The sequence below is a fragment of the Peribacillus sp. Hz7 genome (assembly GCF_042136355.1).
GTDB lineage: Bacteria > Bacillota > Bacilli > Bacillales > DSM-1321 > Peribacillus > Peribacillus asahii_A.
Window position 1 is genome coordinate 173,015 of the sequence record NZ_JBHHJV010000007.1, and the last position, 40,857, is coordinate 213,871.

Annotated in this window: 34 protein-coding genes, 19 tRNA genes, 2 rRNA genes, 2 pseudogenes and 1 riboswitch; of the genes and pseudogenes, 12 read left to right on the forward strand and 45 right to left on the reverse strand. The window is 37.8% G+C overall.

Annotated features, from left to right (window positions below):
- The first annotated feature begins 305 nt into the window (after positions 1-305).
- Complete coding sequence (locus ACE199_RS12080) at positions 306-1,142, forward strand: EamA family transporter (RefSeq protein ID WP_375350017.1); 837 nt, start codon at positions 306-308, stop codon at positions 1,140-1,142.
- 226 nt (positions 1,143-1,368) lie between these two features.
- A complete protein-coding gene (locus ACE199_RS12085) occupies positions 1,369-1,503 on the forward strand; it encodes a BA3454 family stress response protein (protein ID WP_127758963.1) in 135 nt (44 codons plus the stop codon).
- Positions 1,504-1,973: 470 nt separating this feature from the next.
- On the opposite strand, the gene qoxD is transcribed toward ACE199_RS12085, so the two are convergent.
- The 11 genes and pseudogenes from qoxD to ACE199_RS12140 all read right to left on the reverse strand — a co-directional run bounded on the left by qoxD (position 1,974) and on the right by ACE199_RS12140 (position 11,927).
- Positions 1,974-2,255, reverse strand: a complete 282-nt coding sequence (gene qoxD, locus ACE199_RS12090) for a cytochrome aa3 quinol oxidase subunit IV (protein WP_375350018.1) — start codon at positions 2,253-2,255, stop codon at positions 1,974-1,976.
- A gap of 1 nt (position 2,256) precedes the next feature.
- Entirely contained in the window at positions 2,257-2,850 is a 594-nt protein-coding gene (qoxC, locus tag ACE199_RS12095; protein ID WP_252288821.1) for a cytochrome aa3 quinol oxidase subunit III, read from the reverse strand.
- Positions 2,847-4,802: a cytochrome aa3 quinol oxidase subunit I gene (gene qoxB / locus ACE199_RS12100; protein ID WP_375350019.1), complete on the reverse strand. Its 1,956-nt coding sequence runs from the start codon at positions 4,800-4,802 to the stop codon at positions 2,847-2,849. The genes qoxC and qoxB overlap by 4 nt, the downstream gene beginning before the upstream one ends.
- 67 nt (positions 4,803-4,869) lie before the next feature.
- On the reverse strand, positions 4,870-5,787 hold the full coding sequence (qoxA, locus tag ACE199_RS12105) for a cytochrome aa3 quinol oxidase subunit II (protein WP_375350020.1): 918 nt from the start codon (positions 5,785-5,787) through the stop codon (positions 4,870-4,872).
- 786 nt (positions 5,788-6,573) lie between these two features.
- A pseudogene (locus tag ACE199_RS12110) lies at positions 6,574-6,876 on the reverse strand (zinc ribbon domain-containing protein); the annotation flags it as partial.
- 233 nt (positions 6,877-7,109) lie between these two features.
- Positions 7,110-7,409, reverse strand: coding sequence for a hypothetical protein (locus ACE199_RS12115; RefSeq protein ID WP_375350021.1), 300 nt, complete (start codon positions 7,407-7,409; stop codon positions 7,110-7,112).
- 283 nt (positions 7,410-7,692) lie between these two features.
- Complete coding sequence (gene pdxR / locus ACE199_RS12120) at positions 7,693-9,123, reverse strand: MocR-like pyridoxine biosynthesis transcription factor PdxR (protein ID WP_375350022.1); 1,431 nt, start codon at positions 9,121-9,123, stop codon at positions 7,693-7,695.
- 13 nt (positions 9,124-9,136) lie between these two features.
- Positions 9,137-9,280 (reverse strand): hypothetical protein, encoded by a 144-nt coding sequence (locus tag ACE199_RS12125; RefSeq protein ID WP_164853115.1) that lies wholly within the window; start codon positions 9,278-9,280, stop codon positions 9,137-9,139.
- Between the two features lie 307 nt (positions 9,281-9,587).
- Positions 9,588-10,988, reverse strand: coding sequence for a nucleoside recognition domain-containing protein (locus tag ACE199_RS12130; protein ID WP_375350023.1), 1,401 nt, complete (start codon positions 10,986-10,988; stop codon positions 9,588-9,590).
- Entirely contained in the window at positions 10,966-11,682 is a 717-nt protein-coding gene (locus ACE199_RS12135) for a FeoB small GTPase domain-containing protein (RefSeq protein WP_375350024.1), read from the reverse strand. The genes ACE199_RS12130 and ACE199_RS12135 overlap by 23 nt, the downstream gene beginning before the upstream one ends.
- A complete protein-coding gene (locus tag ACE199_RS12140; RefSeq protein WP_375350025.1) occupies positions 11,679-11,927 on the reverse strand; it encodes a FeoA family protein in 249 nt (82 codons plus the stop codon). Before ACE199_RS12140 ends, ACE199_RS12135 begins: the two co-directional genes overlap by 4 nt.
- 427 nt (positions 11,928-12,354) lie before the next feature.
- Here ACE199_RS12140 and ACE199_RS12145 point away from each other — a divergent pair, with 427 nt between their 5' ends.
- The 3 genes from ACE199_RS12145 (at position 12,355) to ACE199_RS12155 (ending at position 14,493) form a co-directional block, all read left to right on the forward strand.
- Positions 12,355-12,663: an ArsR/SmtB family transcription factor gene (locus ACE199_RS12145; protein ID WP_375350026.1), complete on the forward strand. Its 309-nt coding sequence runs from the start codon at positions 12,355-12,357 to the stop codon at positions 12,661-12,663.
- A gap of 13 nt (positions 12,664-12,676) precedes the next feature.
- Positions 12,677-13,618 (forward strand): cation diffusion facilitator family transporter, encoded by a 942-nt coding sequence (locus ACE199_RS12150; protein ID WP_375350027.1) that lies wholly within the window; start codon positions 12,677-12,679, stop codon positions 13,616-13,618.
- A 152-nt stretch (positions 13,619-13,770) separates the two neighbouring features.
- Positions 13,771-14,493 (forward strand): ZIP family metal transporter, encoded by a 723-nt coding sequence (locus ACE199_RS12155; RefSeq protein ID WP_375350028.1) that lies wholly within the window; start codon positions 13,771-13,773, stop codon positions 14,491-14,493.
- A 96-nt stretch (positions 14,494-14,589) separates the two neighbouring features.
- Here ACE199_RS12155 and ACE199_RS12160 read toward each other — a convergent pair whose 3' ends face one another.
- The 3 genes from ACE199_RS12160 to ACE199_RS12170 all read right to left on the reverse strand — a co-directional run bounded on the left by ACE199_RS12160 (position 14,590) and on the right by ACE199_RS12170 (position 17,221).
- Positions 14,590-15,813 (reverse strand): S1C family serine protease, encoded by a 1,224-nt coding sequence (locus ACE199_RS12160; protein ID WP_375350029.1) that lies wholly within the window; start codon positions 15,811-15,813, stop codon positions 14,590-14,592.
- Between the two features lie 98 nt (positions 15,814-15,911).
- Positions 15,912-16,202, reverse strand: a complete 291-nt coding sequence (locus ACE199_RS12165; RefSeq protein WP_119115735.1) for a hypothetical protein — start codon at positions 16,200-16,202, stop codon at positions 15,912-15,914.
- A 206-nt stretch (positions 16,203-16,408) separates the two neighbouring features.
- Entirely contained in the window at positions 16,409-17,221 is an 813-nt protein-coding gene (locus ACE199_RS12170; protein ID WP_375350030.1) for an outer membrane protein assembly factor BamD, read from the reverse strand.
- 110 nt (positions 17,222-17,331) lie between these two features.
- On the opposite strand from ACE199_RS12170, the gene ACE199_RS12175 reads away from it, so the two are divergent.
- The gene (locus tag ACE199_RS12175; RefSeq protein WP_375350031.1) at positions 17,332-18,036 is read left to right on the forward strand and encodes a DUF421 domain-containing protein; all 705 of its coding nucleotides are present in this window, start codon (positions 17,332-17,334) and stop codon (positions 18,034-18,036) included.
- A gap of 126 nt (positions 18,037-18,162) precedes the next feature.
- Here the strand turns inward: ACE199_RS12175 and ACE199_RS12180 are convergent, their stop codons facing one another.
- The 4 genes and pseudogenes from ACE199_RS12180 to ACE199_RS12195 form a co-directional block, all read right to left on the reverse strand.
- Entirely contained in the window at positions 18,163-18,501 is a 339-nt protein-coding gene (locus ACE199_RS12180; protein WP_375350032.1) for a YmaF family protein, read from the reverse strand.
- Positions 18,502-18,534: 33 nt separating this feature from the next.
- Positions 18,535-18,789 (reverse strand): annotated as a pseudogene (locus ACE199_RS12185) (DUF2935 domain-containing protein); the annotation flags it as partial.
- Between the two features lie 250 nt (positions 18,790-19,039).
- Positions 19,040-21,775, reverse strand: a complete 2,736-nt coding sequence (locus ACE199_RS12190; RefSeq protein ID WP_375350033.1) for a GTPase domain-containing protein — start codon at positions 21,773-21,775, stop codon at positions 19,040-19,042.
- 403 nt (positions 21,776-22,178) lie between these two features.
- Complete coding sequence (locus tag ACE199_RS12195; RefSeq protein ID WP_164853114.1) at positions 22,179-22,352, reverse strand: hypothetical protein; 174 nt, start codon at positions 22,350-22,352, stop codon at positions 22,179-22,181.
- A gap of 173 nt (positions 22,353-22,525) precedes the next feature.
- Between ACE199_RS12195 and ACE199_RS12200 the strand changes: the two genes are divergently transcribed.
- The 3 genes from ACE199_RS12200 to ACE199_RS12210 all read left to right on the forward strand — a co-directional run bounded on the left by ACE199_RS12200 (position 22,526) and on the right by ACE199_RS12210 (position 25,549).
- Entirely contained in the window at positions 22,526-23,413 is an 888-nt protein-coding gene (locus ACE199_RS12200; protein ID WP_127758946.1) for a DMT family transporter, read from the forward strand.
- Positions 23,414-23,501: 88 nt separating this feature from the next.
- Complete coding sequence (rluF, locus tag ACE199_RS12205; protein ID WP_375350035.1) at positions 23,502-24,209, forward strand: 23S rRNA pseudouridine(2604) synthase RluF; 708 nt, start codon at positions 23,502-23,504, stop codon at positions 24,207-24,209.
- Positions 24,210-24,379: 170 nt separating this feature from the next.
- Positions 24,380-25,549 carry a polysaccharide deacetylase family protein gene (locus tag ACE199_RS12210; protein ID WP_375350036.1) on the forward strand — a complete coding sequence of 390 codons (1,170 nt, stop codon included), beginning with the start codon at positions 24,380-24,382 and terminating at the stop codon, positions 25,547-25,549.
- Positions 25,550-25,617: 68 nt separating this feature from the next.
- On the opposite strand, the gene ACE199_RS12215 is transcribed toward ACE199_RS12210, so the two are convergent.
- The 5 genes from ACE199_RS12215 to ACE199_RS12235 all read right to left on the reverse strand — a co-directional run bounded on the left by ACE199_RS12215 (position 25,618) and on the right by ACE199_RS12235 (position 34,292).
- Positions 25,618-27,597, reverse strand: a complete 1,980-nt coding sequence (locus tag ACE199_RS12215) for a hydantoinase B/oxoprolinase family protein (RefSeq protein ID WP_375350037.1) — start codon at positions 27,595-27,597, stop codon at positions 25,618-25,620.
- A 19-nt stretch (positions 27,598-27,616) separates the two neighbouring features.
- Complete coding sequence (locus ACE199_RS12220) at positions 27,617-29,644, reverse strand: hydantoinase/oxoprolinase family protein (protein ID WP_375350038.1); 2,028 nt, start codon at positions 29,642-29,644, stop codon at positions 27,617-27,619.
- A gap of 377 nt (positions 29,645-30,021) precedes the next feature.
- Positions 30,022-31,395 carry an APC family permease gene (locus ACE199_RS12225; RefSeq protein WP_375350039.1) on the reverse strand — a complete coding sequence of 458 codons (1,374 nt, stop codon included), beginning with the start codon at positions 31,393-31,395 and terminating at the stop codon, positions 30,022-30,024.
- 83 nt (positions 31,396-31,478) lie between these two features.
- Positions 31,479-32,933, reverse strand: a complete 1,455-nt coding sequence (locus ACE199_RS12230; protein ID WP_375350041.1) for an aldehyde dehydrogenase family protein — start codon at positions 32,931-32,933, stop codon at positions 31,479-31,481.
- A gap of 33 nt (positions 32,934-32,966) precedes the next feature.
- Entirely contained in the window at positions 32,967-34,292 is a 1,326-nt protein-coding gene (locus ACE199_RS12235; RefSeq protein WP_375350042.1) for an aminotransferase family protein, read from the reverse strand.
- Positions 34,293-34,563: 271 nt separating this feature from the next.
- Here ACE199_RS12235 and ACE199_RS12240 point away from each other — a divergent pair, with 271 nt between their 5' ends.
- The gene (locus ACE199_RS12240; RefSeq protein ID WP_375350043.1) at positions 34,564-35,961 is read left to right on the forward strand and encodes a sigma-54 interaction domain-containing protein; all 1,398 of its coding nucleotides are present in this window, start codon (positions 34,564-34,566) and stop codon (positions 35,959-35,961) included.
- 249 nt (positions 35,962-36,210) lie between these two features.
- Here ACE199_RS12240 and ACE199_RS12245 read toward each other — a convergent pair whose 3' ends face one another.
- Positions 36,211-36,666 carry an N-acetyltransferase gene (locus tag ACE199_RS12245; RefSeq protein WP_375350044.1) on the reverse strand — a complete coding sequence of 152 codons (456 nt, stop codon included), beginning with the start codon at positions 36,664-36,666 and terminating at the stop codon, positions 36,211-36,213.
- Between the two features lie 223 nt (positions 36,667-36,889).
- Positions 36,890-36,934: riboswitch (PreQ1 riboswitch) on the forward strand.
- 8 nt (positions 36,935-36,942) lie between these two features.
- Between ACE199_RS12245 and ACE199_RS12250 the strand changes: the two genes are divergently transcribed.
- On the forward strand, positions 36,943-37,428 hold the full coding sequence (locus ACE199_RS12250; RefSeq protein ID WP_375350045.1) for a QueT transporter family protein: 486 nt from the start codon (positions 36,943-36,945) through the stop codon (positions 37,426-37,428).
- Between the two features lie 417 nt (positions 37,429-37,845).
- Positions 37,846-38,061 carry a DUF3006 domain-containing protein gene (locus ACE199_RS12255; protein WP_375350046.1) on the forward strand — a complete coding sequence of 72 codons (216 nt, stop codon included), beginning with the start codon at positions 37,846-37,848 and terminating at the stop codon, positions 38,059-38,061.
- Positions 38,062-38,260: 199 nt separating this feature from the next.
- Here ACE199_RS12255 and ACE199_RS12260 read toward each other — a convergent pair.
- The 21 genes from ACE199_RS12260 to ACE199_RS12360 form a co-directional block, all read right to left on the reverse strand.
- Positions 38,261-38,334 (reverse strand) — tRNA-Arg (locus ACE199_RS12260).
- A 13-nt stretch (positions 38,335-38,347) separates the two neighbouring features.
- Positions 38,348-38,438: transfer RNA gene (locus ACE199_RS12265), tRNA-Ser, on the reverse strand.
- Between the two features lie 12 nt (positions 38,439-38,450).
- Positions 38,451-38,525 (reverse strand) — tRNA-Asn (locus tag ACE199_RS12270).
- A 17-nt stretch (positions 38,526-38,542) separates the two neighbouring features.
- Positions 38,543-38,619, reverse strand: a tRNA-Ile gene (locus tag ACE199_RS12275).
- 4 nt (positions 38,620-38,623) lie between these two features.
- Positions 38,624-38,697: transfer RNA gene (locus tag ACE199_RS12280), tRNA-Gly, on the reverse strand.
- 9 nt (positions 38,698-38,706) lie between these two features.
- A tRNA-Cys gene (locus ACE199_RS12285) sits at positions 38,707-38,780 on the reverse strand.
- 5 nt (positions 38,781-38,785) lie between these two features.
- Positions 38,786-38,857 (reverse strand) — tRNA-Gln (locus tag ACE199_RS12290).
- A 20-nt stretch (positions 38,858-38,877) separates the two neighbouring features.
- A tRNA-Asp gene (locus ACE199_RS12295) sits at positions 38,878-38,954 on the reverse strand.
- Between the two features lie 15 nt (positions 38,955-38,969).
- Positions 38,970-39,062, reverse strand: a tRNA-Ser gene (locus ACE199_RS12300).
- A 10-nt stretch (positions 39,063-39,072) separates the two neighbouring features.
- Positions 39,073-39,148: transfer RNA gene (locus ACE199_RS12305), tRNA-Ala, on the reverse strand.
- Positions 39,149-39,168: 20 nt separating this feature from the next.
- A tRNA-Pro gene (locus ACE199_RS12310) sits at positions 39,169-39,245 on the reverse strand.
- Between the two features lie 10 nt (positions 39,246-39,255).
- A tRNA-Arg gene (locus tag ACE199_RS12315) sits at positions 39,256-39,332 on the reverse strand.
- A gap of 9 nt (positions 39,333-39,341) precedes the next feature.
- Positions 39,342-39,430, reverse strand: a tRNA-Leu gene (locus ACE199_RS12320).
- A gap of 13 nt (positions 39,431-39,443) precedes the next feature.
- Positions 39,444-39,518, reverse strand: a tRNA-Gly gene (locus tag ACE199_RS12325).
- Positions 39,519-39,525: 7 nt separating this feature from the next.
- Positions 39,526-39,607: transfer RNA gene (locus tag ACE199_RS12330), tRNA-Leu, on the reverse strand.
- Positions 39,608-39,611: 4 nt separating this feature from the next.
- A tRNA-Lys gene (locus tag ACE199_RS12335) sits at positions 39,612-39,687 on the reverse strand.
- Between the two features lie 7 nt (positions 39,688-39,694).
- Positions 39,695-39,770: transfer RNA gene (locus tag ACE199_RS12340), tRNA-Thr, on the reverse strand.
- Between the two features lie 7 nt (positions 39,771-39,777).
- Positions 39,778-39,853 (reverse strand) — tRNA-Val (locus tag ACE199_RS12345).
- Between the two features lie 4 nt (positions 39,854-39,857).
- Positions 39,858-39,932 (reverse strand) — tRNA-Glu (locus ACE199_RS12350).
- A gap of 44 nt (positions 39,933-39,976) precedes the next feature.
- Positions 39,977-40,092 (reverse strand): 5S ribosomal RNA (gene rrf, locus ACE199_RS12355).
- Positions 40,093-40,153: 61 nt separating this feature from the next.
- Positions 40,154-40,857: ribosomal RNA gene (locus tag ACE199_RS12360) — 23S ribosomal RNA — on the reverse strand; the annotation flags it as partial.

Genomic DNA, 40,857 nt, shown 5'->3' on the forward strand with positions numbered 1-40,857 from the left:
TAAACGGTATTATCAATTAACCCTATCGTTTAACACAGCCATAAACAAAAAACCATATCCCCTCTAAGATATGGTTGATTAGTGTCCTCATTCAAACCATAGTTTTTTATAGAGGGTTGTTGCTATGAACCTCTTCCGTTATAACGGAATGTGTCTATGGAAATGTAATCCCTATTAAGAATAGGGAAATTAAATAAATATGTCAATATAACTTTTCAACCCTTACAAATTTTTATTGCTGTAGCGTTTTTTTGAGCGTAAAATTAAAAACATCCTCATCCTTATATGAAAGAAGCGATCTCATTATGTGGATTTTTGCCGCACTCGTCACGAGTTTATGTTTTGGAATTAACAACAGTATTTTTAAGTGGAGCAATGGAAAAGGCCTTTCCAAAATCCATATCCAATTTTTCTTCTACTTAGTTGCCTTTATATGCACATTTAGTTATAGTATGGCTACCGGCAGTTCAAATTTCCATATATTAACTCTTTTAATTGGTGCTTTAATTGGCATTCTAAATACGAACGGAAATATTCAATTATCACGGGCTTTCGAAAAAGGACCAGCCAGTTTAACAGCACCATTAGTAGCAGCAAATGCTATATTTCCAATCCTCTGTTCTGCACTTATCTTCCATGAGCATATTTCATCTACTCAATGGATTGGTATATTTTTCATGATGATAGCAGTAGTCGTAATTCAATATACGCCTAACGCAAAAGGACAGCATCACTATTTCGTTTGGATTATGCACGTGTGCTTTGCTATTTTTTCATTTGGAACACTAGGCATTCTAATGCAAACGTCTACACACTTACAGTTTCAACCACTGGACGTACTCATCGCCATGTATGGAGGCGGCAGCATTTATTTATTGATTACGCTTATTTTCAAACGTGAGAAAGTACAAGCATCTGAACTTCGAATCGGAACAGCTGTTGGTTTATTAAGCATTGTCGGATATGGGTGTTACTTCTATGCATTAAGTACAGGGATTGCAAGTATTATCTTTCCAATTGTTAGTCTAAATTGTTTATTTGTTGTTTTTGCTGGCTGTTATTTGTTTCAAGAAAAATTAAAAGTCTATCAAATGAGTGGTATTTTCATTGCAATCATTGGAATTATTTTAACAAAGATTTAAGGAATACATAATCCGAAAGCAAATAAGCAGCAGATGCTTTCGGATTTTCCTCTTAAAAGCCACGTTTTTTACATTTTTTACAAAATATTTTATTGACAAATTATCTAAAATATCAGATAATTAAAAAAATAATTAATACCCCCAATATTAAAACCACTCGAAAATTGCGAGAAAAACGGAGTATACCTCTCTTACATCCAAACTAATTCTAGAAAGGAAGATGACAATGATTAAAGTTACAGTTACAGTTGATTTCCAAGGAAGAACTTACCAAACAAATGTATTAGCAACAAGAGATACAGCTCCAGAAGAAATCCATCAATTAGCTCTTTCTCAAGTAAAAAAACAATGGAAAAACTAAGAAGCAGGAAGCCCCACATCCTGCTTCTTTTTTATGGATATATATCTTCTCTATAACACTAGCATTGCACTAATTTCACAACTTTAAACAACCTAAAAATACGGCTGTTTTATTTTCAACTTCTGTAACGTAATTAAGAATTGAGTTCCTTGCCTTGTTCAATCTGACTTTGTACCTTAATTTTGCCACCTTCCTGGGCATCAACTAATTCCTTAACAATTTCCAGTCCTAATCCGGCTCATCCAAAAATTCAGCCAATTTTATGCAGCGACTTCAAGCTATTGACCGTAATAATTCGTCAACACGGCTTGCTACCGTATGAAAAGGGCTGAGGGGCATTAAGAGATTCGCCATTGAGCAATTGTTACTCATGGCAGCCCTCTAGAGCATAAGAAAAAGACTCAGAATAAGATTATGAGCCAGAAATAAAAAGAAGAGTATCAAATTTGATACTCTTCTTTTATATATTATTACATATCCCAAACGAAAAGTAACAGTGTACCTAGTATCGTTACTATAGCAAAGAATACCATATAGATAACGTTAGTGTAAATTGTAGCCTTATCTTCAGATTCTCCAGCATGCATAAACATTACTAATTGAACGCCAGCTTGCATGAAAGCAGTTATTAGTAGAATAGCCATTGCTGTTGTATAAGAAAGCTCATAAACAATAACAGAAAGAGCAACTACCGTAAGGACCAACGAGAAAATAAATCCCATTACATGGTGCTTAGGAAATAACTGTGCCATATTACATCATTCCTTTCAAGTAGACGAAGCTGAAGATGAAGATCCAAACTACGTCTAAGAAGTGCCAGTACAATGAAAAGATGAACGCTTTATTAGCTGTGTGTGGAGTTAATCCATGTTTCGCCACTTGGATAATGATGAATAATCCCCAGAAGAAACCAAGCGATACGTGAGCACCGTGTGTTCCTAATGTTGAAAACAAGATCGATAAGTACCCACTTGTTTGGATTGTTGCTCCTTCATGAACGAATGTGAAAAACTCTTTAATTTCTACTCCTAAGAATACAAGTCCAAGAGCTAACGTGATACCAAGGAATGTTAACATTGCTTTTTTATTGCCAAGTCGCATAGCATTAACTGCCAATCCAATGGTAAAACTACTTGTTAACAGAGCGAATGTGTTAATTAATACTGGTGTAAGCTCGAAAATTTCCGTACCAGGACCGTTACCTGTACGGCCCTGATATGCAAAGTAAGTCGCGAAAAGTGTTGCAAAAAGCGCAATTTCGGCAGCTAAGAAAATCCAAAAGCCTAAAATCTTCAAACGATTTTCTTCTGTACTATATTCAAGTGGAAGCGAGTTATCTATTTTCATTTGTTAGCACCTCGCAATCTTTCTTCTGTTTCTTCAATTTCTTTTACGTGAATATGATATCCGTGATCATGGTTAGCTTCAAATGAACGGTAAGCCATACAAGCAAAGACTCCGATTAGGGAAATAATTGCTAAAGGAATCATATCAAATATTAAAGAGAACGCACCAATAAAGAAGATGACACTCATGATAAACGGTAAACCGCTGTTATTTGGCATATGAATCTCTTCCACTTTATCTGGGAATAAGTTATGACCCTTTTTCTTAGCATCCCAGAATGCTTGTGACGATTTAACACGTGGTAGTGTTGCAAAGTTATATACAGGTACTGGACTAGGAATTGCCCATTCAAGAGAACGTGCATTCCATGGATCTGAACCAATATTTCTTGGCATATAACGAGTACTCCAATAGATGTTGTATGCAAGCACAATGAAACCAAGAGCTAATCCAATTGCTCCAATAGAAGAAATCAAGTTTAATGGACCGAAACCAGTTTCTTCAGAGTATGTGTACATACGACGTGCTTGACCATCTAACCCTGTAATAAACATTGGGAAGAATGTTACGTTAAAGAAGATGGCTACCAACCAGAATGAAACTTTCCCGATTTTTTCGTTCAGCATAAAACCAAACATTTTTGGCCACCAGTAAATTAAACCAGCAATAAACGCATATACTACACCAGGAATAATTGTGTAATGGAAGTGAGCAACTAAGAACATCGTATTATGATATTGGAAGTCGGCACTTGCCATCGCAAGCATAACCCCTGTAACCCCACCGATTAAGAAAGTCGGAATAAAGGCCATAGACCAAAGCATTGGTGTCGTAAACTCAATTTTACCTTTTCGAAGTGTCGCCAACCAGTTAAAGATTTTAATCCCTGTCGGAACGGCAATTGCCATTGTTGCAATAGAGAAAATACTATTTGCTAATACTCCTTGCCCCATTGTATAGAAATGGTGAGCCCATACAACTAGAGAAAGAATAGTGATAGCGACCATTGAAGCAACCATTGATTTATAACCATATAGGTTACGACGTGCAAATGTTGAGATAATTTCACTATAGATACCAAATGCAGGCAGGATTAAGATATATACTTCAGGATGTCCCCAAACCCAGAACAAGTTCGCCCACATCATATCCATACCGCCATTACCAATCGTAAAGAATTGGGTACCGAACATACGGTCCATTGCCCCAAATGCAAGTGCTACTGCAAATAAAGGGAAAACAGCTATGATTAACACGTTAGTAACTAACATAGCCCATGTGAACATTGGCAGTTGCATTAATTTCAAGCCAGGAGCTCTCATTCTAAAAATGGTAGTCAAAAAGTTAATACCTGTCATTAATGTACCGAGACCTGAAAGCTGAAGCGACATCATATAATAATTCGTACCCACTGATGGACTAAACTCTTCACTAGCTAGCGGGAAGTAAGATGTCCAACCAGCATCAGGCGCACCACCTACTACGAAAGCGATGTTGAATAACATAGCACCCATGAAGAACAACCAAAAGCTGATTGCATTCAAACGTGGGAACGCAACGTCACGTGCACCAATTTGTAGTGGAGTAACGATATTCATTAAACCAAATAAGAACGGCATCGCCATAAACATGATCATAATAACACCATGTGCTGAGAATACCTCATTGTAGTGCTGAGAATCTAAGATTGTGTTATCAGGAATGGCAAGCTGAGCACGTAACATAACCGCATCAACAAGACCACGTAAAAGCATAATCAAAGCAGCTAGGATATACATAATCCCGATACGCTTATGATCGACGGTTGTAATCCATTCACGCCATAAGTAACCCCATTTTTTAAAATAGGTTAAGCCGACAACAATAGCGAGACTAGTAAGAGCAATCCCTACCATCGATGCATAGATGGCAAAACTTGGATGCGGCACGGCGAATCTTTCAAAGAATTCCATACTTTGTGACTCCTTTCGTCATGTTTAAAATTGGAAATTCATATGTTTCATTTATTAAAGTTAACTATTATTTATGATCCATGTCATGATCCATGTCTTCCATGTCATGATTCATGTCTTCCATATCTTCCTTGTTCTCCATGTCGTCCATGTTATGAGAACCTTCTGGAGCTGGACTAAATTCTAAATGCGTTCCAGTGAACGTTTGTCGACCAACATGCTCTGTTTTTAATAATTGATCGAACTTTTCTTCAGTAAGTGGCTCTGATTTAGCTTTAGCCTCTTCTACCCATTCTTCAAATTCAGCAGGAGAAACTGCTTGCACATCAAATAGTTGGTGAGCAGAACCTTCACCACTAAAGTTTGAATTTCGTCCCATCATTTCTCCTGGTTCATCTGCTAACAAGTGAAGCGTAGTTACCATGTCGGCCATTGCATACTTTTGCCCGCCAAGCTGCGGAATCCAGAAGCTTGAGATTGGTCCATAAGAATAAAGTTTAAACTCAAGCGGACGGTCTGTCGGAACATACACGTAGTTTACTGTTTCAATATTTTCTTCCGGATAACTAAAATGCCACTTCCAGTTAGATGATGAAGCATAAATAACTAGAGGTTCTTTGTTTTCATATCCTTTCGGCGTTGCCTCAACGTCTTTTAGTGAAGTTACAGTAACAACGGATAGGAAAGCAACAATGATTATTGGAATTGCTGTCCAAATTGTTTCAACAACTGCACTTCCTTCAATGTGAGGAGGTTCATAATCTTTGCTTTGTTTAGACGCACGATATTTTACTAACATATAAATAAAGGCAACAGTTACAACAACACAGATAGCAAGCATTATCCAAATTGTAAGAATAATAGTATCTGAGAGTGTTGCCGCTTGAGGACCTTTTGGATCGAAGACAGCCAATGGATTTTCGCAGCCAGTAAGCACAGTAGCAATAGCGAAAATAAGAGCTAATAAAGTCCATTTCATTTTCATAAAGATTCCCCTTTCTTTTTTTTTAGAAGTTGTGTTGAAAATAATTGATAACGCTATCATGTTTACAATTACATTCTTATATTAGTATCATTAAGGAAAAAAAACAATGGAAAGTGATATATGTCACAAAATGTTCATGAAGAGTTATACAATAAATGGAATCTGGGATATTTAATAACATATTTGAAAAAGGGGAATATAATAATTTATTAATCTGTTTTCGTTTTTCTCTAAAACAAACGGAATATCAATTGCTTATCGAAAACAATCGATGGGGAAATCTTCGTAAAAAAATACATTGATATAATAATATTTAAAAAGGAGCATAGCAAAAAAGAGTTATATGTAGAAAAAAACAGGAATCGATTTTGATTCCTGTTTTTTTAATATAATATAATTTCATTTTAAATCCTTATAAATAAAAAGTGCCTGGGTCGATTTTCTACTGAACAGACCCAGGCACTTTTGTCTCCCTTAAAAAACGGAATATGTTGGATTGTCAAACTCTGTTTTAATGATGTTAAACGTGGATTCAGCTATGGCATTGTCATACGGGCCACGCTTCATGCTCAAAGATTAATTAATGAAAATAATTTTTTATGTTGCTCCTTAAAACTCCCTCTATGATGAACGGCCCCTTCTGACCACTCCCATGGCTAAAGCCAAGGGGTTCTTTCTCACAAACATCCCACTACTTACCATCGTCTATAAGAAGAGGCAGAGGTGAAACTTAGGTGAGCAACACTTGAGAGATCTTCTCTCTCAAGTGGGCAAGGTCTGTGCCGACTACGCCGTTCGACCGGCGATACTTTTTCCTGTTGGAGGCTTGTCCTTAAGAGAGGAATCTCCTTGTTTTTTGGACAAAAAACGTCGATACCAAACAGGCTGTTTAAATACAACAGAAATCAGTGGTTGGAAGGCCATGTGATGTTGTTTACGTGCAATATTTTGAGCACCGTTTACATCACGATGGATTTCTGTTTTGTGAACAGAACAAATCAACGTTCTTCCCTTTGCTCGATGTCTGCCTCCGCAAAACGGACAGTCTTGAGACGTATAGCTTTCTTCCGTTTCTGTCACGATGATGCCTTTTAGTTTCGCTTACAGTTGCAATAATCGTTCTACTGGCAACAGCGTTTGTCCAATCTGGTGTCCAAGTAGTCATATTCATCATGCTGAAGAATCTGAAGATAAAGCATCTATTTATGCACATGTTTGGTATTCCGTATTCCTTGCAGTCATTACTATACTAGGGTCCTTACTTTGTATAGCGGGGGCTTATGAAATCCCAGGAATATAAGTCAAAGGTAGAAAGAAGAGTATCAATTTGATACTCTTCTTTTTCTTTTGAACATAACGACATTGGATACGTTAGATTTAATTGGGATGACCTTCTCCCCTTTGTCCGTATTTGAAACCAGCTCTTCCGTTAAAATGAAAAATAAACCAACCATAAATATGAGTGTCGCGCTAATAGTAATTGTTAGTCCTATGAACGATAACATGTAGTTCCACTTGTAACCGTTTACAATAAAACTTACAATCAGGATACCTAAACCAATGACATTAGCAGTTCCACATACCCATTTTAAAGGGTTCAATATTTCTAAATTGGTTTTCATTTAGCTCAGCTCCTTTGCTTTTATTTTAATATATTTCACAAAATTGTCAAATATTTCTATAAAATTTTAACAAAAAACTTGACAAAAATATTTTGTCATTATTTTATTAAAATATTCTATGCACTATAGATTAAAAGTTCCACTAAACGAAAAGATCAATAATAGAGTAAAACCCCATTTATTAATGGTCTTTACTCCTTATTAATTCGCGATACACTAAAAAGAGCGCCCCAAAGATTGTTATTACAACATCTTTTTAAGGCACTCTTTTCCTTCATCATGTTTATAAACTTTTTAAGGCAGCAGAAAATCTTTTAATCCCTTCATCAATGCATATTTCATTCTCTCTAGCAAAAGTAAATCGCACATATCCTTTTTTCGACCCTAAAGTAGAACCTGGAACATGGATGACCCCTCTTTTTATCGCTTCCTCCAGCAGCTTTTTCTCATTCAACGTTTCATTTATCTTGCACCATAAATGAATGCCGCCTTGTGGAATATGAAACTCAACCTGCTTATTCAAGTATTGATGAAGACTTGAAACCATTTGATTTCTTCTTTTTTCTAGCTGCTCCCTTAAATAAGCAATATGAGAATGAAAATAAGGAGAACTAAGAAAGTCATTTGCTACCCACTGATTAAAAATTCCATGTCCAAAATCAATCTGTTGTTTAGCATCCGATAGTCTTTCGATGACAGACTTCGGGCCAATAATCCAACCAATTCGCAAACCAGAAGCAACGATTTTGGATAATGAACTAATATATAAAACATTTCCATAGTCATCCATTGATTTTAGCGTAGCAATTTCTTCTCCATTAAATGCTGTTAAACTATAAGGATCATCTTCAATAACAGGGATTCCATGCTCAGACGAAATCTCTAATATCCTTCTACGTCGCTCAATAGAAAGCAGTGTTCCTGTAGGATTTTGAAAAGCAGGATTTAAAAAAATCATACGAATTTTTCGCTTTTTAAGAAGAGATAACAAATCATCCGGATCGATTCCTTCCCGATTCACAGGCAACGGATACGTTCGTATGCCAGCTGATTGAAAAATAGGAAGACTATATGAATAAGAAGGGTCCTCAAGGGCAACAGCATCCCCTGGTTTCAGTAAACATTGCACGACGAGATGCAGAGCTTGTTGAGCACCAGAAGTAATCATAATAGAAGATGGATCTGTATGAATTCTTCTATATTGTTTTACATGAGAGACAATCGTTTCCCTTAAATATGCGTTTCCTTGCGGGTGGTCATAACCAAGGCTCCCAACAAATGATCTGCCGGAAAGGATTTCTCTTAGAGAATCAACGGGAAACAAATCTTCTGATAATTCTCCACTAGATAAATTAATTAAGTTATGCTCGACCATTTCTTTACGAATTCTTTGTATGAGCGGTAAGTTGGGCAAAAATGAACCAGATTCAATATAGGTGTTCCAACTGGGAATACGCCTTCTAGTCATTCCCCAAATATCCTTACTAATAGTCGTTCCGCTTCCTTTTTTCCGCTCAATTAATCCGTTAGCCTCCAGTTCATCATAAGCTGCTACTACTGTACTTCGGTTTACTTTTAATTCACTGGCTAAAGATCGTTCTGAAGGTAATGGAGTATCTGCCGGAAAGGTTCCATCAGCGATTCCATGTTCAATATATTCGGCAATTTGTTTATAGAGAGCTTTTTTAGAATTTCGATTCAGCTTCCAATCCACAATCTATATTCCTTTAGTTTCCATTATGATTTTCAACATCCTTTTCTTTCTTTTTATTAGATCTCCATTCAAGGTTTTGAGCTACCCCGCCTAGAGATACGATCGAAATAATGACAACTAAAGTGTTATTTAACCAATTTGGCATATTTTTTTTCATCAAAGTTCCTCCTCCAATACATCTATATCACCTTTTTTATAAAGGCTTGTTAACCTTGTACATCTATTCTATCTTTATTTATAATATATATTTTAATAAATGAGACCATCCAATCATAGCATGTTTCCCCCATCCACTTAAACAAACTGATAATATTCACTAAATTGTCATTTTACCTCCCCATTTATGCCTCATAACCAAACAAAAAAAGCCCCCAAATAAGGGGCTTAACCATTTTAATTGTTCCTTTCTAATCTATTTTTCTTCAGGTATTTCTTCTCGAACCAAGGACTTGTGTTACCTCTTTCTATACCCATCCCATGAAACGAACTATTTGAGTAATGAGGAACGTAACTAAAAATGCAATCCCTGTTGGAATCATAAAAGACCAAAATGTCCATTTTATACTTTTTGTTTCTTTATAAATATTAACCAATGTCGTTCCGCATGGGTAATGCAACAATGAAAACAACATCATATTAAGAGCTGTTAACCAAGTCCAGCCGTTATTCAGAAAAATTTGCTTTAAATCCTCGATACCGTCTACATCAATTAATGCACCAGTAGATAAATACCCCATTAATAATATTGGTAATACAATTTCATTTGCTGGAAGCCCAATTAAAAATGCCATTAAGATATAGCCATCTAATCCAATTATCTGTCCTAACGGATCTAAAAAGTTCACAATATGCAATAGGATGCTAGTATCTCCTACCTGAATATTAGCTAAAACCCAAGTTAAAATTCCTGCAGGAGCTGCAACTTTTATTGCACGATTAAGGACAGCTAAAGATTTAGTTAAAGAAGATCTAATGACCGTATCAACAAATTTTGGTTTTCTATAAGGCGGAAGTTCTAGGGTATAATGAGTGGGAACACCCTTTAGCGCTGTTTTAGAAAGTATCCACGAAACAAGAAACGTAATTATAATTCCAAACATTACAATACCAACGATTACTGACGTTGTGACCAAAGACTTCATTCCACCTGTAAAACCTGCGGCCATAAATAGAGAAGCTAAAACAATAAGTGTCCCCCACCGACCATTACAAGGGACAAAATTATTAGTCAGGATAGCTAACATTCGTTCACGAGGGGATTCAATAATTCGTGAAGACATAACTGCTGCTGCATTACATCCGAACCCCATTGCCATTGTTAATGATTGCTTTCCATGCGCCCCAACTGTTTTAAACAATCGATCCATGTTAAAAGCAACACGAGGCAAATAGCCATAATTCTCAAGAAGTGCGAAAGTAGGGAAAAATATCGCCATTGGCGGAAGCATAACACTAATAACCCAACTCGTTCCCCGATATAGCCCTAAAACAAGAACTCCATGAAGCCAATCTGGAGCATGTAAAGTTGTAAACATTAAGGTTAAATATCCCTCAATCCATCCAAAGAAACTAGCTAACATAGCAGATGGAACATTTGCTCCTGCAATCGTTAAATAAAAAATGACTCCCAGCATAATGAGCATAATCGGAAATCCCCAAATAGGAGATGTAAAAATAGCATCTAACTTTTCTGTTCTTTGATCATGTTTTGTTTTTGTAAAACTAACTCCTTCTTTAATCAATTCATTGCTTTTTTTATAAAGTTGTTCAACGATTTGATCACGAACATTAGAAGAAGAGAGCTGATCAGCCTGATAGAAAAGTTCTTGTACTTCATTTTGCTTAAATGCTGAGTGCGTCTCCATCTTTTTGTACCTCCGTTGTTGTAATCTTCTGCTGAATTTGTTGTAACAGTTTTTTGTCCCCATCCAATAGTCTTAGAGACAGCCATCTTGCTGGAAACTGATTACCTGAAATTCTTTGAACACTTGGTAATAATGATTTTATTTTTTTCTCTGTTTCTTCATCATAAGTCATCTGATAAGGAGTACATTTAATCGCACCAGATATTACACGGTCAATAGTATCGAGCAGCATCGGTATCCCGGATTTATTTCTAGCGGATATTTTAATAACAGGAACTCCCAAGCGCTTCATCAATACTTTGTCATTAATTTTAATGCCCAATTTTTCTGCTTCATCAATTAAATTAATACAAATAATGAGACGATCCGTAATCTCCATCACTTGTAAAGCTAGATTCATATTTCTTTCAAGAGCTGTAGCATCCAAGACCACCAAAGTTACATCAGGCTTCTCAAATACAATATAATCCCGGGCAATTTCTTCATCCTTTGAATTTGAAAATAGAGAATAAGTTCCGGGCAAATCAATCATTTCATATTGGTTTGTCTTGAAAGCAAATGTACCAACCTTCAAATCCACAGTTTTTCCTGCCCAATTCCCAGTATGCTGTTTTAATCCAGTTAAAAGATTAAATAAGGTACTTTTCCCGGTGTTTGGATTACCTGCAAGAGCAATACGGAAGGATTTAGTCATGGGTTAATCAACTCCCCTTCGATTCTTAAACTCTCTTCTTTTCTTAAAGCTATAGATGTTTGACTTACACGAAAAGCAATAGGATCTCCCAAAGGACTTTTCCTAAGCACCTCAACAATAGCCCCTGGAACAAAGCCTAAATCTAAGAGTCTTCTTCGCATAACACCATCAATACCCAAATGAGTAATACGAATAAAATCCCCTTTTTTCCCATTAAACAACTTTATTTTTTTAGACTCAGTCATTATTATTTCCTCTCCGCTCTTTTTTTGCACTAGCGCAACTTTTAACGTTATAATATGATTATATTTTGATATTGTCAAACTATTTATAAAATAAAAAAACCGCCAAATTATGTTAGCAGTTCCGTTCACGCTAATTCCGCAAAGTTACATTACGATTTGTGGTTAAAATACTACGTATACTCTTTGTAAATTTCATAACAAAAAATTCCATATAAAATAATTGACAAAATTTACTTTTAATCATATGTTATATATGAACATATGCTCATATAGTTTGATTCGGATGTTAAGCATGATTTATGACATTATTGTTATAGACGCTGAGCCAGGTCATTTATCTATAGGATATTACCTAAAAAAGGCTCCTTTTTCTTTTCTAATCCCTTATCAACATATGACTAACAAGAATAAATGAGGTGTATATTTTATGAAACAACATGACCATTCTTTTTTATCACCTAATACGGTAGACGAAGCCTCCCGAATTTTTAAAGCATTAGCTGACCCGACTAGAATAAAGATTTTATATTTACTTTCTCAAGAGGAATGCTCTGTCAATCACATTACTGAAGTATTAGATATGACACAATCAGCTGTTTCCCACCAATTAAGTTTCTTAAGAAATCTACGACTTGTTAAGTATAGACGTGAAGGCAACACGTTTTATTATACCTATGACGATGAACACGTTATTACCATTTTAAATCAAGTTTTGTCACACATTCAATGTGAGTAAGGGAGGAATGAACATGGGCCATCACCATGATCACGGACATCATCACCACGGTCACTCTCATAGTCATAATCATTTTGAAGAAACAAGAGAAGGAAATAAAAAAGGGTTACTTACAGCTTTACTAATTACTACTGGAATTATGTTCTTAGAATTCTTTGGAGGTTTACTCACCAATAGTCTAGCCTTATTATCTGATTCCGGACATATGCTTAGTGACGCTAGTTCCTTATTTCTAAGTTTAATTGCGATATGGTTCGCAGCGAGACCGCCATCACCTAATAAAAGCTATGGATATTATCGCTTTGAAATATTAGCGGCATTATTTAATGGTGTTACCCTATTTGTAATCGCAGGGTTTATCGTTTGGGAAGCATACGGACGCTTTTTCGAACCGCCAACTATTGCAAGTGGAACAATGATGCTGATTGCTTCAATAGGATTGTTTGCCAATTTAATTAGTGCTTGGTCGTTAATGCGAAAAGGCGACGTGAAGAATAATGTTAATTTACGAAGTGCTTATCTACACGTACTTGGGGATGCATTAGGTTCTGTTGGAGCAATTGCAGCTGGTATATTAATGCTTCTATTCGATTGGTATATAGCGGACCCTATCATTTCAGTTTTAGTTGCATTATTAATTTTAAAAAGTGCTTGGGGAGTCATAAAGCACTCGGTTCATATTTTAATGGAGGGCACCCCTCTTACTATTAATCAAGAAGAAGTAAAAGCAGCTCTAAAAGAAATTGATGGAGTCATCGATGTACATGACCTCCATATATGGACCATTACCTCTGGATTAGATTCTTTAAGCTGTCATGTACTAATTGAAGATGATAAAAACAGTCAAGAAATATTACAAGAAGCCATTAATAAAATAAAGGATACATTTAAAATAGAACACACAACGATTCAAATTGAAACTTCACTCATTGCTCACAATGAATTAAAAGTATAAACGTGCCATTAAGGTACGTTTTTCTTTTAGTTTGGCTTTGTTAAACAATATTGTTGATTATTTGAGGGCTCTAGTGTTTGCTCCTTTATTCCCCATGAATAATTTCTATATTTTGTCCATATATACTTATAGGCAGAATATAGGGGTGTAAAATGTTTTATATTGGCGTACTAGGTTTCGTTGCAACAGCAATAGGAATTAGTATCGGCGGATTGCTCACAATGCTTTTAAGAAGGTTTCAGCAAGGAATCGCAACTATATACGCATTATGCACAGGCTTGATTCTTGGATTAGTTTTTCTAGAGATTGTACCTGAAAGCATTAATCTCGGCGGATGGACCATATTTATTTTAGGAATCGTCACAGGTGGCTTAATTTTCTTGCTTATACACCAAACATATAACAGGGTTACCACCATTACTCATAATTCAAGTAAAGATTTATTTATGCATACGGGTTGCTTATTGGCACTCAGTATCTCAATCCATAACTTTCCTATGGGGATTGCCTTTGGTTCAAGTCAGCATACGGAGATAAGCGATTCCATTCTTCAAACACTTATTCTTCACAATATCCCTGAAGGAATAGCAATGTTTACGCCCTTACTTTTAGCTGGGCTTGGTATTTATGAACTCCTTCTCTTTACTTGTATTGTTTCTTTACCTGTTGGAATAGGAGCGGTTCTAGGAAGTATAGTTGGCATGGACTACCCTGCTTTATGGGCTTTTATTATTAGCCTTGCTGTAGGAATTATGATAATGGTTACACTTAAGGAAATTTTCTATGAAGCTTTAAGGCACTCATCAATGGTATATAGTTTAATAATATCAGGAGTCGGAGCGCTCATTATTGGTATGTATTTAAAAACAATATAGTTACCTAAACCATGCCTTTCGACTCTTTTTTTTAGTTTGCGTTGCCGTTCACCAAAAAAAGCCCCAAACGAGGGACTTTCTATGTTTCGATATGTCTTACTGCTTACTTTGTAAGGTAACAGTTATTGTTTTCTTATCGTTACCGCGATATATCGTAAATGATACTTTATCCCCAATCTTTTTTTCTGTATACAATTGTTTTCTAAATTCCGTAGCTGTACCGACTTCTACACCATCAACTGCGACAATAATGTCTTCTTGTTGAAAGCCTGCTTCAGCTGCTGCTGAATTAGCTTCAACTCCAGTTATAATCACACCTGACTGAACAGAGTTCTGTACATTTTGTCTATAGTATTGTGGAATGTCGGAAACATTCATTAGACTTATGCCTAAATATGGACGAGTAATTTTCCCGCTTTTAACCAACTGCTCCGCGATGGGAATTACATCATTACTTGGAATCGCAAACCCTAATCCCTCTACTCCACTTTCTGAAATTTTCATACTGTTAATCCCGACGACCTCTCCACTCGTATTAATTAACGCTCCCCCACTGTTACCAGGATTAATCGCTGCATCCGTTTGAAGTACATTCAATTCCCATTCTCCTGCAGAAGTATCGACAGACATTGTGCGATTTATAGCACTTACGATCCCTTGTGTAACAGATCTAGAAAAATCAAGGCCGAGCGGATTCCCAATCGCTAATACGCTTTCTCCTGGACGAACACTGTCCGAATCACCAAAAGTAAGCCCTTCTGGCGCATCAGAAGCATCAATTGTTAAAACAGCTAAATCCGTTAATGCATCGGCCCCTACTACATCAGCTTTTGTTTTCGTCCCATCATATAAAGAAATCTCGACTTTAGCTGCTCCTTCAATGACATGATTATTGGTGATAATATAAGCTTTTCCATTCTCCTTTTTCCAAATCACGCCTGAACCTGTACCGCTTTCAACCGTTTCACTTTCTCCATTAGCCGCTTGAGCGTTCGGTTCTCCAAACCAATTTTTCGTTTGGGATTCTTGATAATTTACGACACCTACAATCGATTTTGAGGCGTTTTCAACTATATCAGCAATGGAATCGCTATCCACATTACTTGTAGATACCTTTTGAACATTTGCATTTGATGTTTGGGTTGTTACAGTATCCGTTTCTTGCTTTTGATCTTTATTAATATAATCACCAGCAAACAGAAAGACAGAAGAAGTGATTAAAGCAGCAACTGTACTAGATATAATAGATGTCACTAATGGTGATTTTTCTTTTTTCACTTTTATTTGTTGTTTTACTTGCTCTTCATTGAATGGTTCCATATCCCGCTTCCTCCTATATGCAATACTTCTTTCAATGTCGTTATCATACAGGAGAAAGCTTAAGAAATTCTTAACGAAAGCAGAAAAAAAGACGAATATTAATGTAACGTTCGTCTTTTTCTTTTAAAAGCTACTACGTTCGATCCCGTAGGAATAACCCTCTCCCCCTTTTCTGTATTCATCACCATTTCCTCCATCACAATAAAAAACATACCAACTAAAAAGATAGCTAGTGAAGTAATTAAAAGCATTAATCCGATAATAGAAAACAAATAATCTTTATTATACTCGCTGGCAAAGAGACTTAAAATGAAGATACCTAGACCAATTACACCAGCCGTACCGCACATCCATTTTAAAGGATTTAATATTTTCAAATGCTCCTCCATTCATCTCCCTCCTCTTTTTACCATTCTAAACCAATTAACAAATTCATCCAACACCATTTTACTTATTTTACCAACAAAAAAACCTACACCTATTAAAAAATTAAGTAGGTGTAGGTTTTCATTTAACATATCTATCAAAATCTAAAACTCGATTTCCAATTTTCTTATAGAGACTTTTTATATCTTTAACAGAGGTCGTTTTTCCATCATTGCATTATATCATATACTTCTTTTGTTTTCGGATTTACCCCGTACCATCCCCATGTAGCTGTATGGCCGTATTCATTATCCTCTACGCTTTCAAATACTTGAAAAATATAATCGCCTTTTTCATCATCATGATCATACTGAACACGTAGATATGGATAATCCTCAATTTCGATAAAGTCTTTAACTAATTGCTCTGCTTCTTGAACAGTTAGTTTTTTAGAATCTTCCTTATTCTGATTCTGATCCTTTGGAACATCAGCACTTGATGAATTTGATGAATTTGATGAATTTGATGAATTCGAATCATTCTCCGCTTTTTTTGGCTCTGCGTTGACTTCGTTCTTCTCTGGTTCTTTAACGTCTGCTGGCACTTCAATATTTTGCTCCTCAAGTGCCGCCTCTTCTTCAAGGCTCAATGTTTCTTCTTCTACTACATCAGATGAATCTTCATTCATATGATCAATCTTCGTTACCCATTCATCCGCAATCTTAACCATTTTTTTGCCTAACTTTGTTTTAGCTTCGTATCCCGCTCCTTTTTCAAAAGCTGTTAAAGCGGCTTCAAAGTCTTTCTCTTCGTAATGACTGATTCCATCAGCAAGGTATTTGGAAAGCTCCATCAATTCCTTTGCTTCATCCGTTTCTTGATCCTTGTACGCTAATGTAAACGCATCATACGCTTCCAAATAATTTTCTTCTTGTACTTGCTCTTTTCCTAAATCCATATTGGCATCATATTCCCTTGATGTACAACCCGCAACCATTAATAAAAATGTCAGTACAACCAATGCTGTTACTCTCTTTCTCACCTTGGCACCTCTCGTGTAATTAATCAGTTTCATATTCTTTTATTGTATCACGAATGACATAACAGATAATACTAAACACTGAATAACAGGAAATAAGGACGTGAATTTGGATGGATTTTTTTCAAAGCCAGGAATCCCTTACTTCAATAGAGTGGATTTTAAGGGCTGTCGTTGCTTTTCTTTTCTTATTCTTTATGGCAAAAATAATGGGACAACGATCAATTTCTCAGTTACAACTACTTGATTTCATTATAGCCTTATCGATTGGAAACATTATTGCCCATCCATTGTCTGATGAAGGGTTAGGTTTGAAAGGCTCGATGATTACCATGACCGTTTTAGTTACTTTATACTTAATTGGGGTATTTGCGAGTCTGAAATGGAAGAAACTTCGACATTTTATCGATACTCCGTCCTTCTCACTTATTGAAAATGGGAAGATTATATCTAAAAACTTAAAAAGAGCGAGAATATCGATTGATTTTTTATTATCAGAATTGAGGAAGGAAAAAATCGAAGACGTTCAAAAGATAGCACTTGCTCTGTGGGAACCGGATGGTACGATTTCATTTTTCTTACATTCACAATATCAAGCGATGACCCCAGCGGATATGAATATAGTGACTAAACCATTTGCTTTTCCTAGTACAATTATTAAAGAGGGAAAAATTGAATTCAAAGAATTACATCGGATTGGTAAGAACGAAAACTGGCTAAAACACAAAGTTAAAAGCCTATACGATGCAGACATACATGATATTTTATTAGGAACCATTGATCAAAACGATCAATTAAAAATCTTTTTATATCATTAAGCACAGCTAAAAAAACAGAGAACTCCAAACTAAATCCGTTTGAAGTCTCTGTTAAAACGCATGGCTATCACAAAATTATCTTACTATACCCTATGGGTGGTTAATTATGCATGACATAGGTGGTTATTATTTATTCCCTGGAGCAGGCTGATCCACACCTCTTACTCGATGTCGATGCCCATCGTTTTCTGTTGTATAAAAATCATAATGATGGACGTGCATTCCATTTCCTACAGGGATAGCAGGACCTGAATATGCCTGATAATGATGAGTATGCCCATCTTCAAAAACAACATAGCCTTCCGTGTAATGAATATGGTTCCCATCTTGAGTTTGGATAGGAGGAGAAGTAACATCTAAACATTGATGAACATGACCATCATTTACAGATGTATAGTCAACAGAGCCATGATTATGATTTGGTACAAATCCCGGTACGAAATCATCTTTACCCACACGATTCATTTTGGCCCCCCCATACAATATAATAAAATGTTATTGCTGTTCAAAATAATGATAAAAACGATCGGTTTGTTGAATTAGTCCCGTATCCTTACGGTTAAAACCATCTCCTAGAAATTTAGCATGTTCTTTCATAATTCTAAGCCAAAATCTATTTTCCGTTAAAGAACGTTCAATAAAGAGTTATTCGGTTAATGACTCCGGTTTGGCCGCAAATGATTCAGGTGGAAGTAACATACGATTAAACTCATCTGCGCTTACATGACCAGGTATTTGAGGCTGATTTTGCATGCCTCTCCCCTTTCTTATTCTGACTTTACCATTAGTTTACTGGGTTCATAATTGAATTATGTTATAAACTAAAAAACTCTTACATACGCTTCTTTACTCCTTCGCTATCTTTCTTTTAAAACAACAAAAAGAAAATCTAGCATATAACAAAAAAACACCCATCAAAATGGGTGTTTTTTGTTAATGATTTTGCTTATAATACGTAAAACCTTTGACGATATCCATTACATAAATAAGGTATTCTAACCTACTAAATATTACGCTGTAGTTTACCTAAACGTCTTTTCTCTACTTTTTCAAGGCGCTCAGCTTGATTCAGCTTCACTTCAAACAACGTAATTGGATCACGATACACTTCTGGATTTTCTCTCATATGCAGAAGCGTATCTTGATACTCTTTCGTTTCCATCTGTGTTGTATCAATTGTTTTTTGCAGCATAGAAAATGCGCTTCTAAAGAACAAAGTAATATCACGTTCAATTGACTGCTCAAATAGTTCAAACTGAGCTAAGAAACGATCACTAATCATAAGTGCGACATCAAGGAAATCTTCATTTTCCAAATATTTTTTATAACGATTATACATCGATGCCTTGTTTTGAGGAATTGCTCCTAACAGTTTCCCAGCTCCTTTGAGCAATAATTGCGCTGGCGTACGTCGAAGCAAAATATTGACATTTTCTATTCGAATGCCACTTGTCATTCTATCCGCATCTCTTCGCCAATCATCGAGCACTTTAAAATCACCAAGTAAGCCAATCCGTTCCTCCTGATATAACTCATTAAAGCCACTGCTTACGTCATCCATAAACTGCTGACTTTGAGTAAATTCCATTTCAGACTCTGAAATCCATTTTTGCAAAGAATGATAGTAATCTGGCATTAAAGTCTGCTTAACATATTCTTGAATTTTTTCATTCATTTCTTGATTTAATTGCACATGAACTTGACTAAAATCACTATTTTCCGTTATTAAATTAGAGCAGTTATGCAGGATTTTAGGAATTTTTGTAAATATTTCATTTTTGACTTCTTCCTTAAACGAACGATACGATTTAGTAATCGTTTTAATTTTTTCCTTTTCCAAATCAGCTAATTGATTCATCGCTCCGTTGAGCTTCTCTACCATTTGTTCATTCCAAGCAATCGAATGTTCCCATCTTCTTTCGGTAGACGCCCGCTTTTCTAACAAATAAGTTAACGTCTGATGAATAAAAGTCAGTACCTTCTCTGTCCGCTTTTCTTTCCAATCATGTTGATGATAATTACTATTCATAAATAGTGCAAAATCATTCAGTTGCTTGCTATCTTCATACTTATTCGAAAAAGCAAACACTTTCGCCTTTGGAAAGTACATATTTACTTTATTCCATGTTTCATCTTCCATCTGCATAGCCACTTGATCGCTATAAACGGTATCCATTTTATTTAATAAAAAATGAATCGGGATTTGCGGTGCTGCTGCTTGAATGTCTAATAATAAATCACGCTCCACTCCTGTAAAAGGAGCCCGTGCATCTAACACAAATAATAGTCCATCGCTTCCTGCTAAATGATGTTGAAAATCGGAAGAAATCGTTTTTTCTCCATTAAACCCTGGCGTATCAACTACACGCAACGTTTGCTTTTGCAAATAATCACTTGAAAGGTGGATATCCATAATGGACCCTTTTTGACCATTTGTCTCACCTAACTCCGTTACAATATTTTGTTCATCCCCCGTAATTTCGATGATGGCTGATTCCGAGCTATCTTGAACACTAATCGTACCAGAATAATCATGCACTGCTAATGTTTGACCAACAAGTGCTTCCACAAAGGATGTTTTCCCGCTGCCAGCACTTCCCGCAAGAAGAAGACGATAAGAATTGGTATTGATTAACTCACGAATCATCCACTTTAATTTATAGCCAACGGCTAATTCATTCTCCTGCGCCCAAGCCACAATCGACTCGAATAACGTTTCGCTTGCCGCTAGGCCACCCTTCACTTTACTTGATTGATTTAATACCCCCTCTGCCTCATGAACAATTAACATATTCATTGATTCAGGGAATACCTTGCTCCATGAAGCTACAGCTGCCGCTGCATGAATAGTCTGCTCTCCATTTGAAATCTTCAACCAGTTTTCTAATAGACTTGGAATAACGGGCTTCAAATCACGAATCAAGTACTTTCCTTCCAATAAACGAGAAAATGCTTCTTGATATTGATCGGATAAATCATTCCATCCATGCTCTTTACTATGTTCGCCTTTGCCAATTAATTCTGTAATAACCTCTAACCAATTAAAATACGAATCCGTATACTTATAATTTTTCCATAGAGCTACAGCCATCTTTTCAAATCGAACTGGTTCAAGCTGATATAATGATTCCAACATACGAGCAAAATAATCTGGAGCACTGGATTGAGCAACTCCTTGCTTAATATAGGCATGCAATACATCAAACCATGCCATAGATTCTGTCCGAATACTTTCATTAACAGCTAATTCAATAGCATTAGGCCAATCCTTTTGCTCTTCAAAAAAAGCACGAGCCATCTTCGTTACATTCGGATAGTCTGGATCAAATGCAACCGCTTCTTTAATGACATCACGTGCTAATGGATGTTTCATCCCAACGATATAAAGAGAAAACAATTGCAAAAACACTTCCATCTTCAACACTGGGTTATCAGTCGAAACATCTTTATAAATCGATTCTGCTGTATCATATAATTCCAACTCAAAATACGCATCTGCAATATTCTTCTTTGCCCATGGACCGAGTTTGCCCTCAATGTTTTCCCATTTAAAAACGGCTGCTTCATAATCAAGATGTTGAAAATATACTTCCCCTTGTGCAAAACGAATATCTGTTAAATTAGCAATCTCTTTCTTGTTTTCTTCTATAAAAAGTTCTCCTAAAGATTCAATTGGATGCTTTTCTTTACCTTCTATAAGTATTTCGTAAAACTTTTTTTGAATTAATTGCTCGTCCATTCTCACGCCTCCACCCTTATATTTTTACAATATGTTTATTTAAAAGGCTTCCGTAAATACGATTGTTGATAAATGATTTTTTGGCTTATATGTGAAACCGTGGTTTTGCCCATCCTGCAGTATAGCCATGTAAAAATCCACTTTTAAATCATTATTTTAACAAAATAGGTTTGTTATACGATGTCACAACCTTTACATTTTCAACACAGAAATTGCACTTCTGTAAAGATTTTAATAAAAATGATACGTAATTTCCAAAATACACACTATAAAATTAACAGATTTTTACACAGGTAACCAGCTACAAACATCCTAAACTTAAATCTCAAAAACTGGGATAATCCGTAGTCTAATGATACAAAAAATCCCCATTGACTGTCTTCTCAATGAGGTTTTTCTTCGGTCAAACCCCCATACGTTTTCGTTGGTTGTTTGGTTTTTTAGTTAATTGATTTTTTAGTGGTTTAGCGGTCTTTACAACCCCTGTTTCTTTTGTTCCTGCTGTTGTCTGAGCTTGCTTTTGTGCCAACTTCTGCTTAATGGCATCCGCCAAACTCATCTTTTTAGTTTCAGACATGCTATTGTCTCCTTTTAACTTTCATCTGACCTATCTTCATTATAAGCGAAAACACCAAACAAAGATACTGATCCCTGCATCTCATAATCTCAATTGAAAACTTTTTCCTATTTTGCTATATTGTTTGAATAGATGCAAAACTACTTACTTTTTTAGAAAGGTCGCGTTTGCGAATGAACAAATCATTAGTTATTTTATTTTTAGTTTTAGCCAACTTGTTTTGGGCTGGCAATTATGTATTTGGTAAATATGTCATAAACGAAATGTCGCCTATACAATTAACCTTCTCACGTTGGCTCCTTGCAACGTTCTTATTAATTCCGATTGCCCACTGGATTGAACGCCCTCATTGGAAACAAGTGTGGAAGCAGTGGAAAATTCTCTGGATTATGGGTGTACTCGGAATTATTAGCTACAACCTTCTCCTTTATTGGGCACTGAAATACACAACTCCACTAAACGCAGCACTTGTTAATTCTATTAATCCAGCTGTTATCGTATTTTTTTCTGCGTTTTTATTACGAGAGCGAATTTCTCTAAAAAACGGAATTGGCCTGCTCATTTCCTTATTAGGTGTTTTACTCGTGTTAACGAAAGGGCAGCTTCAAGAAGTTCTTCACCTTACCTATAACAAAGGTGATGTATTAATGATTGCGGCCATTCTCGTCTGGACATTTTATTCAATTATCGGAAAAAAACTTAAAAATATTCCCCCCATTTCCGGGACATCTATATCTGTTATTCTAGGACTTATCACTTTATTGCCATTTGTTCTTTTTTCCGAGTTTAATTATCAGCTTAGTAACCAAGCCATTATTGGTATTTTGTATATTGCTCTCTTTCCATCTGTTGGTTCCTTTATCTTTTGGAATAGCTCGTTACGCCATATTAATGCTAGCCAAGCCGGGATTTATCTTAACTTAATTGCTGTTTTTACCGCTATTTTAAGTTTAATTTTAGGACAAACGATTACACTTGTACAAATTGTCGGCGGCCTGCTTGTCTTTATTGGAGTTTACCTATCTAGTCAGAAAGCCAAACTACAGAGTACGAATTCTTAATAATAACGGAACGCCCCTTGAATAAAGAGGGGCGTTTACGTTATCTTTTGTAATGTAACAAAATTTAATGAAAAAAGGTGTGCTGTTTTTGCGGATTAATAAATATATTAGTGAGTCAGGAATTACCTCCAGACGTGGAGCAGATAAATGGATTGCAGAAGGTCGCGTAACCATTAACGGAGTTGTTGCAGAGCTAGGAAGTCAAGCTGAACCCGGCGATGATGTGCGCGTAGATGGAAAACCGATTACAATTGAGCAGCAATATGTCTATATTGCTCTTAATAAACCTGTTGGCATTACAAGTACAACAGAAAGGCATATTAAAGGCAATATTGTGGACTTTGTTAACCATCCGCTTCGAATTTTTCATGTCGGTCGACTCGATAAAGATTCAGATGGCTTAATTTTACTAACAAATGACGGTGACATCGTAAATGAAATTTTGCGAAGTGAAGGTAAGCATGAAAAAGAATATATCGTAACGGTCGACCAGCCTATTACCCCTGCGTTTCTCAAAAAAATGGCTGCAGGCGTAGAAATTTTGGACACGGTAACCTTGCCTTGTAAAGTCACCCAATTGTCTAAATATGTGTTCAAAATTATTTTAACGCAAGGGCTAAACCGTCAAATTCGGCGCATGTGCTCAGCTTTAGGTTATCAGGTACGAAGCTTACAGAGAACACGTATTATGAATATCCGCTTAGATGGTCTCGCTGTCGGTCAATGGCGTGATTTAACGAAAGAAGAGCTGAGTGATTTATTTAAACAATTGAATTATACTCCTAGACAACGTTGAATAACGATATACTCCCCTTTTCACGAGATCAGCATCGCTTCTGATCTCTTTTTATACACACATTTTTTCTGAAAATTCAATAAATTTTATATAATGTTGCAGGATATAACGATTCAACTAAAGAATCAACAAATATACCTATAAAGTGGTTAAAAAAAAGGGGGATAGTTATGTCAGTCTGTAATGAAAAGAGAGTAGAACTTTTAGCTATACAAAAGGAAAGCGGGCAATTTTTTTTACACATCCGATTACTGTTGGACCAAGAAATCGAACTAATTTGGGAAGTTGATGAAACAACAGCTAACAGTTTACAAGCTAGAGCTAAGTTTGAAACCGGCGCTAAATATTACCTATCCTTTTATCACTCTTGGGATGCTCTAAAAAAGAAAAAGGTGAGCTGTATCACTCGAACCTATCTTGGCAAAAGTAATAAAAAAATTTTTTCATGTTCAAAAGAATATAGTCAAAACTTGAACTTACTGAAACCTATTCAGCAAATCAAGCAGCTTCATGCCCTACCCTTCTTATCTAGTCCACATTCACTTAAGCAAGACAAAGAGATAACCAGCAAACAAAAGACTACATATATACCCTTTCTTTCTCCTAAGCTGGCCTGGATGGCAGTCTTTATTATGAGTCTCTTCGCATTTCTAGGATTGAATGAAACTAAACCTGTGAAAGCCGAAGCATTAAATAATAAGATAGTCGTAACAGCAGCCTCTGTAATACCTGAAGAAAAAGAGAGCATTCAACAGCCTGCTATAAAGCTAAAAAAATCGATGAACTATACCGTCCCTAGAGGTTACGTAGCTCTTACTTTCGATGATGGTCCTTCTAAATATTCTAAGAAAATAGTAAACATTTTAAAAAAATATAAAGTAGGCGGTACGTTTTTCTATATTGGAACAAACGTGAAAAACCGGCCTGAAGATGTAAAATACACGAAAAGGAATGGCTTTTCAATCGGCAGCCATTCTATGAATCACCCAAAATTCACAAGTCTTTCTTATCAAAAACAAGAAAAAGAACTAACACAAGCCAATACCATCATTGAAAAAATCACGAAGGAACCTGTCACTCTGTTCCGCCCACCTTATGGTGCTAAAAATCTAAATACAAGTAAACTAACTAAAAAATACAGTCAGAAGATGGTTATTTGGAGTATTGATACTAGAGATTGGGAAAGCCGCAATGCAAAAAAAATTCTTACAGTAGTGAAAAGTTCTAAAACATCCGGATCGATTATTCTTCTGCATGAATCATCAGCCGTTGTTGAGGCCTTACCTGACATTATTAAACATTTACAAAAAGAAGATTTAAAGATTGTAAATCTACAATAACTCAACACTATAAACATGCATAACAGACTGCAGCTCAAGCTGCAGTCTGTTATTTTATCACTTAACGATTACTTCCAATAAGCTAGGGAACGTTTTCTCAAAGATTGTCTGAATTGTTCTGTTGATTTTAGTAAAACTGTATTAGTTGCATAATCCATAATGACCCCAAAACGGCGAATAACATCTAATTTATCAATCTCTCCATTTTGGAACTGTTTTTCTACTATAACAGGATCGAGCTCTAGCCATTTTTTACGATTATTTCTTATAAACTCTCGCTCTCTTTTTGTTGCTTCATAGTCAATTTCAAATAAATCAAGATCTCGATCAATCTCTTTAATGACAACTCCATAATCTTTTCTTGCTCTTTCAACCGAAACATATTCATCAATCACATCTTCTAAGACAGCTTCTACATCTCTTTCAAGAGCGTCCCCCAATCCACCTCCACCTGCAGAAGGTCTGACAAAGGAGTCACCGCTTTTTACTTCTACATTTGAAAAAATGGTTCCTAAAAATTGTTCATCCTCTCTTCCAGGATTTAACCATGCTCCATGTGGATAAGAAGGAAGCCCTCCAAAAATCCCCCATGTCAGGGAACGAGATCTGTCACAACAATAGGACATAACCGTATTTTTTATTTCCGTTAAAACGCCGCCTTTTTCAACCCCGCAACCACCACGATATTTACCAGGTCCTGCTGAATCAGTAATAATTTCGTGTTTAGTCGTAATGACCGGAGATAATCGCTCTTGGCCTTCACACGGCTGTACACTTAAACCTACTCCAAACACTGGCGAAGTTGCATTCGCTCCATCTCGATCATAACGACCGCCATGTCCGCCGGCCATCCAGTCGTACCACATAAAATACTGATTTTGCTCGTTTCGTAAATCATTGCCGCCAATAAGTAAGTATTCTAGATTGAAAGAACAGGCAAGAGCTCTTTCCGGCATAATGTTCGACCAAAGTTCAAAGCAAGCATTCATAATCTTCTCGAATGTTCCTGAACAAAAACCGGTTACAGCGATGGGGCTTGGAGCATTCACAACAGAATTCTCCGGTAAAATTACTTTAACAACTCGATAAAACCCTGAATTTAGAGGGATTTCTGGAAAGAATGTTTTTGTCCCTGCATAGGCGGCTGATAAAGAGGCACCGAATCCTGAATTCAGAAAACAGCCGATATAAGGATGAGAACCTGTTAAATCGTATAAAATTTCCTCATCTGAAATAGTCATCTTTACTTGAATTGGAATAAGACCATCTCCCAATTCCGGGTCCATATCAATGTAATCTACCGTTTCCCATGTTCCTTTTGGCAAAGATTTTATTTTTGTTTTAGCTAACCGCTCAACATAGTCTTGAACTTCTTCAAAAGCAATTAATGTCGTTTCTAAACCATATTTCCTAATGATTTCAAGAAGCTGAGCCTGCCCTACTTTTGCTGCCTCAACTTGTGAGCGAAGATCCCCGATTCTTTCTTCCGGAACACGCATATTCGATGCTATAAGATTTACAACATCTGTTAAGTATCTACCTTTGCTATAAATGCGAACAGGTGGAATTCTAACGCCCTCTCCATAATGCTCTTTTGCCGTAACATCAAAGGAACCTGGAGTTGTACCTCCCATATCTGCCCAGTGACCATTTGTTTGCATGAATGCAATTAAGCGATCATCATGAAAGACCGGTAATACTACACGCGTATCATTAAAATGGGTACCTCCCCGGTATGGATCATTAACTAAAAAAGCGTCTCCAGGATGAATATCATCACCAAAATCCTCTAAGACAGCTTTGGCGGTTAAATGCAAGGTCCCAACGTGTACAGAAATATCTTGTGTTCCTTGCATCACTGTGTTTCCCTCAGCATCACAAAGAGCACAACTGAAATCGCGGTTATAAATAACAAATGAATAACAGGTCCTTAGTATTTGTTCGGCCATTTGATCTACAAGGTTGATAAAACCGTTTTTTAATACCTCGAATGTAACAGGATCCAAGCGATTAGTCGTTTCCTTTTGAATCAGTTCAGGTCTATTCATAGCTATTTCCCCCCTCGTCTTATTTGTTTACCGATATAATTAAGTTTCTATACACATCTACTTTCGCAGTAAAGCCTGGCGGGATTACCGTCGTTGTATCCAACTGATCAATAATAGCCGGTCCTTGAATTTCAGAAAGAACAGGAATATCCTCACGGTTATAGACATTTGCAGGGACAAACTTTTCATCGAAATAAACATCTCTCACTTCTTTTAAAGCACTCTCCAGTGTGCCTGCTGGTCCATACTTCGGAAACTCTGGTTTCGGTACCGTTCCAATGACAGTGACTCGCAAACCATAAATTTCAACTAATTGTTTATCATCTGAAAAGGCAAATTCACGTTGATGTTCTTGGTGAAAAGCCTCTAATACGCTGTCTAATGATTGAAGTTTATCACTGACTGGTATAGCTAATGAGCGCCATTGCCCCTTGTATCTCATATCCACATAACGCATAAGTGTGGACTGATCACTTCCAACGCCTTCCTCTTCTAATAATTTTTCAGCCTCTTGTTCCATACCGCTGAATTCATTCTCTAATTCTTCAAGTGAAACATGATGAATATTCTTCACATATGTTTTTGAAATGTCATGACGAACATCTACTAATAAGCAGCCCATGGCAGCGGCAACACCAGGATGAGGCGGAACAATGATAGTTGGAATATCCATATCTTTTGCTAACTGAGCACCATGTAACGGCCCAGCCCCTCCAAAAGCAACAAGAGCAAAGTCACGTGGATCATAGCCCCGTCTTACCGAGATTAATCTCAATGCATCACACATGTTAGCATTAGCCACTTGAATAATCGCATTAGCAGCCTCTTCAACTGTATAATTAAACTGCTTGGCAATCTTTTCAACAGCTTGTCTTGCTTTTTCCTTATCCAACTTCATAGTTCCATCTAATAAATCGACCCCAAGACGGCCAAGAACTAAATTGGCATCGGAGTTGGTTGCTTCCGTTCCTCCTCTTTGATAACAAGCAGGCCCAGGAACTGCACCAGCACTTTGTGGTCCGTTTCTGAGAGAACCACCTTCATCCACCCACGCTAAACTTCCTCCACCAGCTCCAATTGTCAAAATTTCGATACTCGGAAACCCAATTGGATATCCATATTCAATGTACCAATCTTTTGTAATCCTAATATCGCCATCATACATAAGAGAAATATCTGTACTCGTCCCTCCCATATCAAGTCCAATCGCATGATTAAAACCACAAAGCTTGGCAATATGCTTACTAGCGATTGCACCGGCAGCAATGCCCGAGCTTGCAAGCCTTGCAGCATAACGCGGAACTGTACTAGACGTCATGACACCGCCACCAGAGTGTAAAACTAGAATATCTCCTTCATACCCTTTTTTCTCCATTTCTCCCTCTAAATTATGAATATACTTACTAATAATCGGCCCTAACACTGCATTAATAATCGTTGTACTCATACGCTCATGCTCAAAAATCTCCGGCAATACTTCACTCGATGTACAAATGTAAACATTCGGTAATTCTTCTTGGATAATTTCTTTTACTCGCGTTTCGTTCGCTCCATTCACGTAAGCATTTATAAAACAAACAGCAATGGACTCCGTACCACGCTTATCTAGTTTTCTAGCAAGCTGACGTACTTCTTCTTCATCAATTTCAGTAAGTACGTTACCGTCATAATCCGTTCTTTCTGTTACCTCAAACCGATCTCTTCTTGGAATATAAGGTTTTGAAGTATCTTGATACATATCCCATATGTCAAGCTTTGTCCCGCGTCGAATCTCTGGGACATCCCGAAAACCTTTTGTCGTAATAAGTGCCGTTTTAGGAAGCTTTCTCTCAATTAATGCATTCGTACCAACGGTTGTACCATGGGAAAAGATTTTAATATCTTGACCATTTAACTGAGCTTTTTCAATTCCATCTAAAATTCCACGCTCTGGATTCGAAGGTGTTGATGATGTTTTCGTTACAAAAATCTTTCCTGTCTGCTCATCAAAAACAAATACATCTGTAAATGTGCCACCTACATCAATTGCTAGTCGAGTTTGAGTCATATTAGCTTCCCACCTTTTTATTTTTAGGTTCTGTTAAATAATGTTGTTGATTTTTGACTCATTTAACTTTTAACAGAGCTGAAAGGCGTGTGAAACCGTGGTTTCACACGCATGAGCAAAAAATCGTATAAATCAACAATATTCATTAACATAGTCTATTTTTAGAATGATCAGTCCATAGGACCTATACTAAGTGATTGATATTTTTATAGTCATCTTATTGAAATGATTCATGTAAGTAGTATAAATTTTGTGTTTAGAGGTATAAATGTGGATGCAATCTCCTTCTTGTCCAATATTATTGAAGAAAGAGATTTGTTAAAGTGAATGATAAATTTGATCGTTTTTCATAAGAGTCTTCGATAACATATGACGTATTACTGAACTTTTTCACTAGGCTCATTCAATGCCTCTGTGTATGTCATTGTGTCACGGTTATAGTTCGCTCTCATGATAAACATAAGGAAGAATCCAATTCCCCACCAGCCTGCAAAGATTAGCCATTCATATGGCCAAATGAGCGCTGCCGGCATTCCAGGTAAGTATAAGGAAATAAAACCTATACTTAATATAAAAGCGATCCAGCCTACCGCATTTGATTTCCCAGCACGGAAAGGACGCACCATATCAGGCTCATTCTTGCGTAATTTTACAAAGGCAAGTGCCACACAGAAGTAAGCAATAACGATGGCAAGGCCCCCTGCATCAACCAACCATACTAACATCGGTCTGCCCAACAATGGAGCAATCGTCGATAAAGCCCCTATAAATAAAATAGCATTAGTCGGAGTATTACTTTTAGGGTGTAACTTACCGAACCAAGCTGGAATCATCTTCTTTTCTGCCATCGAATAAAGCACGCGGCTGCCTCCAATAATAAAGGCATTCCAACTTGTCAAAATTCCAGCTACACCGCCCAGAATTAAAATAGTAGCAAAAAGACTGGAACCATAAACTGCAGCCATAGCATCTGCTGTCGGTAAAACAGAACTACTAAGCACGCCCTTATCTAAAGAAATTCCGACTGCAAAAATCACGGCTACATAGAAGAATACAGCAAAACCAACAGATGTAATGAGGATCTTTCCGATTGATTTAGGAGGTACATTCATTTCTTCCGCCGTTTGCGGAATGACATCAAAGCCAACAAACATGAACGGTGTCATAACGAGAACAGCGATGACTCCTGCTGTTCCACCAACAAACAGTGGTTCTGCATTTGAAAAATCACTAGTAATAGCTGATCCAAAAATTAACATCAATCCAATAAGCGCTATGACAATCGTTAAAACCATTTGAAGGATGGCCGCTGATTTCATCCCTAAGTAATTAATAATCGTAACGAATATAGAACCGGCTACTCCAACAAGTACCCAAGATAAATAGACATCATATCCAGTTATGGTATACATATATCCAACCTTATAATTAGGAAAGATATATTCGACAACAGTTGGCAAAGCCACAGCCTCAAAAGCCACAACCGAAATATAACCGAGTGCTAAGGCCCAAGATGCTACGAACGCAGCTTTAGGGCCTACTCCTCTAAGTACGTAAATAAGCGCTCCACCTGTTGTCGGCATAGCCGAGGCTAGTTCCGCATATGTCAGACCAACGAATATTACTAATACTCCACCAATGACAAAGGCGATCATCGCCCCAAGTGTTCCTGCTGATCCTATCCAATTACCAGATAAGACGACCCATCCCCAACCAATCATCGCTCCAAAAGCAAGAAATAAAATATCCATCCTCGAAAGGACTTTATTGAGATTTTTTTGTTCTCTAATAGTAATCCCTCCCCAAAAGATTTCCTATTGATCGATAATGTCTTCTACAAAAAAGAAGTAATCGAAACGGTTTTATAAGCGGTAAAGAATTCAACAGCAGCTTGTCCTTGTTCTCTCGTACCAGAGCTTGATTCTTTCATTCCTCCAAATGGAGCTTGTGGTTCTGCCCCACCTGTTTCCCCATTAATTTGGACCATTCCGACTTCACTATTTTTAATAAAATGGAAGGCTTTGTCCAAGCTTGTTGTAAACAACGAAGCACTTAATCCATATATCGTATCATTCGCTTTAGCGAGTGCTTCTGAATAATCTGCTACCTTTACTACAGCTAAAACAGGTCCAAAAATCTCTTCCCTTGCAATAGCCATCTCATTTGTTACCTGTCCGAAAATCGTCGGTTCAATAAAATAACCTTCGTTAAATGTTGGTCCCTCTAAACATTTGCCACCAAAAAGCAATTGGGCTCCTTCTTCAACTCCTTTCGCTATATAAGAAGAAACTGTATCAAATTGATTTTTAGAGGCTACCGGTCCCATATTTACTGTTTCGTCTAGTCCATCTCCCACTTTAATTTGCTTTACTTCAGTCAATAGCTTGTCTACAAATGTATCGTAAATAGACTGCTCTACATACACTCGGCTTGTTGCTGTACAGCGCTGACCTGTTTGCTTCATAGCTCCTTCAATCGTCAGCTTAGCCGCCAAATCTAAATCAGCATCCGCTAGAACAACAGCAGGATTTTTCCCTCCAAGCTCTAGTTGGAATTTTTTGTTTTGTGCTACTGCTTTAGAAGCAATCTCTCGCCCAACTTGATTAGAGCCGGTAAAGGTAACCGCTGCTGTATCCGGATGCTCAACGAGTGCATTCCCCACTTTGGCTCCGCTTCCCATGACCAAATTCAAAACTCCTTCAGGTAAACCAGCTTTTTCAAATACTTCTGCAATTTTTACCGCTGTAATCCCTGATTCCCGAGCAGGCTTCCAGACAACCGTATTTCCGTAAACGAGAGCCGGTGCCATTTTCCATATTGGAATCGCCACAGGGAAATTCCATGGTGTAATGACAGAAACAACGCCTAAAGGAACCCTGAGCGAATACAGCGTATTTTGAGGATTAATAGAGGGAAGAAGTTCCCCCGTCTTCCTCATCCCTTCCTGTGCAAAATAACGTAAAATCATCACAGCTCTAGCAACTTCACCTTTCATTTCTGCAAATCTCTTACCCATCTCTTTTGTAGCTATTCTTGCTATTTCTTCAGTCTGCTGTTCTAAAAGGTCAGCTGATTTTCGCAAAAACTCTCCCCGTGTCACGGGAGAGAGCTGCTTCCATTGAAGAAAGGCTTGTTTAGCATGTATAACAGCACTGTCCACTTCCTCAACTGTAGAAACAGTTGTCGTTCCTAAACATTCAGATGGATTCGCTGGATTATAATGCTTATATGTCTCTCTGCTCTTCGATTCAGTCCACTTTCCTCCAATGTAATTTAAATAATCCATCATCCTTCTCCCTTCCTCTCCTTTTTCCTCATCCTCTTAAAAAAGCTCCTTTTCAACTGCTAACATCGTTTCATCTAAAATATCAATCATTCTTTCAATCTCTGCTTTATTAATGACTAAAGGAGGAGCAAAGACGAGCGTATCTTGATCAAAAGTGACAGTACGGATAATTAATCCACGTTTCGCAGCTTCCTCTGCAAGTTTAGGAGAGAGTGGTGTTTCAAAGCTTTCCCCAGTCAATTTATCTTTGACAATTTCAATGCCACCAATTAATCCAAGCGCTCGAACCTCACCAACAATTCGATGATTGCTTTGTAAATATTTAAAGCCCTTCAGTAATTCCTCACCCATAAGTTTTGCATTTTCCACTAAATTTTCCCGTTCAATAATTTCAATATTTTTTAAAGCAACGCTGCAAGCTGTCGGATGGCCACTATACGTATAACCATGTAGAAGCGTCCCTTTCGACAGTTCCTTCAAATCATCAAACATCTTTTCGGAGAATAGAACGCCTCCTAACTGGGCATATCCGCTCGAAACTCCTTTTGCAAAGCACATCATATCCGGTACCACTCCATAATGATTAACGCCAAACATCGTTCCAGTTCTTCCAAATCCTGTAATAACTTCATCTACAATCATTAGGATACCATATTCATCACAGATTTTTCTTACTTCTTGTAGATATCCCTCTGGCGCTATATTTACACCGCCTGCACCTTGCACAGGTTCTGTAATGAAAGCTGCAATTGTTTCAGGACCTTCTTGTTCAATGGCTTCACGTAGCGCTTCACTAGAGGTACCATCTACATGATAAAAGTCTGGTGTAATCGAGTTTGTGAAATCACGGAACGGCTTTAAGCCTGTTGCACTTGTCGCTCCCATAGCTACCCCATGATAGGACTGTGTACGAGATATAATTTTTTGGCGATTCGGCTGCCCTTTTAAAATCCAATAGTGGCGAGCTAATTTAAATGCAGTATCATTAGACTCAGATCCACCAGAAGTAAAGAAAACAGCATTTAAATCTCCTGGAGCAATCGATGCAAGTTTCGAAGCTAATCGAATGGCTGGCTCATTACTAATTGTTCCGAAACATGAACTAAATGCTAGTTTTGACATTTGCTCTTGAGCCACTTGTGCCAGCTCCTCTCGCCCATGTCCAATATTCACATTCCAAAGTGAGCTCATCCCATCAATCACTTGTTTTCCAGTAATATCAGTTAAATAGATTCCTTTTCCCTCTGTAAAAATAAAACTTGGTCCATTTGCTTGCTGTTGGGCAATCGATGATGTTGGATGAATAAAATGCTTTTTATCTAACTCCATCAATTCTTTGTCTACCTTTACGTCTTTTAACATTTACAACACCCTCTCTAAAAAATATGTGGATATATAAAATATTTAAGCAAAATTCATGCCAAAAGGAATTTATGTAAAAAATATGTAAAAACAAGGCGATTCAGTCTCTCATTCTATGAAAACAATCCACTTTCGAATCAAAAGTGGGAATTTATGATTCATTTCTTGATTGTTAATGCCTTAATAATTTATATTTGAATCATAACCATAAATTGGATTGTAAATTTCTTAATAAAGGCTTAACAAAAAAAGAAGAAAGAGAGGGGAAATTATGAATTATGCTACCGTTAATACCATTTTAGATACAATCATCCATACTTCGAATAACAATATTACTGTCACTGATGAGAAAGGATATATTTTGCATACAAATCCCCAACACTGGGCTGTTTATGGGATCGAGCTCGATCAGTATGTCGGAAAATCGGTTTATGAGCTTGAAGCAGAAGGAATTCTTTCTCCATCTATTACCGCAATGGTACTTAAAGAAAGAAAATCGATTGAAGTGATGCAGCACACGATAACAGGAAAAGTAGTGATGGCAACTGCCTACCCGGTTTTTAACGATGATGGAAAGATTATTTTAGTCATCAGCTATGCCCAAGATCAAACAGAGATTAATAACCTTCAACATCAATATGAACAATTAAAGAGAAAAATAGAAAGCTATCAAACAGAAGTTAAGGAGCTGCGTGGGAAAGAAGGGGTTATTTACCGCAGCAAAAAAATGGAGCACATTGAAAAAACGCTTCATCGGGTTGCTGAATCGGATGCAACTGTGTTGTTTTTAGGAGAGTCAGGTGTCGGAAAAAGTATGTTTGCTCGCAAATTACATAATCAGAGTTACCGTAAAAAGGAGCCGTTTATTGAAGTGAATTGTAGTACAATACCTGAAAGTTTATTTGAAGCAGAAATGTTCGGCTATGAACCAGGCTCTTTTACTGGTGCCCTTAAGCAAGGTAAACAAGGACTAATTGAACAAGCCCATAATGGGACTTTATTTTTAGATGAAATCGGGGAGCTGCCTTTGGCTATTCAAGTAAAATTATTAAAGGTGTTACAGGAAAAAAAATTCACAAGAATTGGAGGAATGAAGGAGTGCCATATTGATTTCCGTCTTGTAGCAGCTACTAATCAAAATTTAGAAGAAATGGTTCAAAAGGGGACATTCCGGCTTGATTTATATTATCGATTAAGTGTCATTCCACTTCACATTCCTTCTTTACGTGATCGAAAAGAGGATATTGCTTTATTAATCAATCACTATCTAGAATTAATTAACAAGAAGTATAAAACAAATAAAAAATTGCATTCTGCCACATATGAAGCTTTAATTCAATATATATGGCCTGGGAATGTACGAGAATTAGAAAACCTTATTGAACGACTTATTTTAACTACTGATGAAACCATTATTTTTCCAAATACTTTGCCTTCTTCTATCATAGTTCAAAGCCCGACTTCACCAAAAGAGCCCTCTCTTATTATTGAACAAACAATGATTGAAAGTTATGATCTTAAAACTATTTTAGAAAAAGTAGAAAAATGGACCATTTCCAAAGCGTATCAACAATGCAAATCAACATATAAAATGGCTGCCTTTCTTGGCATCAGCCAACCGTCCGTCATTCGTAAACTCAAAAAATATAAAAATCAGCTCCTTCCTTAAACACAGAACAAAAGCGAAAGCGCCTTGTTCTGCAATAGCTGCTTACAAGCTAGAAGATGAAGTCGCTCTTGGACTTCATCGGCTGGGCAGGCCGCGACCTTGAGAAACTAGAGGCTGAAAGCGCTTATCCACAATTTAAGCATTTTATAACTTCCTAAACAACGAAAGAACCACCTCTCAAAAATATTCGAAGGTGGTTGTTAATTGATTCCTTTATCAATCAAAGAAGCATACTAAATAGCAACTCTTTTACAGATATATAGCCATAGCAATTTCATCACAAGTTGGGAACTTGCTGCAATTCAAACAGTCCTTCCACACTTTTTGAGGCATCTCATCTTTCTGAATCACCTGAAATCCGCATTTTTCAAAAAATGTAACCTGATAAGTAAGAGAAATGAGCTTTTTAATTTCAATTTTTCTTGTTTCTTCTACAATCTGTTCAACAAGTAATTTACCTACCCCTCTTCCCTTTGCCTCTTCAGCTACGACAAGCGAGCGAATCTCTGATAAATCTTTTCCTAATATATGAAGACTCGCTGCCCCCACAACCTGATCATCAATAGTTGCCACGCAGATAGCCTGAAGATTTTCATACAATGACTCGCGGGTACGCGGGAGCAAAAGACCTTGTTGAGCATACATATTAATCAAGCTATAAATAGCCTCTACATCACTTGCTTTAGCCTTCCGAATGTTCACCATATAATCTCACCTTTTTTTAGAAACTATGATTAAAATCATACTTGAGATTTCAGAAAAGTCAATAAAGCAATCGTGGAAATCATAATTTTCTGTTGATATGCAATGAAATGACTTAGAATTATTCCCTTTATCATTGCTCTATCTATGGAAATAAACACTAGCCCCTTATTCTATTGACGAAATAAGCTTACATCCTATACTATTAGCCATTGAGCGTTCATTCAAAAACGTGGTTCGAAACCATCCCACGATAAAAAACTAGGGAGAGAGTCAACAATGAATAGCAGAACATTAATAGTCAATGGAATTTTAGCAGCCCTTTATGTAGCTGTTTCACTTGTGATTAACCCAATTGCTTTTTCCGCAATTCAGTTTCGGATTCCTGAACTGTTTAATCATTTGATTGTATTCAACAAAAAGTATATTTACGGAATTGTAGCTGGGGTGTTTATTACCAATTTATTTTCCTCAATGGCTGCTTACGATTTAATTTTTGGCGTTGGACAGTCCTTACTAGCACTACTCATTGTGATTTTTGCTTCACGTTATATTAAGAATATTAAAGTGTTGATGATCATTAATATTCTCGTATTCACATTCACGATGTTTATGATTGCGCTTGAACTGCATCTTGCACTAGGATTTCCGTTCTGGCTTAGCTGGTTCACAACAGCGGTTGGAGAGTTTACCGTCATGCTAATCGGAGCTCCTATTATATATACCATGAATAAGCGCATTCAATTTTCAAAATGGATTTCCTAAATAGAAAAAGGCTGTCAATACTTCGTCCGTTCGAAGATGACAGCTTTTTTTTCATACCTGCCCTTCAATAAATATGTAAATTTTTAATATCTTTACGTTTCTTTAATTTACTAAAATTGTACTTAGTAATATTTACTCGAGGCAGAAGTACATCTTCATGAAACAATAATTGAAATTGATGTCAAAGATAGTATCCCTCTTTTGCTGTGTAAAGCTAATCAATTCGGTATAGTACGTGTAGAAAGTGAAATATCACAAGAAACTAATGTACAAATTAAATTGCCAGTGGTCTAAAACAAAATCGCTCCTATGCGGGCGATTTTGTTTTAATTTCTACTCAATATATTAACACGTAATCACATTACTCTAGCTATTTCAAAACAGCTCTAAAATCTTTATAAAAACGGTGGTGAAATAATGAAAAAAAGAATTATTGATCGATTTGAGGGAGATCTTGCAGTCGTTGAATTTAACGATACAATGGAGGATATTCCAAAGGCTAAATTGCCAAAAGAAGCCGCTGTTGGCGATGTTCTTGTATTCGATGGCGATAAAATCACTATCCATACAAAGGAAACAGCGAAGTTGAAGCAGAAAATTGAAGATTTAATGGATGAGCTATTTGACGATTAACGGCTAGCCCTGCTTTAAAACCGGGGTTTATATTTTCCCTTTCCTATGCACAAAAAAGGAAAATAAAAGAGGGATTAACTTCGTCCTAAAAAACTATGCACTGAATGGTTATTTTCCCAAAATCAAAAGGATGGGCGAAGTTTTTCACAACCAAACAAATGGGTATTAAAAAAGACTAATCACGAAGATTAGTCCATTACGCGCCTTAGAGGATTCGAACCTCTGACCGACGGCTTAGAAGGCCGTTGCTCTATCCTGCTGAGCTAAAGGCGCATGATTCTATGTATGGCGGAGAAGGAGGGATTTGAACCCTCGCGCCGGTTACCCGACCTACACCCTTAGCAGGGGCGCCTCTTCAGCCTCTTGAGTACTTCCCCACATAAAAAAAATGGCTCCGCAGGTAGGATTCGAACCTACGACCGTTCGGTTAACAGCCGAATGCTCTACCACTGAGCTACTGCGGAACAATAAAAAATATAAATGGTGGGCCTAAGTGGACTCGAACCACCGACCTCACGCTTATCAGGCGTGCGCTCTAACCAGCTGAGCTATAGGCCCATTTTGGAGCGGGTGAAGGGAATCGAACCCTCATCATCAGCTTGGAAGGCTGAGGTTTTACCACTAAACTACACCCGCATATAAAATTGGAGGCAACACCCGGATTTGAACCGGGGATAAAGGTTTTGCAGACCTCTGCCTTACCACTTGGCTATGCTGCCATTGACTGGGCTAGAAGGATTCGAACCTTCGCATGACGGAATCAAAATCCGCTGCCTTACCGCTTGGCTATAGCCCAACAATAAAAAATGAAACAAATGGCGGTCCGGACGGGACTCGAACCCGCGACCTCCTGCGTGACAGGCAGGCATTCTAACCAGCTGAACTACCGGACCATATGAAGAAAAAAATGGAGGAGGTAGAGGGATTCGAACCCCCGCGGGGTTTGACCCCCCTGTCGGTTTTCAAGACCGATCCCTTCAGCCGGACTTGGGTATACCTCCGTTATAATCATGGTGGAGCCTAGCGGGATCGAACCGCTGACCTCCTGCGTGCAAGGCAGGCGCTCTCCCAGCTGAGCTAAGGCCCCATATCATTTAATAAGTAGCATGGTCGGGAAGACAGGATTCGAACCTGCGACCCCTTGGTCCCAAACCAAGTGCTCTACCAAGCTGAGCTACTTCCCGCATATAAATATGGCGCGCCCGAAAGGAGTCGAACCCATAACCTTCTGATCCGTAGTCAGACGCTCTATCCAATTGAGCTACGGGCGCATATTAAAATGGTGCCGAGGACCGGAATCGAACCGGTACGGTAGTCACCTACCGCAGGATTTTAAGTCCTGTGCGTCTGCCAGTTCCGCCACCCCGGCACTTTGCGAAAAGTGGAGTGGGAGACGGGATTCAAACCCGAGACCCCAACCTTGGCAAGGTTGTATTCTACCACTGAACTACTTCCGCATAATAATGCGGGTGAAGGGAGTCGAACCCCCACGCCTTGCGGCGCCAGATCCTAAGTCTGGTGCGTCTGCCAATTCCGCCACACCCGCAATATGGTGAGTCATGCAGGATTCGAACCTGCGACCCTCTGATTAAAAGTCAGATGCTCTACCAACTGAGCTAATGACTCGTCCAAATGGTGCCGGCAAGAGGACTTGAACCCCCAACCTACTGATTACAAGTCAGTTGCTCTACCAATTGAGCTACACCGGCATATAAATGGTGGAGGATGACGGGATCGAACCGCCGACCCTCTGCTTGTAAGGCAGATGCTCTCCCAGCTGAGCTAATCCTCCAAAATGGTGACCCCTACGGGATTCGAACCCGTGTTACCGCCGTGAAAGGGCGGTGTCTTAACCGCTTGACCAAGGGGCCATTCTATAAAACTAGACAAAAGAATAACCCCTATTGGGGTTTTTGCCTGGCAACGTCCTACTCTCACAGGGGGAAACCCCCAACTACCATCGGCGCTGAAGAGCTTAACTTCCGTGTTCGGAATGGGAACGGGTGTGACCTCTTCGCCATCATTACCAGACAAAGTATAGAAGGATTGTTCCTTCAAAACTAGATAATAGGAAAAGACTATCATTGAAATATTGGTTAAGTCCTCGACCGATTAGTATCAGTCAGCTCCATGTGTCGCCACACTTCCACCTCTGACCTATCAACCTGATCATCTTTCAGGGGTCTTACTAGCTTGCGCTATGGGAAATCTCATCTTGAGGGGGGCTTCATGCTTAGATGCTTTCAGCACTTATCCCGTCCGCACATAGCTACCCAGCGATGCCTTTGGCAAGACAACTGGTACACCAGCGGTGCGTCCATCCCGGTCCTCTCGTACTAAGGACAGCTCCTCTCAAATTTCCTGCGCCCACGACGGATAGGGACCGAACTGTCTCACGACGTTCTGAACCCAGCTCGCGTACCGCTTTAATGGGCGAACAGCCCAACCCTTGGGACCGACTACAGCCCCAGGATGCGATGAGCCGACATCGAGGTGCCAAACCTCCCCGTCGATGTGGACTCTTGGGGGAGATAAGCCTGTTATCCCCGGGGTAGCTTTTATCCGTTGAGCGATGGCCCTTCCATGCGGAACCACCGGATCACTAAGCCCGACTTTCGTCCCTGCTCGACTTGTAGGTCTCGCAGTCAAGCTCCCTTGTGCCTTTACACTCTACGAATGATTTCCAACCATTCTGAGGGAACCTTTGGGCGCCTCCGTTACCTTTTAGGAGGCGACCGCCCCAGTCAAACTGCCCACCTGACACTGTCTCCCACCCCGATCAGGGGTGCGGGTTAG

What these genes read in the sequence shown, in the direction of transcription:
- ACE199_RS12080 (WP_375350017.1), top strand. Translation starts at nt 306, where the DNA reads ATGTGGATTTTTGCCGCACTCGTCACGAGTTTATGTTTTGGAATTAAC.
- ACE199_RS12085 (WP_127758963.1), top strand. Translation starts at nt 1,369, where the DNA reads ATGATTAAAGTTACAGTTACAGTTGATTTCCAAGGAAGAACTTACCAA.
- qoxD (WP_375350018.1), bottom strand. Translation starts at nt 2,255, where the DNA reads ATGGCACAGTTATTTCCTAAGCACCATGTAATGGGATTTATTTTCTCG.
- qoxC (WP_252288821.1), bottom strand. Translation starts at nt 2,850, where the DNA reads ATGAAAATAGATAACTCGCTTCCACTTGAATATAGTACAGAAGAAAAT.
- qoxB (WP_375350019.1), bottom strand. Translation starts at nt 4,802, where the DNA reads ATGGAATTCTTTGAAAGATTCGCCGTGCCGCATCCAAGTTTTGCCATC.
- qoxA (WP_375350020.1), bottom strand. Translation starts at nt 5,787, where the DNA reads ATGAAAATGAAATGGACTTTATTAGCTCTTATTTTCGCTATTGCTACT.
- ACE199_RS12115 (WP_375350021.1), bottom strand. Translation starts at nt 7,409, where the DNA reads ATGAAAACCAATTTAGAAATATTGAACCCTTTAAAATGGGTATGTGGA.
- ACE199_RS12125 (WP_164853115.1), bottom strand. Translation starts at nt 9,280, where the DNA reads ATGAAAAAAAATATGCCAAATTGGTTAAATAACACTTTAGTTGTCATT.
- ACE199_RS12130 (WP_375350023.1), bottom strand. Translation starts at nt 10,988, where the DNA reads ATGGAGACGCACTCAGCATTTAAGCAAAATGAAGTACAAGAACTTTTC.
- ACE199_RS12135 (WP_375350024.1), bottom strand. Translation starts at nt 11,682, where the DNA reads ATGACTAAATCCTTCCGTATTGCTCTTGCAGGTAATCCAAACACCGGG.
- ACE199_RS12140 (WP_375350025.1), bottom strand. Translation starts at nt 11,927, where the DNA reads ATGACTGAGTCTAAAAAAATAAAGTTGTTTAATGGGAAAAAAGGGGAT.
- ACE199_RS12145 (WP_375350026.1), top strand. Translation starts at nt 12,355, where the DNA reads ATGAAACAACATGACCATTCTTTTTTATCACCTAATACGGTAGACGAA.
- ACE199_RS12150 (WP_375350027.1), top strand. Translation starts at nt 12,677, where the DNA reads ATGGGCCATCACCATGATCACGGACATCATCACCACGGTCACTCTCAT.
- ACE199_RS12155 (WP_375350028.1), top strand. Translation starts at nt 13,771, where the DNA reads ATGTTTTATATTGGCGTACTAGGTTTCGTTGCAACAGCAATAGGAATT.
- ACE199_RS12160 (WP_375350029.1), bottom strand. Translation starts at nt 15,813, where the DNA reads ATGGAACCATTCAATGAAGAGCAAGTAAAACAACAAATAAAAGTGAAA.
- ACE199_RS12165 (WP_119115735.1), bottom strand. Translation starts at nt 16,202, where the DNA reads ATGGAGGAGCATTTGAAAATATTAAATCCTTTAAAATGGATGTGCGGT.
- ACE199_RS12175 (WP_375350031.1), top strand. Translation starts at nt 17,332, where the DNA reads ATGGATTTTTTTCAAAGCCAGGAATCCCTTACTTCAATAGAGTGGATT.
- ACE199_RS12180 (WP_375350032.1), bottom strand. Translation starts at nt 18,501, where the DNA reads ATGAATCGTGTGGGTAAAGATGATTTCGTACCGGGATTTGTACCAAAT.
- ACE199_RS12190 (WP_375350033.1), bottom strand. Translation starts at nt 21,775, where the DNA reads ATGGACGAGCAATTAATTCAAAAAAAGTTTTACGAAATACTTATAGAA.
- ACE199_RS12195 (WP_164853114.1), bottom strand. Translation starts at nt 22,352, where the DNA reads ATGTCTGAAACTAAAAAGATGAGTTTGGCGGATGCCATTAAGCAGAAG.
- ACE199_RS12200 (WP_127758946.1), top strand. Translation starts at nt 22,526, where the DNA reads ATGAACAAATCATTAGTTATTTTATTTTTAGTTTTAGCCAACTTGTTT.
- ACE199_RS12210 (WP_375350036.1), top strand. Translation starts at nt 24,380, where the DNA reads ATGTCAGTCTGTAATGAAAAGAGAGTAGAACTTTTAGCTATACAAAAG.
- ACE199_RS12215 (WP_375350037.1), bottom strand. Translation starts at nt 27,597, where the DNA reads ATGAATAGACCTGAACTGATTCAAAAGGAAACGACTAATCGCTTGGAT.
- ACE199_RS12220 (WP_375350038.1), bottom strand. Translation starts at nt 29,644, where the DNA reads ATGACTCAAACTCGACTAGCAATTGATGTAGGTGGCACATTTACAGAT.
- ACE199_RS12225 (WP_375350039.1), bottom strand. Translation starts at nt 31,395, where the DNA reads ATGGATATTTTATTTCTTGCTTTTGGAGCGATGATTGGTTGGGGATGG.
- ACE199_RS12230 (WP_375350041.1), bottom strand. Translation starts at nt 32,933, where the DNA reads ATGATGGATTATTTAAATTACATTGGAGGAAAGTGGACTGAATCGAAG.
- ACE199_RS12235 (WP_375350042.1), bottom strand. Translation starts at nt 34,292, where the DNA reads ATGTTAAAAGACGTAAAGGTAGACAAAGAATTGATGGAGTTAGATAAA.
- ACE199_RS12240 (WP_375350043.1), top strand. Translation starts at nt 34,564, where the DNA reads ATGAATTATGCTACCGTTAATACCATTTTAGATACAATCATCCATACT.
- ACE199_RS12245 (WP_375350044.1), bottom strand. Translation starts at nt 36,666, where the DNA reads ATGGTGAACATTCGGAAGGCTAAAGCAAGTGATGTAGAGGCTATTTAT.
- ACE199_RS12250 (WP_375350045.1), top strand. Translation starts at nt 36,943, where the DNA reads ATGAATAGCAGAACATTAATAGTCAATGGAATTTTAGCAGCCCTTTAT.
- ACE199_RS12255 (WP_375350046.1), top strand. Translation starts at nt 37,846, where the DNA reads ATGAAAAAAAGAATTATTGATCGATTTGAGGGAGATCTTGCAGTCGTT.